General features: G+C 63.0%; 50 protein-coding genes (2 of these 50 running past the window's edge). 30 read left to right on the top strand and 20 right to left on the bottom strand.

Annotation, left to right across the window (positions count from 1 at the left end; all coding sequences use genetic code 11):
- A protein-coding gene (locus ACHAA4_RS03365; protein ID WP_435772764.1) for a hypothetical protein crosses the window boundary here: on the bottom strand, positions 1 to 630 show its 5' portion. Its footprint begins 189 nt before the window's first position; only the first 630 of its 819 coding nucleotides appear in the window; it begins with the start codon at positions 628 to 630; its stop codon lies off the left edge, out of view.
- Positions 631 to 996: 366 nt separating this feature from the next.
- Here ACHAA4_RS03365 and ACHAA4_RS03360 point away from each other — a divergent pair, with 366 nt between their 5' ends.
- Positions 997 to 2,244 (top strand): glycoside hydrolase family 26 protein, encoded by a 1,248-nt coding sequence (locus ACHAA4_RS03360; RefSeq protein WP_435772763.1) that lies wholly within the window; start codon positions 997 to 999, stop codon positions 2,242 to 2,244.
- A 3-nt stretch (positions 2,245 to 2,247) separates the two neighbouring features.
- Here ACHAA4_RS03360 and ACHAA4_RS03355 read toward each other — a convergent pair whose 3' ends face one another.
- On the bottom strand, positions 2,248 to 2,886 hold the full coding sequence (locus ACHAA4_RS03355) for a flavin reductase family protein (protein ID WP_435772762.1): 639 nt from the start codon (positions 2,884 to 2,886) through the stop codon (positions 2,248 to 2,250).
- A gap of 100 nt (positions 2,887 to 2,986) precedes the next feature.
- Entirely contained in the window at positions 2,987 to 3,319 is a 333-nt protein-coding gene (locus ACHAA4_RS03350; RefSeq protein ID WP_435772761.1) for a hypothetical protein, read from the bottom strand.
- Between the two features lie 280 nt (positions 3,320 to 3,599).
- Between ACHAA4_RS03350 and ACHAA4_RS03345 the strand changes: the two genes are divergently transcribed.
- The 5 genes from ACHAA4_RS03345 to ACHAA4_RS03325 all read left to right on the top strand — a co-directional run bounded on the left by ACHAA4_RS03345 (position 3,600) and on the right by ACHAA4_RS03325 (position 5,815).
- Positions 3,600 to 4,076 (top strand): DUF2975 domain-containing protein, encoded by a 477-nt coding sequence (locus ACHAA4_RS03345; protein WP_435772760.1) that lies wholly within the window; start codon positions 3,600 to 3,602, stop codon positions 4,074 to 4,076.
- A complete protein-coding gene (locus ACHAA4_RS03340) occupies positions 4,076 to 4,303 on the top strand; it encodes a helix-turn-helix domain-containing protein (protein ID WP_435772759.1) in 228 nt (75 codons plus the stop codon). Before ACHAA4_RS03345 ends, ACHAA4_RS03340 begins: the two co-directional genes overlap by 1 nt.
- Before the next feature lie 12 nt (positions 4,304 to 4,315).
- The gene (locus ACHAA4_RS03335) at positions 4,316 to 4,804 is read left to right on the top strand and encodes a hypothetical protein (protein WP_435772758.1); all 489 of its coding nucleotides are present in this window, start codon (positions 4,316 to 4,318) and stop codon (positions 4,802 to 4,804) included.
- Positions 4,805 to 4,878: 74 nt separating this feature from the next.
- Complete coding sequence (locus ACHAA4_RS03330; protein ID WP_435772757.1) at positions 4,879 to 5,556, top strand: hypothetical protein; 678 nt, start codon at positions 4,879 to 4,881, stop codon at positions 5,554 to 5,556.
- On the top strand, positions 5,543 to 5,815 hold the full coding sequence (locus ACHAA4_RS03325) for a helix-turn-helix domain-containing protein (protein WP_435772756.1): 273 nt from the start codon (positions 5,543 to 5,545) through the stop codon (positions 5,813 to 5,815). The genes ACHAA4_RS03330 and ACHAA4_RS03325 overlap by 14 nt, the downstream gene beginning before the upstream one ends.
- 110 nt (positions 5,816 to 5,925) lie before the next feature.
- Here the strand turns inward: ACHAA4_RS03325 and ACHAA4_RS03320 are convergent, their stop codons facing one another.
- Entirely contained in the window at positions 5,926 to 7,074 is a 1,149-nt protein-coding gene (locus tag ACHAA4_RS03320; protein ID WP_435772755.1) for a PP2C family protein-serine/threonine phosphatase, read from the bottom strand.
- A gap of 129 nt (positions 7,075 to 7,203) precedes the next feature.
- Complete coding sequence (locus ACHAA4_RS03315; RefSeq protein ID WP_435772754.1) at positions 7,204 to 7,737, bottom strand: hotdog fold thioesterase; 534 nt, start codon at positions 7,735 to 7,737, stop codon at positions 7,204 to 7,206.
- Between the two features lie 127 nt (positions 7,738 to 7,864).
- Between ACHAA4_RS03315 and polA the strand changes: the two genes are divergently transcribed.
- The gene (gene polA, locus ACHAA4_RS03310) at positions 7,865 to 10,723 is read left to right on the top strand and encodes a DNA polymerase I (protein ID WP_435772753.1); all 2,859 of its coding nucleotides are present in this window, start codon (positions 7,865 to 7,867) and stop codon (positions 10,721 to 10,723) included.
- Between the two features lie 146 nt (positions 10,724 to 10,869).
- On the top strand, positions 10,870 to 11,229 hold the full coding sequence (locus ACHAA4_RS03305) for a cupin domain-containing protein (RefSeq protein ID WP_435772752.1): 360 nt from the start codon (positions 10,870 to 10,872) through the stop codon (positions 11,227 to 11,229).
- Positions 11,230 to 11,448: 219 nt separating this feature from the next.
- Here the strand turns inward: ACHAA4_RS03305 and ACHAA4_RS03300 are convergent, their stop codons facing one another.
- The gene (locus tag ACHAA4_RS03300; protein ID WP_435772751.1) at positions 11,449 to 12,159 is read right to left on the bottom strand and encodes a maleate cis-trans isomerase family protein; all 711 of its coding nucleotides are present in this window, start codon (positions 12,157 to 12,159) and stop codon (positions 11,449 to 11,451) included.
- Positions 12,160 to 12,277: 118 nt separating this feature from the next.
- Here ACHAA4_RS03300 and ACHAA4_RS03295 point away from each other — a divergent pair, with 118 nt between their 5' ends.
- Together ACHAA4_RS03295 and ACHAA4_RS03290 are read left to right on the top strand one after the other, a co-directional pair.
- Positions 12,278 to 12,790: a DUF3830 family protein gene (locus ACHAA4_RS03295; RefSeq protein WP_435772750.1), complete on the top strand. Its 513-nt coding sequence runs from the start codon at positions 12,278 to 12,280 to the stop codon at positions 12,788 to 12,790.
- Positions 12,791 to 13,023: 233 nt separating this feature from the next.
- A complete protein-coding gene (locus tag ACHAA4_RS03290) occupies positions 13,024 to 13,800 on the top strand; it encodes a maleate cis-trans isomerase family protein (RefSeq protein ID WP_435772749.1) in 777 nt (258 codons plus the stop codon).
- On the opposite strand, the gene ACHAA4_RS03285 is transcribed toward ACHAA4_RS03290, so the two are convergent.
- Positions 13,787 to 14,440, bottom strand: coding sequence for an arsenate reductase ArsC (locus tag ACHAA4_RS03285; RefSeq protein ID WP_435772748.1), 654 nt, complete (start codon positions 14,438 to 14,440; stop codon positions 13,787 to 13,789). The two genes, ACHAA4_RS03290 and ACHAA4_RS03285, sit on opposite strands and share 14 nt — an antisense overlap.
- A gap of 853 nt (positions 14,441 to 15,293) precedes the next feature.
- On the opposite strand from ACHAA4_RS03285, the gene ACHAA4_RS03280 reads away from it, so the two are divergent.
- Complete coding sequence (locus tag ACHAA4_RS03280) at positions 15,294 to 15,635, top strand: hypothetical protein (protein WP_435772747.1); 342 nt, start codon at positions 15,294 to 15,296, stop codon at positions 15,633 to 15,635.
- Between the two features lie 56 nt (positions 15,636 to 15,691).
- Here ACHAA4_RS03280 and ACHAA4_RS03275 read toward each other — a convergent pair whose 3' ends face one another.
- Complete coding sequence (locus tag ACHAA4_RS03275) at positions 15,692 to 16,135, bottom strand: CBS domain-containing protein (protein WP_435772746.1); 444 nt, start codon at positions 16,133 to 16,135, stop codon at positions 15,692 to 15,694.
- Positions 16,136 to 16,153: 18 nt separating this feature from the next.
- Complete coding sequence (locus ACHAA4_RS03270) at positions 16,154 to 16,579, bottom strand: CBS domain-containing protein (RefSeq protein ID WP_435772984.1); 426 nt, start codon at positions 16,577 to 16,579, stop codon at positions 16,154 to 16,156.
- Positions 16,580 to 16,920: 341 nt separating this feature from the next.
- Between ACHAA4_RS03270 and ACHAA4_RS03265 the strand changes: the two genes are divergently transcribed.
- Both ACHAA4_RS03265 and rpsA read left to right on the top strand, forming a co-directional pair.
- A complete protein-coding gene (locus ACHAA4_RS03265; RefSeq protein WP_435772745.1) occupies positions 16,921 to 18,348 on the top strand; it encodes a GNAT family N-acetyltransferase in 1,428 nt (475 codons plus the stop codon).
- A 264-nt stretch (positions 18,349 to 18,612) separates the two neighbouring features.
- Positions 18,613 to 20,118, top strand: a complete 1,506-nt coding sequence (gene rpsA, locus ACHAA4_RS03260) for a 30S ribosomal protein S1 (RefSeq protein ID WP_435772744.1) — start codon at positions 18,613 to 18,615, stop codon at positions 20,116 to 20,118.
- 113 nt (positions 20,119 to 20,231) lie between these two features.
- Here the strand turns inward: rpsA and ACHAA4_RS03255 are convergent, their stop codons facing one another.
- Positions 20,232 to 21,467, bottom strand: a complete 1,236-nt coding sequence (locus ACHAA4_RS03255; RefSeq protein WP_435772743.1) for a class I SAM-dependent methyltransferase — start codon at positions 21,465 to 21,467, stop codon at positions 20,232 to 20,234.
- Positions 21,468 to 21,807: 340 nt separating this feature from the next.
- On the opposite strand from ACHAA4_RS03255, the gene ACHAA4_RS03250 reads away from it, so the two are divergent.
- Positions 21,808 to 23,595: a BCCT family transporter gene (locus tag ACHAA4_RS03250; protein WP_435772983.1), complete on the top strand. Its 1,788-nt coding sequence runs from the start codon at positions 21,808 to 21,810 to the stop codon at positions 23,593 to 23,595.
- 142 nt (positions 23,596 to 23,737) lie between these two features.
- Positions 23,738 to 24,436, top strand: a complete 699-nt coding sequence (locus tag ACHAA4_RS03245) for an SGNH/GDSL hydrolase family protein (RefSeq protein ID WP_435772742.1) — start codon at positions 23,738 to 23,740, stop codon at positions 24,434 to 24,436.
- Here the strand turns inward: ACHAA4_RS03245 and ACHAA4_RS03240 are convergent.
- Positions 24,397 to 25,377, bottom strand: a complete 981-nt coding sequence (locus ACHAA4_RS03240; protein ID WP_435772982.1) for an EamA family transporter — start codon at positions 25,375 to 25,377, stop codon at positions 24,397 to 24,399. The genes ACHAA4_RS03245 and ACHAA4_RS03240 overlap by 40 nt on opposite strands.
- A 71-nt stretch (positions 25,378 to 25,448) precedes the next feature.
- Here ACHAA4_RS03240 and ACHAA4_RS03235 point away from each other — a divergent pair, with 71 nt between their 5' ends.
- Entirely contained in the window at positions 25,449 to 26,411 is a 963-nt protein-coding gene (locus ACHAA4_RS03235; protein WP_435772741.1) for a LysR family transcriptional regulator, read from the top strand.
- Positions 26,412 to 26,425: 14 nt separating this feature from the next.
- On the opposite strand, the gene ACHAA4_RS03230 is transcribed toward ACHAA4_RS03235, so the two are convergent.
- A complete protein-coding gene (locus tag ACHAA4_RS03230; protein ID WP_435772740.1) occupies positions 26,426 to 27,694 on the bottom strand; it encodes an ABC transporter substrate-binding protein in 1,269 nt (422 codons plus the stop codon).
- Positions 27,695 to 27,901: 207 nt separating this feature from the next.
- Between ACHAA4_RS03230 and coaE the strand changes: the two genes are divergently transcribed.
- The 9 genes from coaE (at position 27,902) to ACHAA4_RS03185 (ending at position 40,203) form a co-directional block, all read left to right on the top strand.
- The gene (coaE, locus tag ACHAA4_RS03225) at positions 27,902 to 28,516 is read left to right on the top strand and encodes a dephospho-CoA kinase (RefSeq protein WP_435772739.1); all 615 of its coding nucleotides are present in this window, start codon (positions 27,902 to 27,904) and stop codon (positions 28,514 to 28,516) included.
- A 9-nt stretch (positions 28,517 to 28,525) separates the two neighbouring features.
- Entirely contained in the window at positions 28,526 to 30,670 is a 2,145-nt protein-coding gene (gene uvrB, locus ACHAA4_RS03220) for an excinuclease ABC subunit UvrB (protein WP_435772738.1), read from the top strand.
- 114 nt (positions 30,671 to 30,784) lie between these two features.
- Entirely contained in the window at positions 30,785 to 32,158 is a 1,374-nt protein-coding gene (locus ACHAA4_RS03215) for a tyrosine-protein kinase domain-containing protein (RefSeq protein ID WP_435772737.1), read from the top strand.
- Between the two features lie 3 nt (positions 32,159 to 32,161).
- On the top strand, positions 32,162 to 32,782 hold the full coding sequence (locus ACHAA4_RS03210; RefSeq protein ID WP_435772736.1) for an arsenate reductase/protein-tyrosine-phosphatase family protein: 621 nt from the start codon (positions 32,162 to 32,164) through the stop codon (positions 32,780 to 32,782).
- Positions 32,783 to 33,842: 1,060 nt separating this feature from the next.
- Positions 33,843 to 35,261, top strand: a complete 1,419-nt coding sequence (locus ACHAA4_RS03205) for a sugar transferase (RefSeq protein WP_435772735.1) — start codon at positions 33,843 to 33,845, stop codon at positions 35,259 to 35,261.
- Positions 35,262 to 35,428: 167 nt separating this feature from the next.
- Entirely contained in the window at positions 35,429 to 36,400 is a 972-nt protein-coding gene (locus ACHAA4_RS03200) for a nitroreductase family protein (protein ID WP_435772734.1), read from the top strand.
- 310 nt (positions 36,401 to 36,710) lie between these two features.
- Complete coding sequence (locus ACHAA4_RS03195; RefSeq protein ID WP_435772733.1) at positions 36,711 to 37,457, top strand: hypothetical protein; 747 nt, start codon at positions 36,711 to 36,713, stop codon at positions 37,455 to 37,457.
- Between the two features lie 825 nt (positions 37,458 to 38,282).
- On the top strand, positions 38,283 to 38,729 hold the full coding sequence (locus ACHAA4_RS03190; RefSeq protein ID WP_435772732.1) for an MATE family efflux transporter: 447 nt from the start codon (positions 38,283 to 38,285) through the stop codon (positions 38,727 to 38,729).
- 85 nt (positions 38,730 to 38,814) lie between these two features.
- Positions 38,815 to 40,203 carry an O-antigen ligase family protein gene (locus ACHAA4_RS03185; protein ID WP_435772731.1) on the top strand — a complete coding sequence of 463 codons (1,389 nt, stop codon included), beginning with the start codon at positions 38,815 to 38,817 and terminating at the stop codon, positions 40,201 to 40,203.
- A gap of 603 nt (positions 40,204 to 40,806) precedes the next feature.
- Here ACHAA4_RS03185 and ACHAA4_RS03180 read toward each other — a convergent pair.
- Together ACHAA4_RS03180 and ACHAA4_RS03175 are read right to left on the bottom strand one after the other, a co-directional pair.
- Positions 40,807 to 41,940 carry a glycosyltransferase gene (locus ACHAA4_RS03180; RefSeq protein ID WP_435772730.1) on the bottom strand — a complete coding sequence of 378 codons (1,134 nt, stop codon included), beginning with the start codon at positions 41,938 to 41,940 and terminating at the stop codon, positions 40,807 to 40,809.
- On the bottom strand, positions 41,933 to 43,036 hold the full coding sequence (locus ACHAA4_RS03175) for a glycosyltransferase (RefSeq protein ID WP_435772729.1): 1,104 nt from the start codon (positions 43,034 to 43,036) through the stop codon (positions 41,933 to 41,935). The genes ACHAA4_RS03180 and ACHAA4_RS03175 overlap by 8 nt, the downstream gene beginning before the upstream one ends.
- A 634-nt stretch (positions 43,037 to 43,670) precedes the next feature.
- On the opposite strand from ACHAA4_RS03175, the gene ACHAA4_RS03170 reads away from it, so the two are divergent.
- The 3 genes from ACHAA4_RS03170 to ACHAA4_RS03160 are packed head-to-tail and all read left to right on the top strand — an operon-like array spanning position 43,671 to position 47,007.
- Positions 43,671 to 44,942, top strand: a complete 1,272-nt coding sequence (locus ACHAA4_RS03170) for a glycosyltransferase (RefSeq protein ID WP_435772728.1) — start codon at positions 43,671 to 43,673, stop codon at positions 44,940 to 44,942.
- A 44-nt stretch (positions 44,943 to 44,986) separates the two neighbouring features.
- On the top strand, positions 44,987 to 46,030 hold the full coding sequence (gene gmd / locus ACHAA4_RS03165; protein ID WP_435772727.1) for a GDP-mannose 4,6-dehydratase: 1,044 nt from the start codon (positions 44,987 to 44,989) through the stop codon (positions 46,028 to 46,030).
- Positions 46,027 to 47,007, top strand: a complete 981-nt coding sequence (locus ACHAA4_RS03160; RefSeq protein ID WP_435772726.1) for a GDP-L-fucose synthase family protein — start codon at positions 46,027 to 46,029, stop codon at positions 47,005 to 47,007. Before gmd ends, ACHAA4_RS03160 begins: the two co-directional genes overlap by 4 nt.
- 37 nt (positions 47,008 to 47,044) lie before the next feature.
- Here the strand turns inward: ACHAA4_RS03160 and ACHAA4_RS03155 are convergent, their stop codons facing one another.
- Positions 47,045 to 47,533, bottom strand: a complete 489-nt coding sequence (locus ACHAA4_RS03155) for a DUF4916 domain-containing protein (protein WP_435772725.1) — start codon at positions 47,531 to 47,533, stop codon at positions 47,045 to 47,047.
- 192 nt (positions 47,534 to 47,725) lie between these two features.
- Between ACHAA4_RS03155 and ACHAA4_RS03150 the strand changes: the two genes are divergently transcribed.
- Positions 47,726 to 48,928, top strand: coding sequence for a TerC family protein (locus tag ACHAA4_RS03150; protein WP_435772981.1), 1,203 nt, complete (start codon positions 47,726 to 47,728; stop codon positions 48,926 to 48,928).
- 123 nt (positions 48,929 to 49,051) lie between these two features.
- Here the strand turns inward: ACHAA4_RS03150 and ACHAA4_RS03145 are convergent, their stop codons facing one another.
- The 5 genes from ACHAA4_RS03145 to ACHAA4_RS03125 all read right to left on the bottom strand — a co-directional run bounded on the left by ACHAA4_RS03145 (position 49,052) and on the right by ACHAA4_RS03125 (position 56,264).
- Positions 49,052 to 50,434 carry an alpha/beta fold hydrolase gene (locus tag ACHAA4_RS03145; protein WP_435772724.1) on the bottom strand — a complete coding sequence of 461 codons (1,383 nt, stop codon included), beginning with the start codon at positions 50,432 to 50,434 and terminating at the stop codon, positions 49,052 to 49,054.
- A complete protein-coding gene (locus ACHAA4_RS03140) occupies positions 50,431 to 53,082 on the bottom strand; it encodes a DEAD/DEAH box helicase (RefSeq protein WP_435772980.1) in 2,652 nt (883 codons plus the stop codon). Before ACHAA4_RS03140 ends, ACHAA4_RS03145 begins: the two co-directional genes overlap by 4 nt.
- Positions 53,083 to 53,096: 14 nt before the next feature.
- Positions 53,097 to 53,789, bottom strand: a complete 693-nt coding sequence (locus ACHAA4_RS03135) for an MBL fold metallo-hydrolase (RefSeq protein WP_435772723.1) — start codon at positions 53,787 to 53,789, stop codon at positions 53,097 to 53,099.
- A 5-nt stretch (positions 53,790 to 53,794) separates the two neighbouring features.
- Positions 53,795 to 54,631: an HAD hydrolase-like protein gene (locus ACHAA4_RS03130; protein WP_435772722.1), complete on the bottom strand. Its 837-nt coding sequence runs from the start codon at positions 54,629 to 54,631 to the stop codon at positions 53,795 to 53,797.
- A gap of 175 nt (positions 54,632 to 54,806) precedes the next feature.
- A complete protein-coding gene (locus tag ACHAA4_RS03125) occupies positions 54,807 to 56,264 on the bottom strand; it encodes an NCS1 family nucleobase:cation symporter-1 (protein WP_435772979.1) in 1,458 nt (485 codons plus the stop codon).
- Positions 56,265 to 56,783: 519 nt separating this feature from the next.
- Here ACHAA4_RS03125 and ACHAA4_RS03120 point away from each other — a divergent pair.
- Positions 56,784 to 57,671 carry the beginning of a response regulator gene (locus ACHAA4_RS03120; protein WP_435772721.1) on the top strand. It continues 1,896 nt past the right edge of the window, so 888 of the gene's 2,784 nt are visible here — the first part of the coding sequence; it begins with the start codon at positions 56,784 to 56,786; its stop codon lies beyond the right edge, outside the window.

Below are 57,671 nucleotides of genomic sequence, written 5' to 3'. Positions count from 1 at the left end.
GGTTGCGGCCAGGGGCAGCGACTCATCAAGCTCGGACTGTGCGTTCGCGGCTTCCTCGGTCAGGACCGTGGGGTCCACGCCGTGGACCACGACGACGCCGGTGCCATCGACGATGGAGGCCAGCACGTCATCGGAGATCTCCAGGTCGCGCTCGTAGGTGTAGCTGCTGCCACCGGGGAAGCGCTCCACTGCCAGGCCGGAGTCCGGTGAGGTGTCACCCTCGATGGTCAGTGAGGTGCCGATGCCGCCGTAGAAGGGTGCGCCTTCTTCAACGTTGACGGCGCCGTCGCCGTTCTGATCAGCATCGGCTGGCGGGCAGATGCCCTGGGCTCCGAAGTGGATGTGCTGGGCGTGGGGGAAGGGGCCGTCCATGAAGGTCTCGGCTGCGCCGTCGACTGTCATGTAGACCGTGGCCTGGTTGCCCTGGCCCTCGATCAGCACGTCACCGACGGTGCCGCTGTTGTTCAGGGGATCCAGGCTGGTCTGGAAGGACCAGGACTCGCTGGAGGTAGAGGTGGCGGCGCCGTCGCTGGCACCGCCGTGATCGGAATGGGCCATTGCTGGGCCGGCGCTCACGAGCAGCGCGCCGAGTGCGAGCGTGGGAACCGCGAAGAATGATGATTTACGCATAAGAAGAACTCCTCGTCAGGGTGGTGTGGTCGCACAACTTTTGATCGTGGGGCCGATCAGGCCATGTACGCACGGTTCGGAGCGAGATTGAAATTGGATGGTGCAGATCACAAAAAAGTTTTTTTGGTCACCAACCCGCTTTTAAAATGCAGTGTCTCCTGCTCGGGCCGTGCACTGATGTTTGCCGCACCCCTCTGCCGTGTTCCATCGCTCAGTGTGTCCGAAGCTGTGGGACATGGCATGACGATGCGACAGTCTGAGTGACCCTCGGCTCGATGCGGGTTTCGCCTTGGTACATTGGCCAGACCAGTTTCGCCGAGGCGTCACGTTCCCGTGGCCCCCGAGCCCACCAGCGGAAGGAGGCTCGTGCGTTCCCGTCCTTCCTTCCGCCTCATCTCCGTGGCGCTGACCATCGCGACCGCCAGCACCTTGGTCGGGGGCTGCTCGGCCTCATCATCAGCCCAGGACGACGAGTCAGCAGGAGTAGTGATGGAGTACTGTCAGGCGGCACACTCGGGCCAGGCGCTGCCTCCTGGTCTGGCGCTCCCAGAGGACCGCCTCACTCTCGGCGTGAATCCGGATTGGGACGTCGAGACGCTTGAGCAGTTCGCGACGACCACGGGCGTGGCGCCCGGTGTCGCCGGGATCTTCGTCCAGATGCCGCTCACCGCCGATGATCGGATACGCATCCAGAGCGCCGCCGATGAGGTCGCTGGCATGGGAGGGGCGCTGATGCTGACCCTGGAACCTCACCAGGGTCTGGACGCCGTCGATGGCGCCTCGGTGCAGGAGCTGGTGGAGCTCCTAGCCACTCTCAACGATTCCTCGGTCCCGGTGCTGCTGCGCTTCGCGCATGAGATGAACGGCACCTGGTACCCCTGGGGACAGCAGCCGCAGTCCTATGTGGAGACCTTCCGCAAGGTCGCCCAGGCCGTCAAGGAGGGCACCACAGCCACCGAGATGATGTGGGCCCCGAACTACGGCGGCGGCTACCCATTCGCCGGCGGTGAGTACGCCCCCGCAGGCGACCCTTCCGCTCAGGAAGGCACAGGGGACTTCGAGTGGGCAGATACCAACTCCGACGGTGCTCTGACCGAGACCGACGATCCGTACGAGCCGTATTACCCCGGTGACGATGTCGTCGACTGGGTCGGGCTCACGATCTACCACTACGGGGGCGCGTCCCCGTGGGACGGCAACAACGTCCCCGAGTCTGACAAGTTCACCGCGCAGCTGCGCGGAGCCTATGACGGTCTCGGTGGGGACGAGAGTTCCGTTCCGGACTTCTATGCCCGCTACGCCGAAGACCGAGACAAGCCGATGGCGATCCCGGAGACCGCGGCCTTCGTCACCGCTGCCGCGGATCCAGAGCTGGCCCTGGAGATCAAACAGGGGTGGTGGCGCCAGGTGTACTCGCAAGACCTGCGAACCCAGCTCCCGAAGCTGCGCCTGGTGAACTGGTTCAACTTCGACAAGCCCGAGCTCGAGTCCGCCGATCTCGTGCGCTGGTCCGTCACGACCGACGATCGGATCGCCGACGTGTTCGGGAATGATCTCGTCGATTCTGTGGCGACGGCGGCCGATGTGGCCAGCTGCCCGTCGGTGCCGGAGTAGCGTTCATCCTCCGCTGGGTGTTCCCGGTCGGGTCAGGTCTCTGGCGTTGTCGTCTCGGATGGTGAAGTAGGTCGAGGGGCCTCCGCCGCGCAGGAGGGGTCTGGATCTTACCGTCTGGTAGATGCCAGCCTCCAGCAGCGACGTGTCGATATGGACTCCGACGACTTCACCGAAGACGACCGTGGTCACTGTGGGACTTCCATCCGCGGAGACGAGCGGCACGATCTGTGAGGTTCGGCATTCAAAGACCGCTTTCGCTTCAGCCACGTGGGGCACGGCGACGATTCTCGATCTGGCCGGGGTGACATCCGCAAGAGCGAACTCGTCCACCTCGGACGGAACCGCTGCGGAAGTAGCGTTCATCGCGTCGGCGAGGGATTCGTCGGCCAGGTTCCAGCAGAACTCTCCGGTGGACTCGGCGTTGAGCAGCGTGTCTTTGGGTCCGTTGCTCGCGAAGCCGATGATCGGTGGGCTGTAGTTGAACGCGTTGAAGAAGCTGAACGGCGCGAGATTGAGGTGCCCGGCATCATTCTGAGTCGAGATCCACCCGATGGGCCGTGGCGCGATGATCGAGTTGAAGGGTGAATGGGCCAGTCCGTGTCCCTCCGCTGGCTCGTAGAAGTGGGTCTGCGCGGAGGGCATGCCGTGTTCCTTTGCCTAGTGGTGTGGAAGCCGACGGATCTGTCTCCTGAACCGTAGCTGATCGCCTTTCCATTGGCGCGCTCAAGAAGCTTTCGACGCCTCAGAGACGTTGGCTGAGGTCGACGACGTCGCGGTCGCCCACGGGATCCTCGAGTTCGACGTCGATGGCGCCGTAGAGCCCTTCATCCGTACACCCGTCCACGCCCTCACGGGTACCGACGATCACGGCGACAGCCACCTCGTCCTCGGTCTCCTGCACCCTGGACTGCAACCCATAGCATTCGAAGTTGCCCATGGAGAAGTGGAACCGCAGCAGGTCGTCGTCGACTTCCTCGTAGTCTCCCAACCTCACATAGTGGCGGGAGAAGAGCACGTCAACGGGCTCCTGGACCTCGCCGCGCGGCACGTCATCTTCAGACGAGATTTCTGACAACTCGCGATAGGGCTCCCCTGAGTCGACCCAGTGGTGGGTGGGAGACATCGAGGGCTGAGGTGCCGGTTCTTCGTCGCCGCAGGCTGTGAGCATCAGCGCACCTGTCGCAGCGACCGCGAGAATCGGGTGGTGGCGAGTCCGTGGAGTACCCATCTCACCACCGTAGCGCGGTGGCGCTGAAGCTCCCAGGGTCTGCCCCGGATTGACACTCGCGACCAGAACGTCGCGAACTCCCGGGTGATGTATTGACTAACAATATGTCTGTATTGATAATCAATACATGTCTACTGCGTACTCGATCGGTCTCCGAGCTGCCATAAGCCTCCTGCTCCTGGGAAGTCTCATCGTCCAGGTCGCGATCCCCATCAACGCGAACAGTGCCGGAGAGGCGTTTCCTGAGCTCGAACCACTGGCGGTGCCCTACGCAATTCTCGCGATCGCCGCCATCGTGGGAGTGCAGGTGGGGTTGATCGCTACCTGGCGCCTGGCCTCGATGGTGTCGAAGGATCGGATCTTTGACCGATCTGCCTTGAAATGGGTCGACGTCATCGTCATGGCGCTGATCATGACCACCGGCTTGGCCGCAGCGGTCTTCGTGCACCTGATCTTCATCGTCCAGGTTGGTGGGCCTCCGGCACTGGTCGGTCTGGGCGGCGCCGTGGCCCTGGGCGTGTCGCTCCTGCTTCTGCTCGCGGTCATGCGGGGCCTGTTGGTGCAGGCGATCGACTACCGGAGCGAACTGGCGGGGGTCGTCTGATGGCCATCAGGGTCGCCATCGATGTCATGCTCGCTGAACGCCGGATGTCGGTGGGTGAGCTGGCCGAGAGGGTCGGCATCACTCCGGCCAACATCTCAATTCTGAAGAACAATCACGCCAGGGCCATCCGGTTCTCCACCCTGGAAGCGCTCTGCGAGGCCCTCGACTGTGAACCTGGCGACCTGCTGCGCCGGGAGAACCCTGACACTGCCAGTGCGCCGAACTAGGGAGAGGCCCCCATGACCAGGTCAGAGTTTCTCGGCATTCGCATCACGCTCGGGACCTTGGCGTTCGGAGCCTTGATCGCGCAACTCATCGTGGTTCCACGCACCGCGGCGGGTCTCGCCGAAAAGTACCCGCAGGTGGCGCACCTGGAATCTCCGTATTTGGTAGCCGTGACCGTGGCGCTCGTGGGATTCGAGGCTGCGCTGCTGGCGGGGTGGATGCTGGTCACGGGAACGTGTGCGGAGAGCGCATCAGTCGGTCGAGTGCGGTGGTGGGCGAACGGCATGACGGCGTCGCTCGGCGTCACGGCGCTGGTGCTGGCAGGTGTCTTCCTCCATGCCGGGTGGGTTGAGAATGTCGGCGGACCGCCCATGTTGTTCGGGCTGGTCGCCTGTCTCGCCGTCCTGCCCGTGGCGCTCATGCTCAGACGCTGGGCATTGCGTTCGGTTTCCTGGAGGGTGGAGAGACCGTCTTGCGTTCAGAGGTCACGCAACGGCCTCTGAACACGCTCTAGACAGGAGCAGCGTCGGCGCCTAACATCGATTATCAATACATTGATATTCGATAAGGAGTCGGGATGAGTCAGGTCGCAGAAGCCGAGACAGTCGAGGCCGCCAAGCCCAAAGGCGTCATCTACTGGCTGGTCCGGGTCATCATCGTCTTCGTCGCCGCGGTCTGGGCCATCGGTCACTTCTTCGAAGGCCTTGTGCTCATCACCGGGCGCTATCTGTGGACCGATGGCACCGTCGAGCCGGGTCTTCCGTTGGAACGGCTCCCCATGCTCAATCAGGCAGACCTCCGCCCAGGAACCTCTGGCACGTTGGAGGATGCTGAACTGTCTCTGCGACTCCTGAACGCGGTGCCCCTGTTCTTGGAGACCTTGACCGTCGTCGTTGCGGCCTGGCTGCTGGCTCGCGTTCTCCGCCGCGTCGCGGAGCGAGAGGCCTTCAGCCCGACCGCCATCAGTGGATGGCGCGCACTGTCGACGACACTGATCGTCGGGGGTGTGCTCATCGGCATCATCAACACCATCGCCGTGGCGTACCTGAATTCCTACCTCGGTCTGCTGCCGAGCACTGGAGCGCCTGACCCCGAGGGCACGGAGCAGCTCCTCGGTGGAGATTACAGCGCGATCGCGGTCGACCTTCCGTACTGGCCGGTCACGATCATTGTCGGTGGACTGATCGCGCTGGCGTTGACCACGGCGTTCCGCGCCGGAGCCCAACTGGAACGAGACGTTGATGGCGTCATCTGAACCCCAGGATGCACCACCCCACCGCATCGTCTTCCGGCTCGATGAAGCACTGCTGCAAAGGGGTATGACCCTGACCGAGCTCTCGAGGCGCACTGGAATCACCATGGCGAACCTCTCCACGCTGAAGAACAACCGAGGCAAGGCCATCCGCTTCACCACCTTGACCATGATCTGCGACGCACTGCAGATCGAGCCGGCGCAGCTGTTTGCGATCACGGAGCTCGACGGGCAGCTCGATCAGAGCGAAGGCGGAACATGAGCTCCAGGGACTACCTACTACGTGCCGTCGGCCGAGATGACGTGACGCCACTTCTCGCTGGCCGCGGTGGGATCAGCTGCCGGTAGGCGTCTGCTCCGTCTGCCCGGGGTTCACAGGTCTCTTCGGACGACGAACACGGTGACGTCATCGGGAGCCCCCGCGCGTTCTGCACGGCGCAATGCCTCCTTGACCGCACCGTCGAGTCCCGATTCACGGAGGATCCCCTCCACCTGACCGAAGGGATCCTCGAGGTCGAGGAGGTCCAGGAGTCCGTCGCTGCAGGAGAGCAGGGCATCCCCGGGGTTCAGCTGTACCGTGTTCACTCCGTGGAGCTCTCCCATGCCCATCGCCAGCGGCAGCCCGGTGGATTCCAGGTGAACCCAGCTGCCATCGGCACGCAGGATGAAGCTCAAGCTGTGTCCACCGTCGACGTAGCTGACCTCTCCGCTGCGGATGTCGATGTCCGCGCAGAACAGCGTGACGAACATGTGCAGATCACCGACGTCCTGCTCCAGGAGGGAATCGATCTCAGCCACCGTGGCCTGCAGAGAACGCTCCGGGGAGGTGCGCATCGAGGCACGCACGGCGGAGGCGATGATTCCAGCACCGGTGCCCTTGCCCATGACATCGGCCAGTGTGACCCGCAGCCGATCCCCTCGGAGAACCAGATCGTGGAAGTCCCCGGAGACGCATCCCGCCGGAGCGGAGCCCGCTGTCACGGTGAACCCGGCCGGCTGGGGAAGGTTGCGAGGAGTCTGCGCGCGCTGAACCACGACTGCATGGTCCAGCTCCTGCTGCTGAGCCAGTTCGGTCTGGACCCAGCGGGCGAGATCCTCAAGGAGGTCGCGCTCCTGCTCGTCGAACTGCCGGGGTTCGGTGTCTATCAGGCAGAGTGCCCCGACCTGTTCGCCACCCGGAGCCTGTATCGGGTGACCGGCATAGAAGCGCAGATGCGCGGGACCTGTGACGTGGGGACTGGTGGCGAACTGATCATGGCGTCGCAAGTCCTCGACGACCAGGGTGCCGGTCTGCTGGATCGTCGTGTCGCAGAAGGCCCCCGCGCGCGGGGACTCTCGGCCATCGAGTCCGACCGACGACTTGCTCCACTGGCGTTCCCTGTCGAGGAGGTTCACGCTCACCATCGGGACGTCGAAGAGCTGTTGAGCCATTCGCGTGATCCGGTCTACGCGTTCGTCGGCGGGCGTATCCAGAATGTTCATGGCGTCGAGCGCGCGCTGTCGCTTCTTTTCGTCGATCATTTTAGGACCCCTAAAGCTACCGTTCAGAAACCACCTGATCGCGACTTTAGTCCACATCAAGGATATTTCTTGGCTACTTTCAATGTGGCGTTGAGAGTCGCGTCACACGAGCACGCACCCCACCGCCGATCAGCCCCGCTTGGGCAGGATCATGTTCGTCATCCGGGCGGTCGAGAGGCGGCGGCCGGCGTCGTCGGTCATCACGATCTCGTGGCTGGTCAGCTGCCGGCCCAGGTTGATCGGGGTGCAGGTGGCCGTGACCAGGCCCTCGGTGGCCGAGCGGTGGTGGGTGGCGCCGAGCTCGGTGCCCACCACGGCGTTGTCGATGCCCAGGTTGACCCGGGCGTGCAGGATCGCGGCGATCGAGCCGAGCGTCTCAGCGAGCACCATGTGTGCGCCGCCGTGGAAGAGGCCCACGTTCTGCTCGTTGCCGCCCACCGGCATGGTCGCGACCATCTTCTCCGGGCTCATCTCGAGATACCGCAGCCCCATCTTCGCGCCCAACGGGGTGGTCCCGTGCGGGCCGGTGAGGTGGTGATACTCCTCCGGGATCCCGGCGGCCTTCATCCGTGCGGTCCGTTCCTCCTCACCAGGGAGGGGAGTGGGCACGCCGGGGACGGGGTAGTTCGAGAGCGGGTTCGAGTCGTCATGCGCAGAAGTCATGGGGATCAGCTTAGATGCAGGTGGGCGCAGCAGCCGGGATCTGGCCCAGAGCACGCGCAGAGTAAGCCCGGAACAAGCCCGAAGCAGGTCTGGGGTCAGCGCGCCGGCTCGCGATAGGCTTAGGCCCGTGTCAACTAGCCCCCATAAACTCCTGGTCATCGACGGTCACTCCATGGCGTTCAGGGCCTTCTATGCCCTGCCCACGGAGAGCTTCCTGACGGATTCCGGCCAATACACCAACGCGGTGCATGGCTTCACGAACATGCTGCTCAAGCTGATCCGTGAGGAACTCCCCACCCACGTGATCCTCGCCTTCGACCTGGACACCCCGACGTTCCGGCACACCTCCTATGCCGAGTACAAGGGCGGCCGCGCGAAGACGCCAGAGGAGTTCCGCGGCCAGATCGACCTGATCAAGCAGGTCGCCGAGGGGATGAACATCGCCGTGGTGACCCTGGAGGGCTACGAGGCCGATGACATCGTCGCGACCTACGCCACCCGCGCCGACACCGCCGGCTGGGAGACCCTGATCGTCTCCGGCGACCGGGACACCCTGCAGCTGGTCACCGAGCGGACCACCCTGATGTACCCCACCTCGGGACTCTCCAAGGTCGCGATGCTGGATCCGGCGGCGGTGGAGGAGAAGTACCTGGTTCCGCCGCTGAAGTACCCGGACCTCGCCGCCCTGGTGGGGGAGTCCGCGGACAACCTTCCCGGCGTGCCCAAGGTCGGGCCCAAGACCGCCGCGAAGTGGATCACCGAATATGGCTCCACCCGCGGGATCATCGAGAACGCCCACCTGATCGGCGGCAAGGCCGGGGAGAACCTGCGCGAGGCGCTCGCCGATGTGGAGCGCAACCTCGAGCTGAACCTGCTGCTGCGCGACCTCGAGCTTCCGGTGGCCCTGGAGGACTCCGAGCTGCAGGTCCCCGACCGCGAAGTCCTGGACCCACTCTTCGACGCGCTGCAGTTCAACCAGATCCGCGAACGGCTCTTCGAGACCTTCGCCGCGCGCTTCCCGGAGACCGTGGTCGCTCCCACCCCCACCGATGCACTGCCCGCGGTCACCGTCACCGAGCAGGCCGAGGAGCTGTCCACGTTCCTGAAGACCCACGCCGGGGCGCCGATGGCGATCGCGCTCTGCCTGGACCGGTCCGGGGAGTCGCTGACCACCAAGCCCAAGCGCGACGAGGCCGCCCGGATCGCCGAGGCGCTCGCCGTCGTGCTGGTGCCCTCGGCCTCCGGCGACGTGGCTGCTGAAGCCACGATGAACGACGACGACGCGGAGTCCGCTCCCGAGCCGACCGGCATCCCCGCGCTGGCGCTCTCGCTGACCTCCCTCGACGCGGACGCCGACGCGGTGCTGGCCGAATGGCTGAAGGACCCCGAGGCGCCGAAGCTGGTCCACGACATCAAGGACGCCGGCAAGCGGCTGGCCTGGCGCGGGCTGCACCTGCGCGGCGCCGTGGAGGACACCCTGATCAGCGGCTACCTGATCCAGCCGGACCGGCGGAACTTCGCCTTCACCGAGCTGGTCACCCAGTACCTGGGTGCCTCCACCGACCCGGCCTCCTACCTCGGCGGCCACACCGAGGACGACGCCGAGGCCTCCGGTTCGCAGGGGCCGGACCTGTTCTCCTCCCAGGACCTGCTGCCCGGGGTCACGGCGGAGGACCTGGACGCCGCCGCGCTGCACGGAATGCTGCTGCACCAGCTCTCCCAGGCGCTGGGGGAGCAGCTGGTCGAGCGCAACGGTGAGAAGCTGCTGCGCGAGATGGAGATCCCGCTGGCCGAGATCCTGCTGCAGATGGAACTCACCGGCATCGCTGTGAGCACCGAGAAGCTGGACTCGCTCGACGCGGAGTTCGCCGAGGCCATCGAGGCCTCCGCTCAGGAGGCCTACGCGGTGGTCGGCCATGAGGTGAAGCTGGGCTCGCCCAAGCAGCTGCAGGCCGTGCTCTTCGAGGAGCTCGAGCTGCCCACCGCCGGGGTCAAGAAGAACAAGACCGGCTACTCCACTGACGTGGAGACCCTGCAGGCGCTGCTGATCAAGACCCAGAACGACTTCCTGGTGCACCTGATGAACCATCGGGACTCCTCCAGGCTGCGCCAGACGGTCACCGGTCTCACCGAGTCGGTGAGCGGGGATGGCCGGATCCACACCACCTACGCGCAGACCGTCGCCGCCACCGGCCGGCTCTCCTCGCTGAACCCGAACCTGCAGAACATTCCGGTGCGCACTGCGGAGGGACGGAAGATCCGCGAGGCGTTCGTGGTCGGCTCCGGCTACGAGTCCCTGCTGACCGCAGACTACTCACAGATCGAGATGCGCATCATGGCGCACCTGTCTCAGGATCAGGCGCTGATCGAGGCGTTCCGGGCAGGGGAGGACCTGCACAACTTCGTCGGCTCCCGGGTGTTCGGAGTCGAGGCCGCGGAGATCACGCCCGAGCAGCGCTCCAAGGTCAAGGCGATGAGCTACGGACTGGCCTACGGGCTCTCCAGCTTCGGGCTCTCCAAGCAGCTGGGCATCGGCGTCGACGAGGCCCGGAACCTGATGAACGAATACTTCGAACGCTTCGGCGGGGTGCGCGACTACCTGCGTGAAGTGGTCACCCAGGCCAAGCAGGACGGGTTCACATCCACCCTGTTCGGACGGCGTCGCTACCTGCCGGACCTCTCCAGCGAGAACCGGCAGCTGCGCCAGATGGCCGAGCGCGCCGCGCTCAACGCCCCGATCCAGGGTTCCGCGGCTGACATCATCAAGCAGGCGATGATCGGCGTGGACTCTGCGCTGCGCGCCGAGGGACTGGAGTCCCGGCTGCTGCTGCAGGTCCACGATGAGCTCATCTTCGAGGTGGCCGCAGGCGAGCGGGAGGCCCTGGAGAAGCTGGTGACCACCCACATGGGTGCCGCCGCCGAGCTCGACGTCCCCCTGGACGTCCACGTGGGCGTCGGCTCCTCCTGGCACGAGGCCGCGCACTGAGTCAGCGGGTCTGCCGCCGGCGGGTCTACGACCGGCAGGCGAGTTACTGACGCTGTCTAGGAGTGAGCGAGCAGGGCTAAAATTGGCCATAGGTTCCCTCGGTCTCTTGTCTCAGATAGTGATTCATAGATCGGAATGAGGCTGATATGGCTGGTCAACGCGAGAAGTTAGACGTACGAACCTTCGACGACCCCGACGAATTGTTCGACTCGGAGATGGGACATGCCGAGCGTGTCACCGTGGGTGGCCACAGCGTCTGGCGGGCTCTTGCCAAGCCTGGATGGCGGTACACCGTGGACACCAATGGCGAGCTGTGCACGGCGCCGCATGCGCTGTACATCGTCTCGGGCCGGCTGCACGTCCTGGCGGATGACGGGACAGAAGCAGAGGGCGGGCCGGGTGAGGTGATGGTCATCGAGCCTGGTCACGATGGTTGGACCGTCGGCGATGAGCCATGTGTCTTCATCGACTTCGGCGAAAGCGTTCAACCCGCCGACCGGAGCTGAGAGGCCCGGACGACCTGGGTTGACGGTGCCTGCTGCGTGGGTTGAAGCACGGCGGCCCCACCCAGGCCCGTATGTCGCATCCCCATGCCATGTCCCATGGCTTTGGATGGAAATAACGATGGGACATGGCACAGGGATGCGACCGATTGCCGGGGAAGGGCTCAGGGATACCCCGAAGTCAGTCCTCTGGGCGATACGGTCCAGCCGGCTGCAATCTGCTCAGCGGCGAAACAGGGCCCCTAGCCCCTCGGCCCGAGCCGGGTGGCCGGCCAGGCGAAGCCCCTGCCAGGCGGTGACCTGGTTGGCGGTGAGCACCGGCATACCGAGGTCTTCTTCGAGCCGGGGCAGCAGGGCGATCGTGTGCAGCGCCGTGTCCGGGATCAGCAGGCACTGCGCGTCGGTCAGGTCTGCGGCGCGGGCGGTCGTCAGCACCCACTCGGCGTCCAGCCGGCCGGCCTCTTCGCCGCTGGGAACGTCATAGGTGGACAGTGCGGTCACCGCGATCCCATCCTGCTCCAGGAACCGCACGAAATGCCCCGCGACCTCCTCCGGGTAGGTCGCTGCCACCGCGACCCGGCTCAGGCCCAGGTGGTGCGCCGCGTCGGCGAAGGCCAGAGAGGTGGAGGAGGACGGGACGCCGGCGGCCTCCTCGATCCATCCCGCCTGTTCCCGGCAGCCATCCCGACCATAGACGAAGCTGCCCGAGGTGCACGCCCACATCGCTGCGTCGGGAGACAGCTCACGGGCCCGCTCGGCGGCCGGCGCTAGGGTGTCTCGGGATCCCAGAGCCAGCAGGGCTTCGACGTCGTGGGCGGTGCCGCCCTCCCAGGTGTGGATCACCGGGAACGAGGCGTCCGGAATCAGCTGCTCCAGGGCGGGGAACTCATCCTCCGCGCTGTATCCGGGGTAGAGGATGGCGAGGGTGTACATGACGAAGTGCCCTCTCATAGTGCGTGGCGAGTCTCTCCGAAAAAATCTACAGGTACCTTGTAGACAAACATAGGGTGCCGTCCTGTGGTGCCTGGAGGCCATCGAATGGAGACTGCTGATGACCCGCTACCTCACCATCACGCTGGAGAAGCGCGGCGTCACCGCGAGGGCCCGATTGCTCGACGCCGAGGCCCCGCGCACCGCGGAGGCGGTCTGGCAGGCACTGCCCCAGTCCGGTCAGGTGTACCACGGCAAATTCGCCCGCAATGAGATCTATGCCCTGGTCCCGGCCTTCGCATCCGAGGAGCCTGGCCCCGAGAATCAGACGGTCACGCCCATCCCGGGGGACCTGTGCTATTTCACCTTTGAGGGTGTGCTGGAGAACCCCGCCTATGGGTACGAGGCATCCGCCGGGACCGCCGAGAACCGGCTGCTGATCGACCTTGCCGTCTTCTACGGACGCAACAACCTGCTGATCAACGGTGACGTCGGGTGGGTGCCGGGGAATGTCTTCGCCACGATCGAGGAGGGACTCGAAGAGCTCGCCGCTGCGTGCCAGGACATCTGGATGGGCGGCGCTCGTGGAGAGACCCTGAGCTTCGCCCGCGCCGAGACGGAATCGAGCCACTGATCTGACCCACCGGCCGACCTGCGACCGCTGACCTGTGACCGCCGACCTGTGACCTCCGATCTGCACGGACCCAGGCCGGGAAGGATCCCCGCTGGTATTCACGTGGCCGAAACCTCCGAGCGGGTGGGAACCCCTAGAATTGGAGTATCCACCAGTCGCAGTGCGGTTCGGGCGTCATGGCGGATCTTTCGGGATTGTCGTTCCACGAATCACGAGATGCATCAGGAGCAGACATGACACCGCAACCTGCTGGCCCCATCTCCGGCCCGCCGCTCCGGGAGGCGCTCGGTGTGGTCATGCCGTTCGACATGGAGCTCGACGCCGAGCTGTGGCGCTGGCTCCCCGCCGATGTCGACCTGCTGGTGACCCGGACGCCGTTCTTGGACGAGGGGGTCACCGTGGAGTTCGCCCGGGAGGTCGCCGAGGCCAGGGTGGTCACTGACAGTGTCCGCAGCCTCACCGCCGGTCGCGCAGGCGTGGTCCTCTACGCCTGTTCCTCCGGGAGCTTCGTGAGTGGTCGGTCAGGTCAAGAGGATCTCGTTCGGGCGATGACCGATGCCGGTGCTCGTGACGCGGTGACGACGTCCGGGGCGATGGTGGAAGCTCTCGCCTCCCTCGGGATCAAGCAGGTTGCGACCGCGACCCCGTACACGCCGACGCTGTCCCTGCTCTTGGAGTCGTTCCTCGATCAGTACGGCATCACGGTGACCGGAACGGCTGAGCTCGGGCTCGACGGCCGCATCTGGGAGGTCCCCTACGCGCGGACGGCGGAGCTGATCCGTCGGGCCGATACACCCGAGGCCGAGGCCATCGTGGTCAGCTGCACGAATCTTCCCACCTACGACCTCATCGCGCCCCTGGAAGCTGAACTGGGCAAGCCGATCATCACCGCCAATCAGGCCACCATGTGGGCCGGGCTCCGGCGAATCGGAAAGCTCCCGAACGGCGAGGGGCAGTCCCTGCTGCACATGGCGGCCCCCCGCGACCTTCGGTACGTCACGGCAGCGTGACCAACCCTGCGGCCAGCTCCTTGACGCGGGTCCTCAGCACCTCCCGGACGCTGCGAACACCTTCAAGGTCCAAGGCCGCAGGGTCACTGATGTTCCAGTCCTCGTACCTCTTCCCGGGGTAGATCGGGCAGGTGTCGCCGCAGCCCATGGTGATCACGACGTCCGCGGCCTGGACGACGTCGTCGGTGAGCGGCTTGGGGAACTGCTCGTCGAGGCTGATCCCGACCTCCTCCATGGCTGTGACGACGTTCTCGTCCAGGTGCTCGGAGGGCATCGACCCGGCGGAGCGGACGTTGATGGCTCCCTGGGTGAGGTCCTTGAGGAGCGCTGCGGCCATCTGGGACCGACCGGCGTTCTGGACGCAGACGAAGAGGACCTCCGGGATCCCGCTGAGTTGTTTGCCCTGGGCGTGGGCGAGGGCGTTGAGCCGGTCCTGCGCGAAGCGACGAGTGAGGATCGGCAGGTAGGTCTTGATCTTCGCCGTGCGCGCCAGGGAGGCGTAGGACTCAAAGACATAGCGCTCGATCGTCTCAGCGGCGAATACGCCGGCGAAGGTCACAGCGAGCTCCTCGCTGATCCGGTGCAGGACGTGTTCGTGCGCGCCGGTGGCGTCGTCGTCGGTTTTCGGTGATGTGCTCATGGTCCAACCCCTTCTCCCCGTAATATTGATGACCGTCGATCTTGAGTATGGAGAGCTGGATCGATCATTGTCAATGAAATGCGGGCCGGTCATGCTCCGGCGTGTCCGGGACCAGTGCTGGCGGGAGTGTGCGGCCCATCAGTACTGGTGTCAGCGGTGCACTGGTGGGTGGGGCGGAGCTCCGCAGCTGTGAGACCTAACACCTTCTGCCCGCAGCATCATTGGGGGGATAGGTCGAGGATTGATTGCGCATGATACTCGGCTGCAACAATCTAAAATTTACTAAGTCCCGCCAAACGTGCAGGCTTCCATCAGCCCAATGTGAGGCAATGAATGGGCGTTATGATCGCGAAATCCTCCGTGGGTGTGCGAGACCTAGAGGAGGCTCCGATGGTCTGATGCGGAGCCAACGGGGTCTTGCTCCTCGTGTTTACTGAGAGGAAAAAGCCTGGTCCGAGGCTCCTGGATCCAGACTGCGCCTTGATTTCAAAGGAAGTTCACGGTCTCGCGAAGGAGTCGGACAGGCAGGAATCCAGCCGTACGGATGCTCTGAGGGGAACCAGATTTCGACCGGTAAGACGGACTTTCTCTCCAGGATTCCAAGCACCCCGCGTCCGGAGGAGAGCAAGGAATGATGCCTCGTTTGCACATAAACTTGTCTTTCGGAGTCGGTACTAGTGGCTTGATCGCGATTCCGTAGTGTTGTTACCACCGCCATAATGGTCCAGGCTTCTGGTGCATACTTGTATGCGAAACGTATTGCGACGCGCAATCATTATGGAACAGGGCGAGGAGGCTAAGTCTGAGTATGGAGAACATTCCCTCACGGCGAGAAGTCCTCATAGCTGGTGCCTTGGCAGACAGCCTCAGTGATGGCGAACGGCAGGAGCTCGACCAGGCCCGGGCAGCAGACCCCTCGATCGACGTCGAGCTCGAGGAGCTCCGGGGAATCATGGGACGGCTCGACAAAGCCGAGGTGACGTGGCGTGAGGAGAGCCTGCCAGCAGGGCTTGAGGCCCGCATCCTCGCCGAGACCGTGCTGGCTGACGAGGCCGCCGGAGATGAGCCTGGAACGACGGCCCCACCATCGTCCTCGGGACGAGCAGGGCTTGAGGAACGCTCCCAAGATCCGATCGGCAGCGAATCGCGCCGCCGGTCCACTGCGGCTCGCAGGAGCAGGAGTTCAGGCTTCTGATGAACCCGGTCGCAAGATCAATGACGGCCCCGCGCGAGGCGGGATGCCTGGGGACCTCAGGAGAATGACGCCAGAGCGGGGTCCGTCGGGAGCTTGACGTAGTCGATGAGTTCTTCGATATCCACCTTGGGGCGGGCGTGGCCGATCTGGGCGCTGGTGAGGATGCCACAGACAGCGGCCCCGTCCAGGACGGGGAGGTGCTGGGTCTGGTGGATGGCCATCTGGGCCATCGCCTTCTCGACCGAGTCGCGGAGTCCGATGCTCGGTGCGTCAGGCTTCATCAGGTGTTGGGCTCTCAACGAGCTCGCGAGTTCTCCGAGGGAGCGGAAAGCGCGAGAGATGTCCTGGCGCGTGATCACGCCGAGCAGTGCCCCGTCAGAATCGCAGAGCGGGAGGACATCGATATCGGATTGATCTAAGGCGCGAGTGGCGTCTTCCAAGGTGCAGTGCTCGGTGAGACGCGGCACGCCGAGGGTCATCAGATCTGCGACGGTCGTCATGATGCGGGGTTTCTCCTGTCAGAAGATATCTGCGTGAGTCTCGGTGGAGGACTCGGGGCCTGAAGTCACCACGAAAGGTGGTGGTCTTTCGGACGCCCGCGTCGAGGCCAGGACGTATTCCGGGTAGAGCACCCCGATGGGGTGGTCTCCGTTGAAGACCAGCAGCGGTCGTGGGCCGCCGTCGCGATAGAGGGCCAGGACCCCCTCGATGGAGTCATCGGGTCGCAGCCGGCTGGTGAGCGGCTCCATCAAGTGCGCGCACCTGATGCTGCTCCACCGGTCGGGGTTCTTCCCGGCCTCGCGGGAGACCGCTGCCTTGGTGATCAGCCCGACTGGGTGGCCCCGCAGGTCGACGACGACGGCCGCTGGGTTCTGGTGATCGAACAGGCTGACCGCGTCGGGCAGAGATTGGGTCATCCAGATGCTTCGCGGGGCGGCGGACATGAGCTCGTGTACCTGCATCATGCGGCGCACCAGGGAGGCCCGGGGGTAAGGGTGTCAGTGCTCTGAGTGAGCCGTGGACCGCCAGTGGCGGAGAAAGTCGGGTCACCGACCGTAGGGAAGTGCTGCAAGAAGCCTGCCTTGAAAGATGGTTCCAAGAGCCCGCTGCTTGAGCTACAGGTCGACCATATCTGAATTACCTGGGTCTCTAGAACCCTCTGGCCGGGGGTTTTGCTCTCCGCGGACAAGCTCTCAGGCTGACTTTCGGGTAGGCACAGCCGCGCCGCCACAACCTTGCCGCCTCATCTGGCCCCCGCCCCGCCGGACCGATAACGTAGTGCCTCGTGACGAACCAGACCTCCCCCCAGCCGCCCGAGATCGCTCCGCTTGCCCCTGGCCTCCGCAGTGAGACCCTCCCCGCGGGCCTGAACTCCGACGGCAAGACGGTCGACGCGAAGACCGCGGCCTTCGCCCGGACCGCTGAGCAGGGCTTCTACGAGCCCTGGTTCACCGACGAGCAGATCAACCACGTCGGCCAGATTCTGGTCAAGGACGAGCAGATGCTCACCGGGGTCTATGTGGACCGGGACGCCGCCGCCGAGGAGCCCTGGGGTCAGGCGTTCACCGAGGTCGGCTTCGACGCCGACCACCCGGTCGGGACCTTCGTCGACTACGACAAGACGCTCAACGCCGGGGGGCCAGCTGGCCCGCTGCCGGCACGGCTGATCACGGTGGTCACGGTGAACCCGAGCTTCCGCCGCCGCGGCATCCTCAAGCACATGATGACGTCCTCACTCGCCCGCGCGGTGGAGGACGGCATGGCCCTGGCCGCGCTGACCGTCTCCGAGGGCGGCATCTACGGCCGTTTCGGCTTCGGCGTCGCCACCCGCGAGGCCAACATCCGGGTGGACCTCGGCGAGGGTCAGGGCCAGGGCTTCGCGCTGCGCAGCAAGCCCGCCGGACGCGTCCTCTCCGCAGACCCGGTCAAGCTCGACGACGTCATCAACACCAGCTTCGAGGCATTCCACGCCCGCACCCGCGGCTCCATCGGACGCCAGCAGACCTACCAGATGGCCGCCACGGCACGTTGGAACTCCGAGGATCCCGCCGCCTGGAACCGCAAGCTGCGCGCCGCGGTGCATGTCCGCGAGGACGGGACCATCGGCGGCTACGTCACCTTCAAGCACGAAGGCTGGGACACCGACCCCAGCACCATCCGGATCGGGGACCTGATCGCCGCCGATGACCAGAGCCACCTCGCGCTCTGGGACTACATCGCCGGACTCGACATCGTCCGCCGCGCCACCATGCGCACCGCCCCGGTGGTCGACCCGCTGCAGTCCGCGCTGGTCAACCCGCGCAGCTATCAGGTCACCGCACTCGCGGATCTGCTCTGGGTGCGGATCCTCGATGTGGTCAAGGCCCTCGAGGCCCGCGCCTGGACCGCCGACGGCGCGTTCCGGCTCGAGCTCGAGGACCCGCTGGGCATCACCGGCGGCAGCTTCACCGTGAAGGTCGACGACGGCGCCGCCACCGTCACCCGCGCCGCTGCGGGTGACGCCTCGGGAACCCCCGGGACCGAGCAAACCGCAGCAGATCTCCCCACGCTCCAGCTCAGCGTCGAGGCCCTCGGTTCGCTCTACCTGGGTGACCTCTCCGTGCGCACGCTGCACGCCGCCGGCCGGCTCAAAGACACCACCGCCGCGGACGTGGAACGGATCGCGAAGATCCTGGACCTGCCCTCCGTTCCCTTCTGCGCGACACATTTCTGAGCAAGTCACCGCCCACGTCCACCGGTTGATTCGTATTGGATTGCCGGTATAAACTGGCCCAGCGCGTTCTGCGCACAGAGTCGAACACGACATCTGATGCAGACCTTGCTCGAAAGTCCGCCCTTCGGCGTCTTCGCCGGAATCGGGACCTGCCGAGCTCACCCTGTTCATCTGTCCAACGCTCAGTGCATAGACATGTCATCTCACGATGTCGGCACCGTGCACTGACCATTCAGCCACAATCCATAACGGAGCCCCTACTACATGACCCCCACCACCACTGCCCCACAGGTCGCCATCAACGACATTGGCACCGCAGAAGAGTTCCTCGCCGCTGTAGATGCGACTATGAAGTACTTCAACGACGGAGACCTCGTTGAGGGCACCATCGTCAAGGTCGACCGCGACGAGGTCCTCCTCGACATCGGGTACAAGACCGAAGGCGTCATCCCGTCCCGCGAGCTGTCCATCAAGCATGATGTGAACCCGGACGAGGTCGTCGCAGTCGGCGATCTGGTGGAGGCTCTGGTCCTCACCAAGGAGGACAAAGAAGGCCGCCTGATCCTCTCCAAGAAGCGCGCACAGTACGAGCGCGCCTGGGGCGACATCGAGCGCATCAAGGAAGAGGACGGCGTCGTCTCCGGCACCGTCATCGAGGTCGTCAAGGGCGGCCTCATCCTCGACATCGGTCTGCGCGGCTTCCTGCCCGCATCGCTGGTCGAGATGCGCCGTGTCCGCGATCTCGCGCCCTACATCGGCCAGGAGATCGAAGCCAAGATCATCGAGCTGGACAAGAACCGCAACAACGTGGTCCTGTCCCGCCGCGCATGGCTCGAGCAGACCCAGTCCGAGGTCCGCTCCTCCTTCCTCAACAAGCTCGAGCGCGGACAGGTCCGCACCGGCACCGTCTCCTCGATCGTCAACTTCGGTGCGTTCGTGGATCTCGGCGGCGTCGACGGTCTGGTCCACGTCTCGGAGCTTTCCTGGAAGCACATCGATCACCCGAACGAGGTTGTCGAGGTCGGCCAGGAAGTCACCGTGGAGGTTCTCGAGGTGGACATGGATCGCGAACGCGTCTCCCTGTCGCTCAAGGCCACCCAGGAAGATCCGTGGCAGACCTTCGCCCGCACCCACGCGCTGGGCCAGGTCGTCCCCGGCAAGGTCACCAAGCTGGTGCCCTTCGGTGCATTCGTCCGCGTCGAAGACGGCATCGAGGGTCTGGTGCACATCTCCGAGCTGGCAGTCCGCCACGTTGATCTCGCCGAGCAGGTCGTCTCCGTCGGTGACGAGCTCTTCGTCAAGGTCATCGACATCGATCTCGAGCGCCGCCGCATCAGCCTCTCGCTGAAGCAGGCCAACGAGGGTGTCGATCCCGAAGGTGCCGAGTTCGATCCGGCCGTCTACGGCATGGACGCTCAGTACGACGACGCCGGCAACTACCTCTACCCCGAGGGCTTCGATCCGGAGACCAACGAGTGGATGGAAGGCTACGAGGAGCAGCGCAACGTCTGGGAGGCCCAGTACGCCAAGGCCCAGGAGCGGTGGGAAGCGCACAAGAAGCAGGTCGTCGCCGCCATCGAGGCCGACGCCGAAGCTGCCGCACAGGCCACCGTCGGTTCCAGCTCCTCGAGCTCATCCAGCTCCAGCAAGTCGGAGCCGGCTCCGTCGAACTACTCCTCCTCGCAGAACACCTCCTCCGAGGATGCCGGCACGCTGGCCTCCGACGAGGCGCTGGCTGCGCTGCGCGAGAAGCTCACCGGAAACAGCTGAACCCCATGCGGGCGGATCATTGATCCCGCCTGAGTGACACAGAGAAGGCCGGTTCCACCTGCGGGTGGGACCGGCCTTCTCTGTGTCTGCGGTGCTGCTCTGGCGGTGACTCTCTAGCGCTTGGTGGACACCGTCACGGTGAACCGGGCGTCGCGGGCGAGCTGCTCGGTGAGCCCGACCTCCTTGGAGAGCACCGTGCGGTGCTTCAGGTGGGAGTTCCAGACGCTGTAGATCCGTCCGCCCGGAGCCAGCACCCGTCCCGCGGCCCGGATCAGCCGGTGTGCGGCACCGGGGTCCACCGCATTGCCCTGGTGGAACGGTGGGTTCAGCAGGATCACCTCGGCGGAGCCGTCCTCGAAGCGGGAGAGCGCATCGTCGCGGACCGTCTCGACCCTGTCGGCCACCCCGTTGGCTTCGGCGGTGAGCTGGGTGGACTGCACCGCAGACGCCGAATGATCGGTGGCGATGACCTTCAGCTGCGGGTGCCGCAGCGTCAGGAACGCGCTCACCGTGCCGTTGCCGGAGCCGAAGTCGATCACGTACTCGGCTCCCGGGAAGCCCTCGTGGGCCTCCACGGCCTCGAGCATCAGCCGGGTGCCGGGATCGAGCTTGGTGCCGCCGTAGGTGGCGCCCAGGCTGCACAGGGTCAGCTCGGTGGAGCCCTTCCCGGGGATGGCCAGCTGGTGGGTGTTCTTCCGCGGCGCGGAGGTGGGCACGCCGTCGCACGGTCCGCGGGCGGTGAGCACCCGGGACTTCGAGCGGCCGCGGCCTGCCGAGACGTCGCTGAAGTTCTTCTCCAGCACCTGGTTCATCGAGTGGTTCATGTGCTTGTCCCGGCCCACCGCCAGAACGACGACGTCGCTCGCCGCGTGCTCCCGGATCAGCCACGCCCAGTCAGTGAGTGTCTCCAAAGACCGCGGCAGGTGCATCAGCACCGTGTGCACCCCGGTGAACGCCTCCGGGGCCTGCTCGGTGAGGGTCGGCAGCTCGGAGGGGGCCGGGGCGGGCAGATCGGCGCGGCGGGCGTTGCCCTGCAGCGCGCGCTCGGCGCCGAGCTCATCGGAGAGCACCCGCACCGCGGCCACGGCGTCCTCGACCTTCGCGCAGACGGCGCCGGGCTTGCCGGCGTCCTTGATCAGGGAGTCCAGGATCGGCAGCGTGATCGCCCCGGAGCGGTCATCGAGGATCAGCACCCCCTCACGCGGGTGGCCGTTCTCCCACCAGGCGGCGGCGGTGTCGAGCAGCAGCAGGTCCACCGCATCCGGTGGGGGACTGATCGGGGTGAAGTCGAAGCTCTGAGTGAGCGCGGAGGGCTGGACATCGGGGGTCTGACCCGCAGGAAAAGGCATAGAGCCAGCTTAGAGGATCGGTCTCGGCCGGCTCCCGACAACCCCGATCCAGGCTCACAGACAGCTCCACACCAGGTTGTACACAGAATCGTTACATGAATGAGATAGCGTCCCCGCATGCGGCTCATGCCGGGAGACGGGGGTCTGTGTTGAACTTGCTCCTACCGCAGACGCCCCGAAAGTCCGGCAAGCGGACGGCTGTGAAAGTGCATCAACGGAACAAATTCCATACCGTAGGGACGATCTCCCGCTCGTCAGGCCGCAGTCTCGAGCTCCGCGGGGAGCCGAGGGTCGTCAGTCTGCCGGGCGTGGGCAGTGACTACTCCCATGAAAGGCAATGATGCTGCAACGGCTCCACGACGTGCTCCGGCTGAGAACCAGCCCGATCGTCTTCTTCACCTCCGCAGCGATCGTCCTCGGATTCACGATCCTGACGCTCCTCATGCCCACCGGAATGGGTGACTTCTTCGGCGCCGGCTCCGGGTGGATCTATGACAACCTCGGCTGGTTCTACATCTCCGGCGTGACGATCTTCCTGATCTTCCTCGTCTTCATCGGCTTCGGACGCTTCGGACGGATCAAGCTCGGTGCCGACGGGGAGACCCCAGAACACTCGGACATGGCCTGGTTCGGCATGCTCTTCGCCGCCGGCATCGGCACCATCCTGATGTTCTGGGCGGTGGCCGAGCCCGCCTACCACTTTGCTGAGCCGCCTCGCGGCGCGCAGGAGGGAGTGGAGCCCCGTTCCATCGAGGCCGCGAACGAGGCCATGGGCTTCACGCTCTACCACTTCGGCCTGCACACCTGGACGATCTTCGCGCTGCCCGGACTGGCCTTCGCGTACTTCATCTACAAGAGGAACCTGCCCCCGCGCGTCTCCTCGATCTTCCAGCCGATGCTCGGTGACAAGATCCACGGACCGGCCGGCAAGGCCATCGACATCTTTGCCGTAGTCGGCACGATCTTCGGCGTGGCGGTCTCCATCGGCCTGGGCACCCTGCAGATCCAGGCCGGACTCGCTCGTCTGTTCGGCTTCAGCGACGCGGCCTGGAACTTCATCCTGATCATCTTGGTGGTGACGCTGATCGCGACGCTCTCGGCGATCCTCGGCGTGGACAAGGGGATCAAGCGGCTCTCGAACTTCAACATCTGGACCGCCATCCTGCTGCTGATCTTCATCCTGGCCACCGGCCCCACGGTGTTCATGCTCAAGGGCGTCGTCGAGTTCGCCGGCACCTACGCCTCCATGCTGCCCGAGCTCGCGCTCTGGAATGACACGCTCTCGGACACCGGCTGGCAGGATGGCTGGACCATCTTCTACTGGGCATGGACCGTGGCCTGGGCGCCCTTCGTGGGCATCTTCATCGCCCGCATCTCCCGCGGACGCTCGGTGCGTCAGTTCGTCGCCGGCGTGCTGGGTCTGCCCACCCTGTTCACCATCGTCTGGTTCGGCATCTGGGGCACCGGCCTCTTCGACATCGAGCTCAACGGTGACGGCGGAGTGGTGGACACCGTGCTCGAGGACGGTGTGGAAGGAGCGCTGTTCGCGTTCCTCGCCGAGTTCCCGCTGGCCACGCTGACCTCCTCGATCGCTATCATGCTGGTCGGCATCTTCTTCATCACCTCCATGGACTCCTGCGCCCTGGTGCTGGATGACATGTGCAACGGCTATGAGGGCAAGGCCCCGCTGCACCAGCGGGCGTTCTGGACCATCTCCATCGGCCTCATCGCCGCGATCCTGCTGACCGCCACCGGTGAGGGTGGGCTGGCTGCGCTGCAGAACGTCGCCCTGGTGCTGGGACTGCCGTTCTTCGTCCTGGGCTACTTCATGATGTACAACCTCTCCCGGGCGATGCGCGAGGACGCCGGCGAGGTTGGCTTCCTGCGCACCCGTCGCTGGCTGCGCACGCTGCCTCCGGAGGAGTACCAGCGCCGCATGGAGGAGCCGGACGGTTCGCTCACCGAGGCTGTGGTGGCCCCGGACTATCACGAGGGCACCCAGCCGGCGAATGCTCCGGATGTGGACCATGCGGAGCAGCCTGCCATCGTGGAGGAGTACCGGGTCCGCACCGGGGATGTCCCCACGGTGGACCCGACCCAGCCGAACAGCAGCTATAACAGCCGCTGATCAGCGCTGGTTCCCGGCCCCGCTGATCGGTCCTGACCGACCGATCCGCAGGCCTTGACACAGAAAAGTCCCGCTCTCGACTGAGGGTGGGACTTTTCTGTGTTCGGGGGATTCTGGAACCAGATGCGATACCGTGGCGCCCATGAGTCAGCAGCGGCGGCCTCGCAGCAGTCCACGCGCCTGGAAGCGCGTCACGCTCGGCGGGGCAGCCCTGGCCGTTGCAGCCCTGCTCCTCGTGACTGTGGTGATCATCCTGGCCCGGCCGGAGGGAGCCGCTGAGCGCGACCGCATGGCGGTGGTCGGAGATTCCAACACCGAGATGGATTCCCCTGACTTCGCGGCCGGGCAGATCGGGGACGACTCCTGGGTCTCCACGCTGCTCGCGGAGGGATTTCGCTTCGCCGGCGGGTGGGCGGTCGCGGGATCCACCTCGGTCCAGCAGGCGGAGGGTCTCGATGAGGTCGAGAACGCGGAGGTGCTGCTGGTGATGACCGGCACGAATGACCTCGCCCAAAGACTCGATTTCGAGGAGACCGCGTCGGGCCTGGAGACGATCGTCGCCAAGGCCCCGGCCGAGCGGGTCGTGCTTCTGGCGATTCCGCCGCGGGAACCGGAGACCACCACGAGCAGCACCGAGTTCAATGACATGCTCCAGGACCTCGCCGAGGAGCAGGGTTGGGAGTTCTTCGACGGTCTGGAGTTCCTCCGCAGCCCCGACGGCGGTTTCGTCCCCGGAACCACCAACGACGGCGTCCATCTCACCCCGGATGCTCAGGAGCGGTTCGGTGAGACCGTGATCGACTACCTGGCCGACGACGACGTCGCACCCTCCAACGGGTGATCCTTTGCGGGCTCGTGCGTCGGCGCCGGTTCATCCACGGGGGCAGGCTCGGGCGGCGGAGCGGGCTGCGCCGGGGGAGTGCCCCGCACGGAGGCGTAGATGACCCCGCCGACCACCAGCACTCCGCCGGCGAGCTCCAGCCAGGTCGGCACCTCGTCGAGCGCGACCCAGGCGGCGAGGATCCCGACCACGGGCACCAGCATCGAGAACGGCGCCACCGTCCCGGCCGGGTGCCGGCGCATCAGCCAGACCCAGATCCCCGCACCCACCACGGTGCCGAACAGGATCGTGTAGGTCAGGCCCAGCCAGGCCGGGATCGCGGCGACGCTGATCGAGCTGGCCAGGGCCGCACCGATCTCCTCCGGCCCCTCCACCAGGAACGCCACGCTGAGCAACGGGATCGGGGGGACCACCGCCATCCACAGCACCAGCGCCATCGGCCGGTCGGTCTGGGCCTTGCGGGAGGCGAGGTTGCCCAACGCCCAGCCGAAGGCGCCGAAGAGCACCAGCAGAAACGGGGTCCACCCGTCCAGGACGCCGCGGGAGACCCCCACCAGACCCAGCCCGAGCACCGCGACAGCGACGCCGGTCGCCCGCCGTGCGGTGATGTGTTCCTTCAGCACCAGCGCGCCGAGCAGCACGGTGAACGGTGCCGAGGCCTGCAGCACCAGGGAGGCGAGCCCGGTGGGGAACCCGGCGGACATGCCCAGGTAGAGGCCGAAGAACTGCAGCGTCCCGAAGCCGAGCCCGTAGCCCAGCAGATACCGGACCTTGACCCCGGGCCAGGGCACGAAGAGCAGCGCCGGCAGAGCCAGGATCAGGAACCGCAGCCCGGCCAGGAACAGCGGCGGGAACTGGTCCAGCGAGATCCGGATGGCGAGGAAGTTGAGCCCCCAGAGGACGGCGACGAGCAGGGCGAGAAGAGTGTGACGCAGCGGCATGGCTTCATCCTCCGCCGAAAAACTCATCAGGTCTACTGAATGCTTCTGTACCGACCGTGTAGGTTGCCTACATGGACGCCTGCCGTTCAGAACCCAGCCAGCTCCCACCGCGCTATCTGGAACCCCGTCACCTCGAGCTGCTCCGCGAGATCGCGGCCCGCGGCACCCTCGCGGCCGTGGCCAAAGCCACCCACCGCACACCCTCGGCACTGTCCCAGCAGCTGCGCACTGCGGAGCGCGAGCTTGCGGTCAAGCTGGTGGAGCCCGATTCCCGCGGGGTGCGGCTGACCCCGGCCGGGCAGCTCCTGGCCGAGGGCGCCGATGAGGTCATCTCCAGCTTGGCGCGCGTGCAGGCTCGGTTCGACGCCGCCACCGGTGAGCCCCGCGGACTGGTCAGCATCGGCACCCTGCCCAGCGCCGGGCAGGTGCTGCTTCCGCAGCGGCTGCGCTGGCTGGGGGACACCGCGATCACGCTGACCCTGGATGACTTCGACATCGCCGAGGCGGATTTCGCCGCCCGCGCCCTGGATGCCGACATCGTGATCAGCCACAGCATCAGCGGGGGAGTGCCCCGCGGCGCCGGGGGGCTTGTCAGCACGGTGCTGGCCCGCGAGCCCATCGACGTGGTGCTGCCCGCTGATCATGCGCTCGCAGCCAAGACGCAGCTGACGCCCGAGGATGTCGTCGATCTGTCGTGGGTCGGCGTGCCTGAGGGCTATCCCTTCGACGCGATCCCGGTGGCGATCGAGCAGCTCACCGGGCGCCCGGTGCACCGCACGCTCCGGCTCCGCGACAACCACCTGGTCGAAGCCCTGGTCGGCGCCAGCGCGGCGATTGGTCTGCTGCCACGCTTCAGCACCCGGCCCGCGCCAGACGTAGTCCTGCGCCCGCTGGTCGGTGTCCGGGCCGCCCGGAGCATCGTCGCGCTGAGCAGACCTGATCGGCACGAGCGCCTCGCCGTCCGCACCGTGACCGATCACCTGGTCAGCATCGGCGCCCAGCTGATGGGGGCCTACGGCGTGGAGGACGGCTAGAGCTCCCGCCAGGCTCAGCCCAGCGCGGCTGCGATCTCATCGTGCATGCGCTGGGCTGCTTCCTCAGCGCTGACCCGGCCGAAGAGGAACTCCTCTTCGTAGCGCCAGATGATCTCCTGGACTGCCCCGAAGCCTTCGGGTGGAAGCGGTGGAGCGTCAGCGACGATGTCTTCGAGGCCTTCGTTGTGCTCCAGGACCGTGGCCTCGGTCTCGTCCAGGTCATCCCTGATGGCTTCGCGGACGTCCTCGTTGCCCGGGATTCCTCGCTCGATCTGCTGGAGACGCCCGGCTTCTTCGTTGTTGACCAGGTAGTCGATGAAGAGCTGAGCCTCCTCCGGGTGCTCGGAGCCTTCGTAGACCGAGTAGAACATCGACGCCTTGTAGTACAGCTGAGCGTCCGCAGCGTCGCCGGCTTCGCTGGGGAACTTCAACGGGGTCAGCCCGACGCCCTCGTTGGAGGAGAGCACGATGATCTGGGTGTCCCACCAGGAGTCCATGGCCGCACCCTCGGTCGCGATCATGGTCTGTTCCAAGGCGGCGGCGCGGTCCTCGTTCACCTGGGAGCCAGAGGGCAGAGCCCCTGAATCCAAGGAGTCCCCCAGCATCTCGAAGTAGGGGACCGCGTCCTCTGGCTCCCACGCGACCTCCCCGTCTTCGGTGACCATGTTGGCGCCGGCGTGCTGGCGCAGCCAGATCCCAAGGCCCGCATCATTGAACGGTCGTGCCTGGCCGTAGGCCTCCGAATTCTCGGAGATCTCGGCGGCGATCTCGGCGAACTCGTCCCAGGTCCAGGTGTCGTCGTCCGGCATCTCCACGCCGGCGCTCTCGAAGATCGATTCGTTGGCCATGATGGCGAGCGAGGTGCTGCCGACCGGCATCCCGTATAGGGCGCCATCTTGGCTTCCCGTGGCCAGCAGCTCATCGGTGAAGGCGCCGGTGTCCACCTGGTCCAGTTCCAGCAGGAGTCCGTTCTCGATGTACTCGCGGATGTAGGACAGGTCCATCTGCATGACATCCGGGGTGTCTCGGGCGGCGGACTGAGTGGCGAGGGAGTCCCAGTACCCCTCCCAGGAGTCGAACTCCGGACTGATGGTGATGCCCGGATTCTCCTCCTCGAAGGCGTCGATGATCTCCTGTGTGTAGGCATGACGGGTATCACCGCCCCACCAGGTGAAGCGGAGATTAACGTTCTCATCATCGCCACCACCGCCCCCGCCGCATGCGGATAAGGTCAGCGCTGCGAGGGAGAGGATGGCGACGGTCTTGCGTGGTGCCTGGTGCATAGTGACTCCGATGTCAGGTGCTCGTGAACGGGCCTCTCTGGCGGACGGCCCAAAATGTGAACGATCACTTTTGCTGATCTTGAGCGTATGGAGCACTTGATCGACGTGTCAAGCGAAAAATGTAACCAATATCACGGTCCGGCGTTGCTGGCCGGGGAGCTGCTCGCGGTCTGACGTGCATCCGTCCACCTGATTTAAACTCAGGGGATGCATCGAATCCTTTCAGTGGGCCTGACCGGCGGAATCGCCTCGGGCAAGTCAGCGGTCTCCAAGCGGTTGGCTGAACACGGCGCCATCGTCATCGACGCTGACATCCTCGCCCGCGAGGCCCTCGAACCCGGGACATCGGGCCTCGAAGAAGTGGTCGAGACCTTCGGATCCGGCGTGCTTTCCGACTCCGGCGCCCTGGACCGCGAGGCACTGGGGCAGATCGTCTTCGCGGACGACGACGCTCGAGCCAAGCTCAACGCGATCGTCCACCCCCGGGTCCGCGACGCCCGCAATGCGCTGCGCGCCCAGGCGCCCGAAGATGCGGTCGTGGTCGAAGACATCCCGCTGCTGGTGGAGACCGGACAGGCCGACCGGTTCGACGTGGTCGTGGTGGTCTCAGCCCCGGCGGAGCAGCGGCTGGACCGGATCGTCCGGGACCGGAACACGAACCTCGAGGACGCCCAGGCTCGCATCGATGCGCAGACCTCTGAGGCTAAACGAACCGCCGTTGCTGACGTGGTGCTGGACAACTCCGGCACCCTGGAAGAGCTGCACGCACAGGTCGATGAGCTGTACGAGAAACTCCACGGGCGTGTCAGTGCCCAGCAGTAGCATTGATGCATGAGTCTCGCTCAGAAGATCAGCCGCACTGTTGCCCCCTTTGAGGTCATCAGCCCTTTCAAGCCCTCGGGTGATCAGCCGAAGGCGATCGCTGAGCTGGTAGAGCGCATCGAAGGTGGCGAGAAGGACGTCGTGCTGATGGGTGCCACCGGCACCGGCAAGTCGGCGACCTCGGCGTGGCTGATCGAACAGATCCAGCGTCCCACGCTGATCATGGTTCAGAACAAGACGCTGGCCGCGCAGCTCGCCAACGAGTTTCGGGAGCTGCTGCCGAACAACGCGGTGGAGTATTTCGTCTCCTACTACGACTACTACCAGCCCGAGGCGTATGTGCCGCAGACGGACACCTTCATCGAGAAGGACTCCTCGGTCAATGAGGAGGTTGAGCGGCTGCGCCACTCGGCGACCAATGCGCTGCTGACCCGGCGTGACGTCGTCGTGGTCGCCACTGTCTCCTGCATCTATGGCCTCGGCACGCCGGAGGAATACATCAAGCAGATGGTCGCGGTTGAGGTGGGGGAGAAGATCGAGCGCGATGAGCTGCTGCGTCGCTTCGTCGGGATGCAGTACGCCCGCAATGACACCGACTTCCACCGTGGCACGTTCCGTGTGCGCGGAGACACCGTGGAGATCATCCCGATGTACGAGGAGCTCGCGGTCCGTATCGAGTTCTTCGGCGATGAGATCGAGTCCATCTCCACGCTGCACCCGCTGACCGGCACGGTGGTGCGCGAGGAAGAGGAGATGTACATCTTCCCCGCCAGCCACTACGTGGCCGGTGACGAGCGGATGGCCAGTGCGATCAGCCGCATCGAGGACGAGCTCCGCGAGCGTCTGGCCGAGCTGGAATCCCAGGACAAGCTCTTGGAGGCTCAGCGGTTGCGGATGCGCACCACCTATGACCTCGAGATGATGCAGCAGATGGGCTTCTGCAACGGGATTGAGAACTACTCCCGGCACATCGACGGCCGCGGACCTGGCTCCGCCTCGCACTGCCTGTTGGACTACTTCCCGGATGACTACCTGCTGATCGTCGACGAGTCCCACGCCACCATCCCGCAGATCGGCGGCATGTACGAAGGTGACATGTCGCGGAAGCGCACGCTGGTGGACCATGGATTCCGGCTGCCCTCCGCCATGGACAATCGGCCGCTGAAGTGGGATGAGTTCCTGGAGCGGATCGGTCAGACCGTGTACCTGTCGGCCACGCCCGGGCGCTACGAGCTGGACCAGGCCGATGGCTATGTGGAGCAGATCATCCGGCCGACCGGCCTGGTGGACCCGCAGATCATCATCAAGAAGACCAAGGGTCAGATCGATGACCTGCTGGGGGAGATCCGCACCCGCACCGCGAAGAACGAACGCGTACTGGTCACCACGCTGACCAAGCGGATGGCCGAGGACCTCACCGAGTACATGCTGGAGAACGGCATCAAGGTGGAGTACCTGCACTCGGATGTGGACACGCTCAAGCGGATCGAGATCCTGCGGGATCTGCGACGCGGCGTCCACGACGTGGTGGTCGGGATCAACCTGCTCCGCGAGGGCCTGGACCTGCCCGAGGTCTCGATGGTGGCGATCCTGGACGCGGACAAGGAAGGCTTCCTGCGCTCCACCACGTCGCTGATCCAGACCATCGGCCGTGCTGCCCGTAACGTCTCCGGTGAGGTGCACATGTACGCGGACCGGATCACCGATTCGATGCGCCGCGCGATCGATGAGACCGACCGACGCCGCGAGCGGCAGATCGCGTACAACAAAGAACACGGGATCGATCCCACCCCGCTGCAGAAGAAGATCGCCGACATCACCGATCAGCTCGCCCGCGAGGATGCCGACACGGCCGAGCTGCTGCAGGGGATGGGTGGACTGGCCACGGGCTTCCAATACGGTAAGGGTCACCGCGGATACACCAGCTTTGACAACGAAGACGGCGAGGACAGCACCGGCAAAAAGTCCGGCAAGTCACTAGCCGCGCAGACGCCGGCGAAGGACCTTACCGACCTGATCGCCCAGCTCACAGGCCAGATGCACCACGCCGCAGAGGAGTTGAACTTCGAGGTGGCGGCCCGGCTCCGTGATGAGATCGGCGAGCTGAAGAAGGAGCTCCGCCAGATGCAGAACGCCGGGCACGACCAGATGTGACGCTGTGCGCTACGTCTCATGGCCTGAATCTATTCACGGATAATCTGTGTTTTTGCTGTCAGTCCCTTATGCTGAAGTGAGCCATATTCGTGGGACTTTGGGGGACAGCAGTACGTGGAATTGCGTGATTATCTAAGAATCGTCCATCGCGGATGGCTCATCATCGTATTGGCGACCCTCGCCCTAATCGGTACCGCGGCGACGTTCTCCATGCTCCAGAGCCCCCAATATGAGGCTGGGACCAGGGTGTATGTCTCCACGGATTCCGCTTCGAGCGTCGCAGAACTGGGTCAAGGAACGACTTATACCCAGCAGATCGTAGAGAGCTTTGTGCAGGTGACGACGACCCCGCGTGTGCTTCAGCCGGTGATCGATGACCTCAGTCTCGACCGGACACCAGCCGGACTTGCTGAGTCTATTGCTGTGTCTACTGACGCCAACACAGTGCTTATGCGTATTACCGCGACCGATGAGGATCCCGCGGTAGCGGCTGAGATCGCGAACTCTGTGACGGATAATTTGATCAACGTGGTCGGTGAGATCACCCCTGGCTCGTCCGGTGAGGACAGCGCAGTCACCGTCGAAGTCCTTCAAGATGCCGTGCCGCCCGAATCTCCAGTTTCCCCAAATGTGCCGCTCAACCTCGCACTTGGGCTGCTCGTCGGATTGGCCCTCGGCGTGGGCATCGCTGTCCTGCGAGAGGTCTTGGACACCAGAATCCGCGGAGAGCACGACATCACAGCGGTCACCGATAGCCCCATTCTGGGTGGCATTTCCTATGACCCGGAGGCTCAGAGGCGTCCACTGGTGGTCCAGGTCGACCCGATGAGCCCCCGCGCAGAATCGTTCCGTACCCTGCGCACAAACCTCCAGTTCTTGGAGGTTGGAGAATCCAAGCGAAGTTTCGTGGTGACTTCCTCACTCCAGGGCGAGGGCAAGTCCACCACGGTTGCCAACCTTGCCATCACTATGCAGGAAGCGGGTCAGAAGGTTCTGGTGATTGACGCCGACCTTCGCCGCCCAAGAGTCGCAGACTACTTCGGGCTTGAAGGCGCCGTGGGGCTTACAAATGTCTTGATCGGCAAGGTCGACCTCGCCGACGTCGTGCAGTATTGGGGACCACATGACCTCGCGGTCCTGCCCGCCGGAGATATACCTCCAAACCCCAGTGAGCTTCTCGGTTCGCCCAGCATGGACGCCTTGCTGCGTTTCGTCGAGGACCAGTTCGATGTTGTGCTGATTGATGCGCCGCCGCTTCCTGTCACCGATGCCGCCGTGCTCGCGAAACGTGCCACTGGCGCGTTCATCGTGGTCGCGGCAGGAAAGACCCACCGTCACCAGCTCGGCAAATCCGTGACTGCACTTGAGACCGTCGGAGCCAAGCTCTTCGGCGTTATTCCCACGATGCTTCCGACGAAGGGCCCGGATGCCTACGGCTATGGGCTTTACAACTACGCCTATACCTATGAAGAAGATCGAAAGGCGTGAGCGATGTCGGATCACTTCCGCATTCTCGTGGTGTGTACCGGAAACATCTGCCGCTCCGCACAAGCTGAGCAGCTTATTCGGGCCAGGATCTCGGAGAGATTCACGGAATTCGAATCAGTGGTTCTGATCGAGAGTGCTGGCACGGGCGCTATGGTCGGTTCCGGCATGCCCGCGGAAGCCGCCACGCTGTCCGCGCAGTATGGAGGAATACCCGGAGCTCATGTTGCGCGCCAGTTGACGGTCGAGCATGTAAGAGCCGCGGATCTTGTTTTGACCATGACCTTTAATCACCGCAGCACGGTGGTGCGGTTGCTCCCTCGTGCATCGCGCCACACGTTCACGCTGGTTGAGTTCGCGGCGCTGCTGGAGAATGCGGAGCAGAATTACTCAGCCTCGACGGTAGCTTTTATTGGATTAGAGCCAGCAGACAAACTCCGAAGCGCAGTGAGGATGGCCTCAGCGCGTCGAGGATACTTTTCTCTCGAAGATGGATCCTCCGCAGAGGTGGTGGACCCATATCGACGCTCAGACGAGGTCTACGCAGAATCAGCGCGCCAAATCGTGGACGCGATCGAGCGTTCCGAGCAAGCCGGCGTGCGGTTGGTAGAGCGGGCCAAAGTATGAGGGGCAGCCAGGGAAATCCAGTGGGTATTTGTGGATTCAGGCGCGAAGTCCTCATCTTCCCTGCCTCGGTCCCTCTAATCTCGGTTGGCATCGGACCTGTTGCCCGGGTTCTAGGCTGGGGCAGAGATCAGCCCAAGCCCCAAGGACCGCAGTCACCAACTTGGACGCTGAGGCCTGCGGGGTACGCGCATGACAGCGTTCAGGATGGAGTTGCTTCACGCCCCCTACTCGATCTGGAGCTTAATCCCTTGCCGACGGCGCCATTCCTATGGCCAGCTTCGTGTGAGAACGTCCCCCGGTGTTCAGACGAAGGCGCCTGTGATGAACGTGGGTTCCCCAAGTTCACCGTCGGAGGGGGAGACACCTGCGACTCCGATGACCATAACGGAGACGATTTCAGGCGCGGTCTATTTGTGTCAGGATCGGACTTCTCCTTTGTACAGTCCGCGGTCGCAGGAGCAGCGGACTGCAAACCCGAAGGCCTGGGCCCATACGATTCAGGGGCTTCCTGGACCGACGGCGAGCAATCAGTAGTTCGCTCGGCGCTATCGGATCGTGCTGATTCAACACAGGTCCTTTGGTCCGGCAAGCCTCACCGAGGTTCCTGTTGCGACAAGGCTCAGGTCGAAGTTACTAGCGGTGTCGCTTCTGTGGTCTGCAGCCACGGATCACAATGGGGTGTTCAGACCGAGAGCGCTAGATGGGTCAACATAGATCGGCAAAATACCCATGCCTTGAATGGGTCAGAGGGGCGATGGGTCTCGGCAGTCGAATCGTCCGATTGCGAGGTAACGGGCCCAGTGCAATTCGATGACAAGTCTTTCGAACCATCGGCCCGCGCGCCCGCAGGTGGAGTTGGTCCCATAGCGCTAGATCTCGCTGGAAACACACTCTTGGTATCGGCAGAGGACAAGGTGCCTGTGGCCGTTGACATTGAAGGGAGTTTCAATTAGTGAACGCCGCCGAAGCTCCCGACATGCACGCGACCTATACCGGTATTCGTTCTGCTACGAGGGAAGTGCTACCGCGGCGAGTATGGCAAAAACGATACGCTCGACGGTTGGTCGTTACAGATTTTTTTGTTCTCGCATTCGTGATAGTGGCAACCCAGCTGTTTTGGCTTGGTATCGATGACACGGCGAACTTTAGGATCCCGACGAGCCCAGGAGATCAGTATGGAGGAGAGGTAAGCTACGGAATCGTCTCTGGTGCCATACTAATTCTCTGGATGGTAGTTCTTTTTGCGGTAGGAAGTGTCGACTCCCGTGTAATGGGAGTGGGACATGCTGAGTACCGAAAGATTACGGACAGCGGAATAGGCCTTTTCGCAGCTATCGCTACGATTATGTTTTTGCTAAAACTTGATGTAGCTCGAGGCTATCTTCTTTTGACTTTTGCCTTGGGCATCGTGGGTTTGCTCTTTGCCCGGATGGCATGGCGAAGCTGGCTCAAGCGTCATCGTGCGGGGGGTGACTACTCCAACCAAGTAGTCCTTGTAGGATCTAGCTCCTCGATTCGCCACATCTCAGATGAACTCGCGAAGCAACCTTGGGCGGGCTACAACGTTGTTGGTGCAGCCCTCGCGCAGGACCCCCGAGACAGTGGAGTCCTCGCCATAGGCAGTGTTCCGGTAATCAGTGACTTCAACGGTGTGCGTCAGGCCATGGACATCATCGGTGCCGATACGGCTATCATCACGGGTGCTGATCATCTAGACCCGCAAAGAGTCCGTGAGTTGAGCTGGGAGCTCGAGAAGGGGGAGTACTCCCTCGTTATGGCGCCCAGTCTTACCGACGTTAGTGGTCCCCGCATCCATAGCCGTCCCGTTGCGGGCCTGCCGCTGATGCATGTAGAAACTCCGCGTTACACAGGTCTGAGGGCAGCGATGAAGCGCTCGTTCGATATCCTAGGCTCTCTCCTGATCATCGCCCTACTATCGATCCCCATGTTGGTCGTGGGGCTAGTGGTAAAGGCGACGTCCCCCGGGCCTGTGATCTTTAAACAACAACGCGTGGGACTCGATGGAAAAGAGTTCAAGATGTGGAAGTTCCGGTCGATGCGCCGGGACGCGGAGCAAGTGCTGGCTAATCTGGACGCTGCGGACCGGATGGACCCGGAGCATGTTCTGTTCAAGATGAAGGACGATCCCCGTGTCACTAAGATTGGTCGGGTCATCCGTCGGTACAGCATTGATGAGCTCCCTCAATTATTCAACGTACTGGTAGGTAGCATGTCACTGGTGGGTCCCAGACCTTCGCTCGCGCAGGAAGTCGCGCAGTACGAACATCATGTTCACCGTAGGTTCCTGGTAAAGCCGGGAATCACTGGACTGTGGCAAGTGAGTGGGCGATCAGATCTTCCTTGGGAAGAGGCAGTCAGGCTCGACCTTTACTACGTCGAGAACTGGTCTATGACGGCGGACCTTGTTATTTTGTGGCGGACCGCAAACGTCGTAATTCGTGGCTCCGGAGCGTACTAGACAGCAAGTGACCTAACCGTAGCACCACGTCAACCAGCTGCATTCTTTCCTGTCTGTCTAAAAGTTATAAAATAAAAAAATCTGAATGGTTTTGATTTAAAAAGTCAAAATCTACCTAATATTTAACCGCAAGCCCGATCGATGTGCAAGCTTGCACGGTATTTGTCTTGAAGACGCTGAAAAACTATTACTTTGGAGATAATGTGAAGTACCTTCGAAAAATCGCGTGGCGTAGATTGACACGATTGCGTAGTTGGCAGCAATTCATTCTCGATGAGCGACGCTATCGACGTTGGAGCGTGCCGACAGACGTCGATTCCTTGCAAAGAATCGATGGACGCCAGCTTGAATGCCAAGTGACCAAGGATTACCACAGAATCGAAAAAGGTCTAGCCTTCGCGAACCCCAAACGTCCCTTCGGAGAAGATGCCCGAGAGCGATTGTCCCTAGCAATGGATGGGCGAAGCTGGAGTGAAGATGACGCATACGCTGGATACGCGCGGACAGCACTCTCCGCGCTCGACAGCTGGAACGAAGGTGGAGAAGTTGCCGAGGTTGCGGCACCCTTGGCGAGCTCCCTGGGTTCAACCGATCTGAACTCGGAGCAGGTTGATGCGTTCTTCAAGACGCGTAGAACTGTTCGGGCTTTTGACTTGGCACGGCGTCCCCCGATAGAAAAAATCGAGCACGCTGTTAGTCTTGCTATAAACACTCCATCTGTTTGCAATAGACAGTCGTGGAAAGCGCATTACTATGAAGGTTCTGAAGCGCAAAATATTTTAAGTCACCAACGAGGAAACCGAGGTTTTGGTCACGCCATACCTGGGGTTATTATTGTGACCACTGACGCTAGAATGTTCTCCGGATCAGGCGAAAGAAATCAGCGTTGGATTGACGGTGGATTATTTGCGATGACATTGGTTTGGGCGCTACATGCAATTGGACTGAGTTCGTGCATGCTGAACTGGTCGCGAACGAGCCAAGATTCCGACAGACTTCGAGCGGCGGCCCAACTGCATGAGTCGGAGGACATAATAGTACTGATTGCCGTGGGTTACCCGGTCCCGAACCACAGAGTTGCCAGGTCAGAGCGTCGTTCAACCAAAGACGTATTGATGGTTCACCCTACCAACAGCTAGGAGCCGTAGAGTAATGGCATTAAACAACGTAGCGATCGTTTTGACTGGGGCGTACGGGAATCTAGGCGATGCTGTAATTCGGAGACGTGCTCTGGAGTGGGCGAGGCCTCACGGAAAGGTTCACGCCTATGTTGGTAACGCTCCGGATGGGTGGATCAAGCAGCTCGGCTTAACTGGATCGGACGTGCTGTACGACTCTTCCAAAAAGTGGGCATGGATCTCTAGGTCTTTGTTTGATCGTTCTATAAAAGCTCTGTTTCTGGACCCAGGAGCCGTCCCTTTAACTCGGAAGCATATAGGACCAGAGACCGTGTTGTTGGTCGTATCTTTGGCTCTCAAATTGCGTGGCGCGCTCGTTGTGCGACCACCGCGCAGCATCAACCCGTCGAGTAACTTGTGTCTATGGATCCACCGCTTGGGATGTCGCCTTTCCGACGTGGTGCTTTGGCGGACCGAACCGAGTCAGCGCTATGCCAAGGTCGGCCAACTCGCACCTGACACAGCTTTCGGCGAGCCGCGGACACTTGGTCTTGCGTGGAGCGAACGAAAGCGGTTGGTGGTAAGCATGAGGGGAAAGCGGCGGTTCCCGTCGGTTCAATGGTTTGAAAGCATTCGGGACATCGCTTCTAAGGCTGACTTGGACCTCATCGTTGTTACTCAAGTCCGAGAAGACGAGCAGCGTTCTGCTGAGATCGCCACCGAGCTTGGGGCAGAACTTCATGTCTGGGATCAAGTCGAAGACATTGACCAAGAAGTACGGCTACGAGAGCTCTATGAAACAGCTGCGATTGTTGTGAGCGATCGTCTGCATGTTCTCGTGTTGGGGGCTATGGCGGGTGCCGTTCCGCTGGAGTTGTCCGACCGGCCGGTTTCAAAGATTCTTGATACCTTCGCGCAAGTTGGTATGACTGACGTGGTTTTTGATACGGCGAGTTCCCAAAGCTCAGATGCGGTCAGGTTCGCGTTTCGTGCGGTGGACGGTCGAGAGAAGATGTCCCAGAAGCTGGATGATGCAAACACCAGGCTGAAAGAGGCTTTGTCCTCGGTTCATGCGTGACCCGCGTACCAGGGCCGCCAGTAAGGTCCGAAGGGTTGAAGTACCGTTGAGACGCGAGGGGTAGCCACAGTGATAAAGCAATTTTCCTGGATCGCGTCGGGACGTATCTTCGCTGCCGTGCTGCAACTCCTAAGTCTGGGTCTTGTAGCCGCACAAACTCGTCCATCCGAATTCGGCTATCTCGCCGCGGTTCTGGGGTTGAGCACTGTTGTAAGCGCAATGCTGGGATTCGGAATAGATACCCATGTGACTAGGGCCAGAGCGGCGAATGTCGCTGACGGCTCAGTTACTTATGCCCTACTCATTAACGGCAGGGTTTCTGTGATGCTGTTCGCGGCTGTTGGCATAGCCCTAACAACCGTAGCGGTATCTTTCGACGACCTATTCTGGCTCATGATCCCTCTCGCTGTTTGGATAGCGGCCGAACGAAACTCCGAGACCTGGGCTTGCGTCGCTCTCGCGGACGGGGATGCACACATCAACAGCGTCAGTCTCGTCGGGCGACGTTTAGTTACGCTCGCGGTACAGCTCCTCTGCCTTCTTCTCGGTGTCAACGCAGTCCTTGGATACAGTCTTGGATCTGCGCTTGGGGCAGTTCTTGCAATTGCATTTGTACGAAGAATGGTTCGAAACAGGCTATCCAGCTTGGATCGTGGACTCACTATCAGTGGGCTACTGAAGATCACGTGGCCGTATTGGCTTCACTCTGCCTCCACTCAAGTACGCAATGTGGATACTGCTTTGGTCGTTGCCATCGCGACCCCTGCGGCGGCGGGGATGTACGCGATCGCGAGCAGGCTAACTGGCCCTCTTCGAATACTTCCCTTGTCGCTCGCTGCAGTTCTCTTGCCGGGACTGACTCGAAAGAACGGCGTACTTGATAATCGGACTATCCTTGGTATTGCTACTGTCGTAGTTATGTTCGCGATCGTGTACTCTGCGATCGCCGCTATGGCGGGATGGGCGGTCCCGACGTTCTTTGGCGACGAGTACGCCGCTGCCGTGTTACCTGTGCAGATCGTATGCGTCGGTCTCACTTTCGGTGCGGCCGCCTCGCTGCTTGCTTCTGTTATGCAAGCACGAGGGCTGCAGCGTATGGCTGGATACATTTCATTAGGGAGTGCGTTGTACTGCGTTGCTGCTATAGTCCTGGGTACCACTTTGGGTGCGGCTGTGGGTGCTGCTTTGGGTCTTGTGTCGTCATTTGCGGTACAGGCCATTTTGATGTTTGGCTCCATTGTATTCACACGACGAAACGATTTGAACCGGTGAGGAACCTGTACTCAGTCTTGGGAATCGCGCGAAGAACGTTTTTTAGTTGCTCAGCTCGTCTGATTGCGTCGCGGAGCCGGCCTTGGTGACACTCACGTTGGTTGTTTTCGCATTTTTGGCTTCTGGAGCAGCGCTCGGGCTACTCACGAAGCCTCCAGGGCGCTTTGTCCTGTTCGTCTTTGGCGGCATGTTGGCTCTTGGTGGCGCTTCTGGACTGTCTCCGGCGAAGATGGGCTACGCGGCCCTCTTGTTACTTATTGTGGTCATCGCGCTCACCCGGTTGAAAAAGTCCCTCAGTGCACTGGATCCATCGAGTCGAGTTACAGCGCGTGCAATGATGTCCGCGTCAATGGTCCTCTGTGTTGTGGTGCTACTTCAAGCAACGCTGGGACTACTCGAAGGTCGATCGGTCACTATCGTGGCGCAGGATGCGTTTACCTACCTGTTGGTTGCGATTTCTCCGCTCGTTGCGCTCGATGCAGGTGTTGGCATGAGACTGCGGCATTTGAAGTTCATAGTTGTTAGCTCCGGTGTGCTCGCAGCTTCGAGCTGGTCTGTTCATTGGTTGGGCCGCCGCGGTAGTGGATTCGACGGCCTTGAGAGGCTTGCTCTCCCAACTTCTTTCTTTGCATTTGCTGTTTTTGCAATTGCTCTCGTTACAGGAATTAACGCTCGTCGATCGTTTGACCGTGTTCTTTGGCTATCTTTCGCGATCGTGATTGTCGTTATTTATGTGGCCTCAGGTAGTCGCAGTCTACTGGTTTTTGGCCTTGGTTTGATTGGAATCCTCGGAGCACGACGTTTTGGTAGACTGCCGCCTTGGTTGGGCGTTTTGCTTGTACCGCTAATCTTGCTAGTCGCTGCGCAGTTTACAGCGACATTTATTAGATTCCTTCCCGACGGGGGGAGGCTCCTCGACCGGTTCACTAGGACATTTGATCTACTCTCCGATAGTGGACAGGGGTTGGGCGCAGATGGGAGTTTTTCCGATCGCGCAAGAGCGTACGAGATCACGTGGCAGTCGTTCATGGAATCTCCGCTCCTAGGGAACGGTTTCGGTTACCTTTATGAACCGGCGAACCCATCAGCAGTCCAGGCACTTTCTCTTGACAGCCCATTTCTAATATTGGCTAAGTTTGGGCTGATTGGCACATTTGCTTTAGTCGTCTTCATTATTTCAGTTTTTCGGTTCCTTTCCTCGAACCGTGGACCATCCTCTATGAGGCTGGCTGGAACAACCCTCAGAGTTTTTGTTTTTATAGCACTGGGACGTCTCTTCTTTGTTGCCCCAACAGAGGACAAAGGGTTTGGTTTCAGTCTGTCGCTGCTTATCGTGTGGTCCATAATCGTAGGTTCTTCCGACAGCCGTTTGTGGCGTACGACCAAGGAGAACATTTCGTCTGCTAGGTTGGCAGGCCGTCGCCGATCAGGAGAGTCTAATCTGATTCTGCGACGACCAGTACGGCGGAATTGAGATTAGCGTAGGGCGTCTCAGGGTTCAATCACGATTTTGGTTGTCGAGATCTAGTGCCGGACGCCGCCCGCTTGGCCACCCCTTTTTTGGTGCCCTTTGGTGGTGGTCACGTTGGGTCTTGCGTGTAGTCGGCAAGAGGGCGGTGTTTTGTCCTGATGGGGAGACTCCGCTTGGGGGCTCACGCATTCGTTGACCTGAACTGTCTACCAAGTATTCCAAGGTCCGGTATTGAAGTTCCGCGAACCCCGTATTGCCGAGAAATCCTGGCCAACTGGGACACGTAAGGATAACGGACTAAATGCTCCAGTTCTTGCTCCTCAACGATTTGAATCCGGATGCCATTGTCCCGAGCATCGCTCCAGATCTACGGAACGGCAACCAATTCATCTACGTCTCTCATTGACGGCAAGACAGGTAAGCGCCGGCTAAGCCGAAAGCTGAGGGCGGTAGTACTGAGTACGAGTCAGTAAGAAGCCAATTTTGGCGGTCTTGACTAGTGGTCTTCGGCTGCGGGGGTCGACCAGTCCGACGAGACTTGTCTGTGGACGCTCACTAGGTCGGCTTAGTCGTTCCTTCGAGCTGACTCGCCAGTACCTCGAGCAGTCATGAAGGATCGTGCAGGTTCCTCAGTATGACGTCTACGATACGTGCAGCGGCACGTTCAATTGAGGGTGCGTCTGACGTGGAGGCGGGCTCTCGCCGCCTCATCTTGTCCATTCTGGACCAGGCTGCGGCGAAAGAGGCAGCTGAATCTTCTTCCGCAGTCCACAACGTGGTGCCCTCGGCTAGGTGCGAGGCCTCTGGCGCCCGTTCCGACCCTGGCGTGGTGAGTACGGGCAGGCCCAGTGCCAGCGCATCCACGGCCACGAGTCCGATGCGCCCAGGATTAACTAAAAGTTTCGCTCGAGCAGCTGCAGGTCCATACTCCGCAACTTCGGCGTGACCAAGCAGGACGACTCGTCCGGTGCTCCGGCTCAGCTTTTCTAATTTCTCTCTCTCAGGACCGTCTCCAGCTACCACTAACCAGCAATCAGCATTATTGTGCATTACATCTAGTGCGGATTCGCAGAGCAGATCGATTCGCTTATTTTCACGTAAGGCACCAATAAAGAGTGCAATTTGTGCGTTAGAATTGATGCCGTGAACCTGGTAAAAGGTCTTTATTTCGGCTTCTGTGATGGAATTAAATACTTCCCTAAGTGAGACCGTATCTGTGGCATTACCGAATGCACTTACCTTCTCTGGAGAGATTCCCGCAGCGGCAATTACTGCATCGCGCCCTTCAGCCTCGTATGTGATTACGTGCCGGGCGTTCTGATTCAGGCGCGCTTTGAGGGCGGTCGGTAGTTTGCCATTTGAGGTAGTTCCGCTTTTACCGTGCCCGAACGTGATGTACGGCCTATTGGTGAACAAATGGGCCCACGCATTCAGGTTTGTGGCCTGCATTTCTGTGACGAGTAACGCGTTGCGCCACTCGACTGGCAAACGGCGACTGACTAGCTTCGGTAGCCGACGTCCGATGTTCCACATCTTCGTTGGCACCTGATCCGCCCAGGGAGCCGTGACTGCGTCCCCGAGTGCGTCCTGCTCTGCGAGTGCCTCCGCGTCACCGCCGAAAAACACGCGTGCCTCTACGTCACGTGCGGCGAGTTGGGCGACTACGAGATCCCAGAGTTTATAGCGGTAACGGGGGATATATGGCTGTGTGATCGCTACGCGCTTGCATGCTTCACGCATAAAGTCCTTCTAAACAGTCGGCAACGGTGTTCATTCCGTAATTACGTTGAACGAGTGCGCGTGCTCGCATGCCCATTGCCTCTCGAGCCGGCGCGTTCCGAAGAAGTTCACGGACAGCTTCACTCAACTGCTCCAGTGAGTCATCCACTACGATTCCAGCGTTTGCCTCAGCAATTGGTTCGGCAAGTCCATTGTCGGCTGTGACCACGACCGGTTTGCCCAGCGCCATTGCCTCCAAGACGGACATGGGGAACACCTCGCCTACCGACGGGAGCACGTAGATTGAGGATGCTCGCATCCGATGTGAGGTCTGGTCGGGAGCGAGAGCTCCCTCCCAACGAATACGACTTTCATGACCCGAATCGGCAATCATTTTCGAGACAGTTCCCGCCTCGCCTTCGTCCGGTCCGACTAGGGCAAAGTTAACATCGGAAAATTCATCCGCCAGCGCTCGGGCCATTTTCACGAACAGGCTTGCCCGCTTTCGCGGGTGCAATCGTGCGAGAAACAGTACTTCGACTGTGCTGGGTGTTGCTCCCAGCGATGGCACTGGGACGCCGTTGTGGATAGAGCGCGTGCGTAACTTGCTCCCGGCGATGGCATGCAAGGAAGCTCTCTCATTTTCCGTCAAGCTAAGGGCGATGTCGACGGAGCGAAGAATTGGACGCGTAAGCAGCGAGTCGAACACCGGCGCCAATGGATTGCTTGAGACGTCGACCATGCCATGCGTCTGCACCACCAGTCGTCGCGCGATCCGACGCATGGAACGCGCGGCCGGCATCGTCACCAGGTCGCGGGCCAGGTGGACATGTACCGCATCGTCTGAAGTCGCAGTCTCGCCCAAGTAGCGTTGAAGGAGCGGTGAGGCTAAGCCGGCGAATCCCGTCCGGGGAATTCGCTGCACTGCAGGGAAGAGACGCAGCGGAACCCCGTCCTCCTCTTTGGGGATAGCGCCGGCAAAACCCCTATGCGATGCAACGAGTTCGACGTCGTGCCCTCGTTCTTGCAACTCGCGCAGTTGGTTGATGGCCACTCGGATGGGCCCGCCGTAGGCTCCGTCTGGCGTGACAAGAGTGGCTACGTGGATGATCCTCATAGGATCCCTCCGGTGAAGCGCTGGCCGACCTCCACGGCGGGGTTTCCTCGGGCAACGACGTTTGACTGCAGGTCACCATCCACGACCGACATGGGAGCCACAAGCGCTGAACGGCCGATTCGCACTCCTCCGAGCAACATGCATCTGCTTGTTATCCAGACACCGTCCTCGATGTGGATTGGGCGCGTCATCAGCGCCATATCCAGACGGTGCCGGTGGCTCCCGGTCGTGAGCATTGACTCTTGCGAGATTACGACGTCACTTCCGATATAAATGTGGTCCTGGTTGTGGAACCAGACACCCTCTCCGATCCACGTGCGGGCACCAATGTGCAACTTCCAAGGAAAACGGACGCGTGTTCTAGGGCGGAAAATTACGCTAGGACCTATCTCTGCCCCGAAGGCTCTCAAAACACGGACCCGCAATCCGGAGCTGATTTGCCACGGGTTAGTTACAAATAGCAACTCACAGGCGCCCCACAGATAAACCATCCACCGAGACCGATTCCAGCTTTCTCGCTCACCCTGTGCTTGCGATAGGTCGATTACCGGTACATCGCTGTCACTTGGCGATTGGCGATCCACTAGTCCATCCATTCTGGTTTACGTGAGGAGATGTACTAGATTCTAGCCTGATGACTACTCCACTCAGAATCAGTCTCCTAGGCCTGAACTACGCGCCTGAGCACACGGGCATTGCGCCGTACACGAGCGGGCTCGCAATGGGGCTCACTCAGAAGAAGTTCAGCGTCCGCACATTCGCGGCTCATCCCCACTATCCAGACTGGGCAATCAGTGAAGGGTACGGCGCATGGACTTCGCACGAGCAGCTAAGGGGTGTGCCCCTCACTCGTTTCCGCCATTACGTTCCGGCTGACCCTCGAGGTGTCCGTAGGCTCGCCTCCGAGATTTCGTTCGGAGTGCGACTACTGTGCGCGAGCCTTGATCGACCTGACGTGGTCGTGGCAGTCTCGCCGTCCCTTTTCTCGACCGCGATTGCTGCCCTGGGGATACGACGCAGAACCCCATTTGTCGTTTGGGTCCAGGACATTTACTCGCTGGGAGTTAAGGAGACTGGTGGAAATGAAGTAGTGGCACGCATCATCGAGAAAGTCGAGTCTTGGCTGCTTCGCCGAGCCGACCGCGTGGTCGTCATCCACGAGCGCTTCGCTGATTATCTGACGATGTCGCTTGGTGTGCCCCGTGAGCGAATCGAAATCATCCGCAACTGGACTCACCTAAAGGACAGCGAACTCCCGGACCGGGCCGCGACTCGTGCAAAGTTCGAATGGAGTACCAGTGAGACCGTGGTGCTGCACGCGGGAAACATGGGTGTTAAGCAGGGCCTGGAGAATGTCATCGACGCCGCGCGGATCGCCGACAAGCGGGGGGCCCCGGTCCGGTTTGTGTTGATGGGCAACGGCAGTGAACGAGATCGTCTTGCGGCTCTCGCCAAGGATGTAGAACGAGTGGAGATTCTGCCCTCTCAGGAAGATGAATTGTTCGCGGCAATGCTCGATGCTGCGGACATTCTGCTCGTGAACGAAAAGCCAGGCATTGCTGAGATGGCCGTCCCCAGCAAGCTGACCTCGTACTTCAGTGCGGCCCGCCCAGTACTCGCGGCGACGGATCCCGGTGGAACCACTGCCAGTGAGGTGAACGCGGCAGATGCCGGAGTCATCGTCAATGCCGGTGATCCGGCAGCTCTCCTCGACGCTGCTCTGGCGCTTGCAGTCGACTCTGGTAGGAGTGAACAGCTCGGCCGAAACGGTCGTGCCTACCGCGAATCCGTTCTCACGGCGGGCGCCGCCATCGAGAAGTTCTCAAGGCTTCTGACTAGTTTGGCCAATACTGGAGAACGTAGGTCCACGCCTGGCCTGAAGTATCCTGTAAATAGCGGATTGTAGAATTCGTTTTTCGCTAAGTACCAGAAGCCTGGAGTGGAGCTTTCATGACTAAACGTGCACTAATCACCGGCATCACCGGCCAGGACGGTTCCTACCTAGCTGAGCTTCTGCTCGCCAAGGGATACGAGGTGCACGGCATTATCCGTCGTGCGTCCACGTTCAATACGAGCCGCATCGACCATCTTTACGTAGACCCGCACGAATCCTCAGCGAAGCTGTTCCTCCACTACGGAGATTTGAGCGACGGTGGGCGCCTCGTCACGCTGATGAGCCAGATCAATCCGGACGAGGTGTACAACCTCGCCGCGCAGTCGCACGTGCGTGTTTCATTCGACGAGCCCGAGCACACGGCCGACACCACCGGTACGGGAACCATTCGTCTCCTTGAAGCTGTGCGCCTCTCTGGCGTCGAGACTCGCTTCTACCAGGCCTCCTCATCAGAGCTATACGGAGCGACTCCGCCACCGCAGAGCGAGACCACGCCGTTCTACCCGCGCTCACCCTATGCTGCCGCGAAGCTCTACTCGTATTGGATCACCAAGAACTACCGCGAGGCCTACGACATGTTCGCTGTCAATGGCATCCTGTTCAACCACGAGTCCCCTCGCCGCGGCGAAACGTTCGTCACCCGGAAGATCACCCGCGCCGTCGCCCGGATTAAGGCCGGCGTGCAGAAGGACCTCTACTTGGGCAACCTCGAGTCGGTTCGCGACTGGGGCTACGCCGCGGAGTACGTGGAAGGCATGTGGCGCATGCTGCAGGTCGACACTCCCGATGACTACGTGCTCGCCACGGGAGTCGGCTACACGATTAGAGACTTCCTCGAGACCTCCTTCAGCCATGCAGGTCTGAACTGGCAGGACTACGTGAAGTTCGACGAGCGCTACCTGCGCCCCACCGAGGTCGATGCGCTGGTCGGCGACCCATCTAGGGCCAAGGCCGAACTCGGCTGGACGCCCACCGTCGATGGGCTCACCCTGGCCAAGCTCATGGTCGACGCCGACATCGAGGCGCTCGCATCTGAAGGGCGCCCCTGGATCGACAAGGTCTCGCTGCGCTCGTGGAGCACGGAACAGGTCGCCCGATGACCGGCGGCCAAGACTTGGCCTTCAACCCCGGGCCTCTGGACCGCGACGCCACCTTCTACGTCGCGGGACACCGCGGCTTGGTCGGCTCCGCCATCTGGCGGCGACTAGAAACCGCAGGGTTCACCAACCTCATCGGGAAACCCTCCGCAGAACTGGACCTGAAGAACCGTGAAGCGGTCTTCGACTTCTTCCGAGAGACCAAGCCGAAGTACGTGGTGCTCGCTGCGGCGAAGGTGGGCGGAATCCTCGCCAACAGCACCTACCCGGTGGACTTCCTCAGCGAGAACATCCGGATCCAGTCCAACGTGATGGACGCAGCGCTCGAGGCCGGCGTCGAGCGGCTGCTGTTCCTCGGGTCCAGCTGCATCTACCCAAAGTTCGCTGACCAGCCCATCCGTGAGGATTCCCTGCTCACCGGACACCTGGAACCCACCAACGACTCCTACGCGATCGCCAAGATCGCTGGAATCCTCAACGTGCAGGCAGTGCGCCGTCAGTACGGACTTCCATGGATCTCGGCAATGCCGACCAACCTCTACGGACCGAATGACAATTTCAGTCCCAAGGGGTCGCATGTGCTCCCAGCGCTGATTCGCCGGTACGACGAGGCCGCCCGTTCAGGTGCCGCGACGGTCACGAACTGGGGGACAGGCACACCCCGGCGCGAGTTCCTGCACTCCGACGACATGGCCGACGCATGCCTGCACCTGCTGGAGAACTATGACGGACCAGAACAGGTCAACGTCGGCACCGGCAGCGACGTCACCATCCGCGAGATCGCCGAAACGATCGCCTCAGTCGTGGGTTACCAGGGCGAGACCGAGTGGGACACCACTAAGCCCGACGGGACGCACCAGAAGCTCCTCGATGTCTCGAAGCTCGCCGGCGCCGGCTGGACAGCCAAGATCAGCCTCGCAGAGGGGCTGGAGCGCACGGTGAAGTGGTATCGCGAACACGTCGACACCATTCGTCAGTAACACCGGTGACCCGCGCCACGGATTATCGTGGCGCCGGTCAGCTCCGCAGGAGACTGGAGAGCAGGTCCTGGCAGCCAGGCCACAGCGGGTCCGGGAGCTCTGCAGGTCCGAACCATCCGAAGTCCAGAGCCTCGTTGCGCGGGCCAGGTGCACCGGCCAGCTCGACGGTGAAGGACAGGCCGACAGAGTGCTTGCGTGGGTCTACCCCGTGAGCAAGCTGCTGGGCTGACTCCGGTGTGTCCGCAGGCGGGAACCACTGGTAGACGTGGCTTGGCTGCGGGTCTGCGCCGAGGACCAGGTCCGTGTCCAAGGTGTCATGGGCATGCCGCTGCAACGCATCGGTGATGGTCTCTCCGCGCGATATGCGCCCGCCAAGGTGGCACCAGACTTGCCCGAAGGGTGACTCCCGCAGAATCAGGCCGATCTCGGTCCTGCCCTGGACCTGCCGCACGGGGACAAAGTCCACGCAGATCAGGGGAATCGACTGCTCGACCTGGGCATATAGCTCGTCCGGTAAAAATTTCACGAGCCAAGTCTAGGGCGAATGATCAAGTTCACCGACCGGCCGGTGTATCATCATCCAAGCGTGGGGGAGTATCCCTAACACTGTGGTCGTCAGCACGCGGGGCAACGTCGCCTCGCCGGACACAGAGGCCTGGACTCAGGCGGAGAGACTCGCGATGACATGGTTGTACCCATCTTCGCGAAAGGCTCCTTCATGGAGATCTCCCCATTGGTCTGGACCGTCACGCTTGCGCTGATCATCGGTCTGCTGCTCTTCGACTTCGTCTTCCACGTGCGCAAGGCGCACACCCCCACGATCAAAGAGGCCGCCCTCTGGTCCGCCTTCTACGTGGGCGTGGCCCTGCTCTTCGGCCTCGGCTTCTTCGCCCTGGGCTACCCGGAGATGGCCACCGAGTACTACGCCGGCTATGTCACCGAAAAGGCGCTCTCGGTGGACAACCTCTTCGTCTTCCTGGTCATCATGGGCAGCTTCAACGTCCCCCGTGAGTACCAGCAGAAGGTGCTGCTCTTCGGCATCGTCTTCGCGCTGATCGCCCGCAGCGGGTTCATCTTCATCGGCGCCGGGCTGATCAGCCTCTGGAGCGACGTCTTCTACATCTTCGGCATCATCCTGCTGATGACCGCCGGGCAGCTGCTCAAGAAGGAGCTCGCCGGTGACTCCGGGGGAGACGAGGCGGACAACTTCATCATCCGGTTCGCCCGTCGGCACCTGAACACCACCGATGACTTCCACGGGGACAAGCTGACCACCCGCATCGACGGCAAGCGGATGTTCACCCCGATGCTGCTGGTCATGCTCGCCATCGGCGGCACCGACCTGCTCTTCGCCGTGGACTCGATCCCTGCCATCTACGGGCTCACCCAGGAACCGTTCATCGTCTTCGCGGCCACCGCGTTCTCGCTCATGGGTCTGCGCCAGCTCTACTTCCTAATCGACGGCCTGTTGGACCGGCTCATCTACCTCTCCTACGGCCTGGCGCTCATCCTGGGCTTCATCGGCGTCAAGCTGATGATCCACGCCCTGCATGACAACAACCTGCCCTTCATCAACAACGGTGAAGACGTCTCCGTGGTCGAGATCACCACAGGTCTCTCGCTGCTGGTCATCGTGGGCGTTCTGATCATCACCGTGGTCGCCTCGCTGCTGGCGCCGAAGGGCCGCGCGCTGCGCGCCATCCAGAACGCCGAGAAATACAACCAGCGCTACGTGGACCTCTCGGAGAAGGCTCCCGAGGACCGAGAGTTCAGCCTGATCAAGACCGCCGAGAAGTCCGACTACTGGTCTGCGAAGGTTGCCACCGTGCCGGAGAAGTACCAGGCCGACCTGATCGAGCATCGGGGCAACTACGTGGCGCTGCTCGAGAAGGCCCGCGGTCTGCGCACCGGAGTCAAGTGACCGAATCGACGACCGGACAGGACTGACGGAACATCTCTGACCGGCACGAAAGAACCGGCCGGGTCCCCTGATCTCAGATCAGGCGGGCCCGGCCGGTTCTTTTCTACGTCACGACAGTGACCCTCAGGTGCGTTTCAGCAGCTCACCAAAGACCCGGGCGCCGTCGTCGCCCAGGCCATCGTGGTGGAACTCGTTGGTCTCCCAGACGCTGATCCCGCCGACACGGTCCGCAGTCTCCCAGGAGAGCTCGCGGGCCACATACACATCATCCGTGTAGAGCGCCGCGGCGGTGGGCACCCGGTTGGCGCGCAGCTGCTCGAGGTCATAGAGCGGTGCCCAGTCCTCGACTCCGGCCAGAAGGTCCGCGGCCGGCACGAGGTCTTGCAGCGTCGGGTCCAGGAGCAGGTGTTCGCGCAGGATCATCTCGCCAAGCAGCAGGGGAGAGGCGCCCTCGGCGTCGAACTCCGGGAACTCGGCAGCCACCCGCTGGGCGGCCCAGCCGGTGGACGCGCGACCATCGGTCAGCGCGGCGGGCTGGCCGTAGATGGATTCATGCAGCACTGCGTACATCGGGTTCGCCGCGAAGGACAGCTGCTGGCCCACCGCGGCGAGGAAGGTGTCGGAGAGCTGAGTCGGGTCAGGTCCGGTGAATGCCTCTTCGAGCAGGTAGTGCAGCGAATCGGCCCGGGTGTTGCCGCCCAGGAGCATCCCGAGCAGCTGGAACCGGGCCGGGGTGAGTGCCGAGCCGTCGAGCAGCTGCACCCGGTGGGTGCGCAGGTGCGCGAAGACCGCGTCCAGGATCTCCCGGTCCTGCGGGAAACGCGCGAAGTGCTCATAGTTCCGCGCCCGCATCTTGGCGTAGGTGGCGCGGTAGACCCGGTCTGCGTGGCCGGTGAGCGGGGCGAGGCCTCCGGTGATCAGCGCGCGGTCCAGGGACTCAGGGGCGAAGGAGAGGTAGCTCAGCGTGCAGAACCCGCCGAAGCTCTGTCCCAGCACGCTCCAGGACTTCAGTCCCAGGGCCCGGCGGAACGCCTCGGCGTCCGCGACGATCGAATCCGCGCGGAAATGCCGCATATACGCGGCCTGGGCAGCGTCGTCGCCCCGTGATTTGAGGGAGTGCCGGGTCAGGGGAGTCGAAAGGCCGGTGCCGCGCTGGTCCAGCATCAGGATCCGGAAATTGGCTCCGGCTTCGGCCATCCAGCCGCCGAGCTTCGCGGGCCGGGTGCCCTTCCCGCCGGGGCCGCCCTGCAGGAACAGCAGCCAGGGGAGGGACTCCACGTGCTCCCGGCCCTGCGCGGCCGCCTCCGCGGAGACGAATTCCCGGGCGTAGATCCGGATCGCCTCGCCGTCGGGCGCTGTGTGACTCAACTGCGCAGTGTGGTTCGACTGCGCTGAATGGACCAGCGGCACGTCCAACCAGTGATCGGTGATCTGGGTGCCGTCGATCAGCGTGGAGGTCGCTCCGGCGCTGGGCGCCGGGTGAGCTCCCGAAACGGCAGTGCTCATCCCAGTTCGCCGACCCGGTCCATGATCACCACGGGGGCCCCGGTCTCATCCGAGGCGGTGAGATCGATCCAGGCGTGGATGCCCCAGTCGTGATTAGACTCGGGGTCATCCAAGACCTGCACCGCCCGCCAGTAGCGGCGCTCCGAGTCCGGAGTGTCCTTGGGTGAGACGTCGATCCGCACCAGGGAGGGCCCACGGGACTGGGCGTCGGTGTAGACCTCCTCGTAGATGTCGAAGTAGGCGTCCAGCGCCTGACCCCAACGGTCCTTGTCCCAGCCGTGCTCGGCGTTGAGCTCGGCGAGCTTCGCCTCCTTCTCCTCCGCGAAGAGCTCCGCGCGCAGGAACAAGGCGTTACGCACCATCACCTTGAAGGCCCGCGCATTGGAGGTGACCCGGTCCGGGTGATCCAGCGCGGAGATGTCGGCCTCCATGGCGGCGAGTTCGGCCAGCTTCTCCGGGTCATCCCCGGCCTGGAGCCGCTCCCATTCCTCCAGCAGCGAGCTGTCGGTCTGCCGGACCACCTCACCAAGCCACGCGAGCAGGTCCTCGAGCTCCTCGGTGAGCCGGTTCTCCGGGACCGTCTGCTTCAGCGCCTTATAGGCGTCGCTGAGGTAGCGCAGCAGCACGCCCTCGGACCGCGCGATCTGGTAATGATTGACCATCGTGGTGAAGTCGAAGGCTCGCTCGAGCATGTCGCGGACCACCGATTTCGGCTGCAGCGCATGGTCGGAGACCCAGGGGGCGCCGGTGCGGTAGATCTCGAACTGCTGGGTGAGCAGCTCGGCCAGCGGCATCGGGTGGGTGAGCTCATCGAGGATCCGCATCCGGTCCACATACTCCACCCCCTCGGCCTTGAGCTCGCCGATCTTCTCCGACTTCAGCTGCTTCACCTGGGCGCCGGTGATCTGGTGCGGGGTCTCCAGAATGGACTCGATCACGCTGATGACATCGTGGGCGTAGGACTCCGACTCGACGTCGAGCAGCTCCACCGCGGCCACCGCGAACGGCGCCAGCGGCTGGTTCAGCGCGAAGTTGTCCTGCAGGTCCAGGGTCAGGTCCACGGTGCGGCCGTCCTCATCGGGCCGCTCCAGACGCTCCAGCACCCCGGCGGTGAGCAGCTCGCGCAGGATCTGCAGCGCCTGGCGCTGCAACTGGGCCTTCCGGGCCGGGGTCTCATCGGCGGCGAGAATCATCCGGCGCATCGCTCGGATCGGGTCCTCGGGCCGTTCCAGGAGGTGCAGCACCATCGAGTAGCTGACCTTCATCCGGGAGACCATCGGCTCCGGGGTGGCGGTGATGATCCGCTCGAAGGTCTTGTCGCTCCAGGAGACGAACCCGTCCCGGGGCTTCTTCTTCCCGGCCGAGCGGATCGCCTGGGAGACCTTCTTCTCATCATCGCCGTGCTTGGCGCGGGCCTTCTCGATCGCCGCGTTGTTCTCGATCACGTGCTCCGGGGCCTGAACCACCACGGTGCCGTGGGTGTCGAACCCGGCCCGGCCGGCGCGACCGGCGATCTGATGGAACTCGCGGGCATTGAGCTGCCGGGTGCGGGTGCCGTCGTATTTGCTCAGCGCGGTCAGCAGCACCGTGCGGATGGGCACGTTGATCCCGACGCCGAGGGTGTCAGTGCCGCAGATGACCTTCAGCAGGCCCTGCTGGGCGAGCTGCTCCACCAGCCGGCGGTACTTGGGCAGCATGCCCGCGTGGTGCACCCCGATCCCGGCGCGGAGCAGCCGGTTCAGCGTCTTGCCGAAGCCTGCCGCGAACCGGAAGGTCTCCAGCTTCACCCGGATCAACTCGCGCTCCTCCTTGGAGACCACGTTGAGCGAGGCCAGGCCGACGGCGCGCTCGGCCGCCTCGCGCTGGGAGAAGTGCACCACGTACACCGGGGCCTGATGGGTGCTGACCAGCTCCTCGAGCTTCGCCTGCAGCGCTGTGGTGGAGTATTCGTAGCTCAGCGGCACCGGACGCTCGGCGCTGGAGACCGTGACGACGTCGCGTCCGGTTCCTTCACTCAGCCGGGCCTCGAACCGGGAGGTGTCGCCCAGAGTGGCGGACATGAGCAGGAACTGCGCCCGGCTGCCGGAGGACCCGTGTCCGGGGGTGCCCGGGTCGGCGCGGCCGGTGAGTTCGAGCAGCGGGACCTGCCAGGCCCAGCCGCGCTGCGGATCGGCGTAGAAGTGGAACTCGTCCATGATGACCGGGCCGACGTTGGCGTCGCGGCCGTCGCGCAGGGCCTCATTGGCGAGGATCTCCGCGGTGCAGCAGACGATCGGGGCGCCGGCATTGACCGAGGAGTCACCGGTGACCATCCCGACGTTCTCGGCGCCGAAGATCTCCACCAGGGAGAAGAACTTCTCCGAGACCAGGGCCTTGATCGGGGCGGTGTAGACGCTGCGTTCGCCGCGGGAGAGCGCGAAGAAGTGCGCGGCCGTGGCGACCAGGGACTTGCCGGAGCCGGTGGGAGTGGCCATGATGACGTGCTGGCCGTCGGCGAGCTCCAGGATGGCGTCCTGCTGCGCCGGGTAGAGGGTGATCCCCTGGGTCTGGGTCCAGGCTTCGAAGGCGGCGTAGAGCTCTTCGGGCCCGGCGGGGCCGTCTGTTCCGGCGGAAGGTTCGAGCTTGTTGAGTCGTTTGGAGGCCGTCACAGCAGTCACCGGGCTCACCAGCCGCGTTCCCGCCAGGTGGGGAGCTGGGCGCGTTCGGCGCCCAACGTCGTGGGGTCGCCGTGGCCGGGATGGATGATCGTGTCATCCTCGTAGACCTCGAAGAGCCGGGCCTCGACGTCATCGATCAGGGAGATGAAGTCCTCGGCTGCCCAGGTCTTGCCGACCCCGCCGGGGAAGAGCGAGTCGCCGGTGAAGATGTGGGTCGGGCCGTCCTCGACGCGGTAGACGAAGGCCACGGACCCGGGGGTGTGGCCGCGCAGGTGGACCACGGCGAGGTCGATGCCGTCATAGGTCAGGCTCTCGCCGTGGCCGAGCCGACGGTCGATGGTGACGTTCTTCTCGGCCTCGATGACGGGGGCGTCCTCGGCGCCGGCCGCGGCCTCCGGGCGGGCCGACCCTGCGGCGGCCGCGGTGCCGCCGCTGAGCAGTTCTTCGAGCGCGCGGATGTGATCCCAGTGCGAATGCGTGGTGAGCACCGCGGACAGCTCCAGCGGACAGGGAGTGTCCTGGGCGGCGGAGGCGAGCAGACCACGGATGGCCCCGGCGTCGTCGGCGGCATCGATCAGCACCTGGACCCCCGACTTCTTCGCGGTGAGCAGATACACGTTGTTGTTCATCTCGGAGACCGAGATGCGGCGAAGCGTGATTGCGGGGAGATCGTAGAGCAGAGAACTGTCAGAGGCCATGAGAGTCAGTCTAAGGTGCGGCGACCCTGCGGAACCACGAAGCGGACGTACCCCGGCGCGTAGGCCTTCTGCTTGACCGGCACCAGGATCCCGGCGGCGACCAGCGCCTCCTCGAGGCGTTCGGCGGTGCTGACGATCGGCGCGGCCCCGGCCTGCTCCAGCTCCCCGGCGGGAGCGTAGCCCCAGCGCACCCCGATGCAGGACAGCCCGTGGGCGGCGGCGCCGTCCACGTCAAAGATTCGGTCACCGACCATGACCACCTTGGCGTCGGGTGAGGTCTCTGCGATCGGGCCGTTGCTGGGGTCCAAGCCGATCGCTTCCAGGGCCGCGGCGAGGATTGGGCCCTTGCCGGCGTGGGGGATCGACTCGTCCTCAGGTGACCCAGCCACCGCGGCGAAGTGCTCGCGGATGCCCTGGATGCTCAGCAACCGTTCGGCCAGTCCGGTGGGCTTGGAGGTGGCCACCGCGCAGACCACACCGGCGGCGTTGAGCGTGCGCAGCAGGTCCTCTATGCCTGGGTAGACCCGGCTGGCCTGCATGCCCTCGGCCAGGTAGCGCTGCCGGTACTCCTCCACGATCGAGGGGATGATCGCCTCGGTGACTCCGGGCAGGCTGGCCAGCGAGGTGGCCAGCGGGGGGCCGACGAAGGAGTCCAGCACCTCCTGCTCCGGGATCTCGATGCCGTGCACGGTCAGCGAGTGCACGATGCCGAGGGTGATCGCCCCGGCCGGGTCGACCAGGGTGCCGTCGAGGTCGAAGAGGACTGCCCTGATGTCGGGCGCGGTGACGACCACATCGTCGGTGCGGACGGCGGCAGAGGCGGTGAGAGAGTCGGAGATCACAAGGCCATTCTCACATGGTCCTATTGTGTGGAGTCCAGAGCGTGATCGAGAACACTTCTATCGAGGGGCGGAATGATCGAATATCTGGGGACGAAATTCGTATCAGGTACTCGGAGAATCCGCCCCTCAACTGGGGGTGGCCTCATAGGAACTCAGGCTCACCGGGGAGGCAGATTCACTGAGGTGCGGCGGCCGGCGTCGTCGTCTGCTGGGTGGTCTGCGATGGGGGAGTGGCCTGTCCGCGCATCACCAGCCAGTAGAAGAGCCCGCCCAGTGCTGCGCCGATGATCCAGGCGAAGCCGGCCAGGGCGGCCAGCGCCGGGACCCAGACGGTGAGCACCGCGAAGATCGCTGCGATGCCGAAGGCTGCGATGGCCCGCAGGTTCCAGCCGCGGGTGTAGTAATACGGTCCAGTCGGATCCATGCTGAACAGGTCCGGCGTGGAGATCTGACTGCGCCGGATGATGCAGTAGTCCACGATCAGCACGCCATAGAGCGGTGCCAGCAGTGCGCCGAGGGTGTCCACGAAGGTGGGCAGCCCGATCTGTTCGATCACCGCGACCCAGAGCGCGCCGATGATGAACCCGATGACGGCGGTGATGTAGCCGCCGGTGCGGAAGCTGATCTTTTGCGGCGCGAGGTTGGCGAGGTCGTAGGCCGGCGGGATGAAGTTGGCGACCAGGTTGATGCCCACGGTGGCCAGCAGGAAGGTGATCGCCGCGACGATCGCCAGGATCACGGATTCGGTCTGCGCGACGATGTCGGTGGGATTGTCCATCGGCTCCCCGGTGCCGCCCTGGAACACCACATAGGCGCCGGCGGTGATGAACAGTGACAGGAACGTGAAGAAGGCCAGCGAGAGCGGGAGTCCGGTGAAGTTGCCGAGCCGCATGGAGCGTTCGGTCTTGGAGAAGCGGGAGAAGTCGCCGAAGTTGATGATCACCGCGGCGAAGTAGGCCACCATGGTGCCGACCACCCCGACGAAGGCGGAGATCGCGGCCCAGCCGGTGACGTCCTGGTTGCTGAAGATCGTGCCCACTGCGGGGAGCAGGTCGCTGCCGGCGCGGACCCAGATCACGATCAGCAGCACGGTCATCACCACGTAGACCGCGGGCCCGGCGAAGTTCAGGAAACGGGCGATGGTGCCGATCCCGCGGGTGAACAGCCAGACCTGGATCAGCGCGACGATCACATAGGAGACCCAGCCGATCACATCCAGGCCCAGGAAGGTCCCGGTCTGCGGGCTGTTCAGGGCGGCGTTGAACGCCAGCGCCACCGCGGTGGAGGCGAAATAGGTCTGCGCGCCGTACCAGAAGATCGCCACCACGCCGCGGACCATCGCGGGGAATCGGGCACCCAGCACGCCCATCGAGGGCCGGGCCATCACCGCATAGGGGACGCCGTGCCGGACGCTCGGGGCGCCGGAGAGGTTGACCAGCCAGTTCACGAAGACTCCGGCGAGGATGATCGCGGCGAAGACGTACCAGCCGTTGATCCCGGCGCCGATGAACAGCGAGGCGGCCAGGGTGTACCCCGCCAGGGACTGCACGTCATTGGTCCAGACGTTGAAGATCTCGAACCAGCCCCAGCGCTTCTCTTCCGGGCCGACGGGTCCGAGGTCCTTATTGTGCAGGGCTGGGTGCGGGGCGGGCCCGACGGCTCCGGGGCTCGCAGGGCCTCCGGCGGGGGCTCGAGTGCCTGCGGGAGCGTGACCTTGAGCATGTGTAGGAGCGGTGGACGGGGTGGCGGTCTGGGTGAGTCTGCTGGGGGCGGTGTGTCTGAGTCACTGTGTTCTCCGTGGGGGAGCGGATCCGAGCGTCCACCGGCGGGTGAATGCACAGCGAGACTAGCCCCGGTGAAACGTTGTGCATCACCGTTTAGGACCCTCTGCAACGAATGAAACACAGGTTTTACGTGGGTGAAACTCTGCAGGTGCCTATCCCGCTCTCGCTTCGAACGTTTGTTCGACCGCCTCAGGACATTTGGCGGGGAACGCCGAACCGGGTGTTCGGAGAATCTGCCACTTTTCGCGAAAATCTAGATCCCTGGAAGAGCAGGGCAAGCTGGTCTTGATGGTTGCCGGGTGGAGGATGTTCGAGCATCTACAGTGAGACCGAGAACAGTGGTGCCAACGTACGGGGTTGTTTCAACGATGAATGCTCAAGGTTTTTCGGGCGCGCAGTGGACACTGTCCACGACCGCCCAGGAGTGGCTGCTGAATCTGGTGCACGAAGCCATCTACGTTCGCGATCTCGATGGCCGTATCCTCTTCTGGAACAGCGGTGCAGAGGAGATGTATGGGTGGTCTCAACAGGACGCCCAAGGAAAGATCGCCTACGACCTGCTGCAGACACAGTTCCCCGCGCCCCTCGAAGAGATCACTGCGGCTGTGTTTCGTGACGGCAGGTGGGAAAGCGAACTGACTCAAGCCGCCAGAGACGGCAGCGAACTGGTCGTACTCTGTCGATGGGTTCCCCTGCGGAATGAGAGCGGCGAACCTGAAGCGATCATCGTCATCAATGATGACCTCACATCACAAAGAGAAATCCAGAACAAGCTTCTAGAGAGTGAAACCCGACTTCAAACCTTGGTCGATAATGCGCCCGTGGTGCTTTTTGCTATTGATGCCGAGGGAGTCTTGACGCTTTCAGAGGGGCAAGGACTCACTGCTATAGGTGTCGCTTCAAAAGAGCTCGTAGGAGAGTCAATCTTTGACCTCTACTCTGATAATCCTGAGGTCATCGCAGCTACGAGAGGCGCGCTAGCGGGCGAGAGGACGACTGTAGACATCCGAATCGGTGCGGTGGTGTACTCCGCGACGTACTCGCCCACTCGGGGTCGCGGCGGTGAGGTGACCGGAGTGATCGGCGTCGCTGTCGATGTGACGACCCGTGAGCTGGTGTCCACACAGCTGCGTTCCGGGAAAGAGGCTGCTGAGGCGGCGAACAGGGCGAAGAGTCAGTTTCTGGCGAATATGTCGCACGAGATCCGCACCCCGATGAATGGCGTCATCGGCATGACGGAGCTGCTCCTGGAGACA

Origin of the sequence: Nesterenkonia maliinae, assembly GCF_051262655.1 — a bacterium.
In the GTDB taxonomy this organism is placed as follows: Bacteria; Actinomycetota; Actinomycetes; order Actinomycetales; family Micrococcaceae; genus Nesterenkonia.
Note: the sequence above shows the minus strand (reverse complement) of the source record. Positions and strands in the feature narration are given on the sequence as shown.

What these genes read in the sequence shown, in the direction of transcription:
- ACHAA4_RS03160 (WP_435772726.1), top strand. Translation starts at nt 46,027, where the DNA reads ATGACCGGCGGCCAAGACTTGGCCTTCAACCCCGGGCCTCTGGACCGC.
- ACHAA4_RS03235 (WP_435772741.1), top strand. Translation starts at nt 25,449, where the DNA reads ATGGACGCCTGCCGTTCAGAACCCAGCCAGCTCCCACCGCGCTATCTG.
- ACHAA4_RS03240 (WP_435772982.1), bottom strand. Translation starts at nt 25,377, where the DNA reads ATGCCGCTGCGTCACACTCTTCTCGCCCTGCTCGTCGCCGTCCTCTGG.
- ACHAA4_RS03355 (WP_435772762.1), bottom strand. Translation starts at nt 2,886, where the DNA reads ATGCCCTCCGCGCAGACCCACTTCTACGAGCCAGCGGAGGGACACGGA.
- ACHAA4_RS03230 (WP_435772740.1), bottom strand. Translation starts at nt 27,694, where the DNA reads ATGCACCAGGCACCACGCAAGACCGTCGCCATCCTCTCCCTCGCAGCG.
- ACHAA4_RS03175 (WP_435772729.1), bottom strand. Translation starts at nt 43,036, where the DNA reads ATGAGGATCATCCACGTAGCCACTCTTGTCACGCCAGACGGAGCCTAC.
- ACHAA4_RS03285 (WP_435772748.1), bottom strand. Translation starts at nt 14,440, where the DNA reads ATGAGCACATCACCGAAAACCGACGACGACGCCACCGGCGCGCACGAA.
- ACHAA4_RS03145 (WP_435772724.1), bottom strand. Translation starts at nt 50,434, where the DNA reads ATGAGCACTGCCGTTTCGGGAGCTCACCCGGCGCCCAGCGCCGGAGCG.
- ACHAA4_RS03290 (WP_435772749.1), top strand. Translation starts at nt 13,024, where the DNA reads ATGACACCGCAACCTGCTGGCCCCATCTCCGGCCCGCCGCTCCGGGAG.
- ACHAA4_RS03150 (WP_435772981.1), top strand. Translation starts at nt 47,726, where the DNA reads ATGGAGATCTCCCCATTGGTCTGGACCGTCACGCTTGCGCTGATCATC.
- ACHAA4_RS03340 (WP_435772759.1), top strand. Translation starts at nt 4,076, where the DNA reads ATGGCCATCAGGGTCGCCATCGATGTCATGCTCGCTGAACGCCGGATG.
- uvrB (WP_435772738.1), top strand. Translation starts at nt 28,526, where the DNA reads ATGAGTCTCGCTCAGAAGATCAGCCGCACTGTTGCCCCCTTTGAGGTC.
- ACHAA4_RS03320 (WP_435772755.1), bottom strand. Translation starts at nt 7,074, where the DNA reads ATGATCGACGAAAAGAAGCGACAGCGCGCGCTCGACGCCATGAACATT.
- ACHAA4_RS03325 (WP_435772756.1), top strand. Translation starts at nt 5,543, where the DNA reads ATGGCGTCATCTGAACCCCAGGATGCACCACCCCACCGCATCGTCTTC.
- ACHAA4_RS03255 (WP_435772743.1), bottom strand. Translation starts at nt 21,467, where the DNA reads ATGCCTTTTCCTGCGGGTCAGACCCCCGATGTCCAGCCCTCCGCGCTC.
- ACHAA4_RS03275 (WP_435772746.1), bottom strand. Translation starts at nt 16,135, where the DNA reads ATGACGACCGTCGCAGATCTGATGACCCTCGGCGTGCCGCGTCTCACC.
- ACHAA4_RS03170 (WP_435772728.1), top strand. Translation starts at nt 43,671, where the DNA reads ATGACTACTCCACTCAGAATCAGTCTCCTAGGCCTGAACTACGCGCCT.
- ACHAA4_RS03330 (WP_435772757.1), top strand. Translation starts at nt 4,879, where the DNA reads ATGAGTCAGGTCGCAGAAGCCGAGACAGTCGAGGCCGCCAAGCCCAAA.
- ACHAA4_RS03300 (WP_435772751.1), bottom strand. Translation starts at nt 12,159, where the DNA reads ATGTACACCCTCGCCATCCTCTACCCCGGATACAGCGCGGAGGATGAG.
- ACHAA4_RS03180 (WP_435772730.1), bottom strand. Translation starts at nt 41,940, where the DNA reads ATGCGTGAAGCATGCAAGCGCGTAGCGATCACACAGCCATATATCCCC.
- ACHAA4_RS03245 (WP_435772742.1), top strand. Translation starts at nt 23,738, where the DNA reads ATGAGTCAGCAGCGGCGGCCTCGCAGCAGTCCACGCGCCTGGAAGCGC.
- rpsA (WP_435772744.1), top strand. Translation starts at nt 18,613, where the DNA reads ATGACCCCCACCACCACTGCCCCACAGGTCGCCATCAACGACATTGGC.
- coaE (WP_435772739.1), top strand. Translation starts at nt 27,902, where the DNA reads ATGCATCGAATCCTTTCAGTGGGCCTGACCGGCGGAATCGCCTCGGGC.
- ACHAA4_RS03335 (WP_435772758.1), top strand. Translation starts at nt 4,316, where the DNA reads ATGACCAGGTCAGAGTTTCTCGGCATTCGCATCACGCTCGGGACCTTG.
- ACHAA4_RS03270 (WP_435772984.1), bottom strand. Translation starts at nt 16,579, where the DNA reads ATGTCCGCCGCCCCGCGAAGCATCTGGATGACCCAATCTCTGCCCGAC.
- ACHAA4_RS03210 (WP_435772736.1), top strand. Translation starts at nt 32,162, where the DNA reads ATGTCGGATCACTTCCGCATTCTCGTGGTGTGTACCGGAAACATCTGC.
- gmd (WP_435772727.1), top strand. Translation starts at nt 44,987, where the DNA reads ATGACTAAACGTGCACTAATCACCGGCATCACCGGCCAGGACGGTTCC.
- ACHAA4_RS03345 (WP_435772760.1), top strand. Translation starts at nt 3,600, where the DNA reads ATGTCTACTGCGTACTCGATCGGTCTCCGAGCTGCCATAAGCCTCCTG.
- ACHAA4_RS03315 (WP_435772754.1), bottom strand. Translation starts at nt 7,737, where the DNA reads ATGACTTCTGCGCATGACGACTCGAACCCGCTCTCGAACTACCCCGTC.
- ACHAA4_RS03305 (WP_435772752.1), top strand. Translation starts at nt 10,870, where the DNA reads ATGGCTGGTCAACGCGAGAAGTTAGACGTACGAACCTTCGACGACCCC.
- ACHAA4_RS03135 (WP_435772723.1), bottom strand. Translation starts at nt 53,789, where the DNA reads ATGGCCTCTGACAGTTCTCTGCTCTACGATCTCCCCGCAATCACGCTT.
- ACHAA4_RS03295 (WP_435772750.1), top strand. Translation starts at nt 12,278, where the DNA reads ATGACCCGCTACCTCACCATCACGCTGGAGAAGCGCGGCGTCACCGCG.
- ACHAA4_RS03250 (WP_435772983.1), top strand. Translation starts at nt 21,808, where the DNA reads ATGCTGCAACGGCTCCACGACGTGCTCCGGCTGAGAACCAGCCCGATC.